At 71.4% G+C, this 55,685-nt stretch carries 56 protein-coding genes and 1 tRNA gene (1 of these 57 running past the window's edge); 26 read left to right on the forward strand and 31 right to left on the reverse strand.

Features of this window, described 5'->3' with window-relative positions; genetic code table 11:
• Window positions 1-1,165 carry the 5' portion of a sensor histidine kinase gene (locus D7044_RS16170; RefSeq protein ID WP_120673955.1) on the reverse strand. Its footprint begins 128 nt before the window's first position, so only the first 1,165 of its 1,293 coding nucleotides appear in the window; its start codon is at window positions 1,163-1,165; its stop codon lies beyond the left edge, outside the window.
• A 598-nt stretch (window positions 1,166-1,763) separates the two neighbouring features.
• On the opposite strand from D7044_RS16170, the gene pgsB reads away from it, so the two are divergent.
• The 4 genes from pgsB to D7044_RS16190 are packed head-to-tail and all read left to right on the forward strand — an operon-like array spanning window position 1,764 to window position 5,902.
• Complete coding sequence (pgsB, locus tag D7044_RS16175; RefSeq protein WP_120673543.1) at window positions 1,764-3,179, forward strand: poly-gamma-glutamate synthase PgsB; 1,416 nt, start codon at window positions 1,764-1,766, stop codon at window positions 3,177-3,179.
• Between the two features lie 13 nt (window positions 3,180-3,192).
• Window positions 3,193-3,657: a poly-gamma-glutamate biosynthesis protein PgsC/CapC gene (locus D7044_RS16180; RefSeq protein ID WP_120673954.1), complete on the forward strand. Its 465-nt coding sequence runs from the start codon at window positions 3,193-3,195 to the stop codon at window positions 3,655-3,657.
• On the forward strand, window positions 3,657-4,715 hold the full coding sequence (locus D7044_RS16185) for a C40 family peptidase (RefSeq protein ID WP_120689418.1): 1,059 nt from the start codon (window positions 3,657-3,659) through the stop codon (window positions 4,713-4,715). Before D7044_RS16180 ends, D7044_RS16185 begins: the two co-directional genes overlap by 1 nt.
• Window positions 4,716-4,729: 14 nt before the next feature.
• Window positions 4,730-5,902, forward strand: coding sequence for a CapA family protein (locus D7044_RS16190; protein ID WP_233562876.1), 1,173 nt, complete (start codon window positions 4,730-4,732; stop codon window positions 5,900-5,902).
• Window positions 5,903-5,985: 83 nt separating this feature from the next.
• On the opposite strand, the gene D7044_RS16195 is transcribed toward D7044_RS16190, so the two are convergent.
• The 5 genes from D7044_RS16195 to D7044_RS16215 all read right to left on the reverse strand — a co-directional run bounded on the left by D7044_RS16195 (window position 5,986) and on the right by D7044_RS16215 (window position 9,700).
• Window positions 5,986-6,204, reverse strand: a complete 219-nt coding sequence (locus tag D7044_RS16195; RefSeq protein ID WP_120673541.1) for a hypothetical protein — start codon at window positions 6,202-6,204, stop codon at window positions 5,986-5,988.
• 63 nt (window positions 6,205-6,267) lie between these two features.
• Complete coding sequence (locus D7044_RS16200) at window positions 6,268-7,266, reverse strand: ion transporter (protein ID WP_120689419.1); 999 nt, start codon at window positions 7,264-7,266, stop codon at window positions 6,268-6,270.
• A gap of 91 nt (window positions 7,267-7,357) precedes the next feature.
• Window positions 7,358-7,699: an amphi-Trp domain-containing protein gene (locus D7044_RS16205; RefSeq protein ID WP_120673539.1), complete on the reverse strand. Its 342-nt coding sequence runs from the start codon at window positions 7,697-7,699 to the stop codon at window positions 7,358-7,360.
• Between the two features lie 241 nt (window positions 7,700-7,940).
• Window positions 7,941-8,465: a Pycsar system effector family protein gene (locus D7044_RS16210; RefSeq protein WP_120673538.1), complete on the reverse strand. Its 525-nt coding sequence runs from the start codon at window positions 8,463-8,465 to the stop codon at window positions 7,941-7,943.
• A complete protein-coding gene (locus D7044_RS16215) occupies window positions 8,462-9,700 on the reverse strand; it encodes an adenylate/guanylate cyclase domain-containing protein (RefSeq protein ID WP_158610013.1) in 1,239 nt (412 codons plus the stop codon). Before D7044_RS16215 ends, D7044_RS16210 begins: the two co-directional genes overlap by 4 nt.
• Window positions 9,701-9,974: 274 nt before the next feature.
• On the opposite strand from D7044_RS16215, the gene D7044_RS16220 reads away from it, so the two are divergent.
• Complete coding sequence (locus D7044_RS16220) at window positions 9,975-10,733, forward strand: TetR/AcrR family transcriptional regulator (protein WP_199716635.1); 759 nt, start codon at window positions 9,975-9,977, stop codon at window positions 10,731-10,733.
• 149 nt (window positions 10,734-10,882) lie between these two features.
• On the opposite strand, the gene D7044_RS16225 is transcribed toward D7044_RS16220, so the two are convergent.
• Window positions 10,883-13,891, reverse strand: coding sequence for a family 16 glycoside hydrolase (locus D7044_RS16225; RefSeq protein ID WP_120689421.1), 3,009 nt, complete (start codon window positions 13,889-13,891; stop codon window positions 10,883-10,885).
• 438 nt (window positions 13,892-14,329) lie between these two features.
• On the opposite strand from D7044_RS16225, the gene D7044_RS32655 reads away from it, so the two are divergent.
• On the forward strand, window positions 14,330-14,644 hold the full coding sequence (locus tag D7044_RS32655) for a CHY zinc finger protein (RefSeq protein WP_199716636.1): 315 nt from the start codon (window positions 14,330-14,332) through the stop codon (window positions 14,642-14,644).
• A gap of 251 nt (window positions 14,645-14,895) precedes the next feature.
• Window positions 14,896-14,971: transfer RNA gene (locus tag D7044_RS16235), tRNA-Arg, on the forward strand.
• 663 nt (window positions 14,972-15,634) lie between these two features.
• Here D7044_RS16235 and D7044_RS16245 read toward each other — a convergent pair.
• Entirely contained in the window at window positions 15,635-16,006 is a 372-nt protein-coding gene (locus D7044_RS16245; RefSeq protein ID WP_120689424.1) for a hypothetical protein, read from the reverse strand.
• A 290-nt stretch (window positions 16,007-16,296) separates the two neighbouring features.
• On the opposite strand from D7044_RS16245, the gene D7044_RS16250 reads away from it, so the two are divergent.
• Window positions 16,297-16,509, forward strand: a complete 213-nt coding sequence (locus tag D7044_RS16250) for a hypothetical protein (RefSeq protein ID WP_147434675.1) — start codon at window positions 16,297-16,299, stop codon at window positions 16,507-16,509.
• A gap of 457 nt (window positions 16,510-16,966) precedes the next feature.
• Here D7044_RS16250 and D7044_RS16255 read toward each other — a convergent pair whose 3' ends face one another.
• Window positions 16,967-17,758 (reverse strand): hypothetical protein, encoded by a 792-nt coding sequence (locus tag D7044_RS16255; protein WP_120689426.1) that lies wholly within the window; start codon window positions 17,756-17,758, stop codon window positions 16,967-16,969.
• Window positions 17,755-18,024, reverse strand: a complete 270-nt coding sequence (locus tag D7044_RS16260; RefSeq protein WP_233565001.1) for a site-specific integrase — start codon at window positions 18,022-18,024, stop codon at window positions 17,755-17,757. The genes D7044_RS16255 and D7044_RS16260 overlap by 4 nt, the downstream gene beginning before the upstream one ends.
• 634 nt (window positions 18,025-18,658) lie before the next feature.
• On the opposite strand from D7044_RS16260, the gene D7044_RS16270 reads away from it, so the two are divergent.
• Window positions 18,659-19,108 (forward strand): NUDIX domain-containing protein, encoded by a 450-nt coding sequence (locus D7044_RS16270; RefSeq protein WP_120689427.1) that lies wholly within the window; start codon window positions 18,659-18,661, stop codon window positions 19,106-19,108.
• 140 nt (window positions 19,109-19,248) lie between these two features.
• On the opposite strand, the gene D7044_RS16275 is transcribed toward D7044_RS16270, so the two are convergent.
• The 8 genes from D7044_RS16275 to D7044_RS16310 all read right to left on the reverse strand — a co-directional run bounded on the left by D7044_RS16275 (window position 19,249) and on the right by D7044_RS16310 (window position 25,739).
• Window positions 19,249-19,971 (reverse strand): LPXTG cell wall anchor domain-containing protein, encoded by a 723-nt coding sequence (locus D7044_RS16275; RefSeq protein ID WP_120689428.1) that lies wholly within the window; start codon window positions 19,969-19,971, stop codon window positions 19,249-19,251.
• A gap of 365 nt (window positions 19,972-20,336) precedes the next feature.
• The gene (locus D7044_RS16280) at window positions 20,337-20,741 is read right to left on the reverse strand and encodes a RidA family protein (protein ID WP_120689429.1); all 405 of its coding nucleotides are present in this window, start codon (window positions 20,739-20,741) and stop codon (window positions 20,337-20,339) included.
• A 320-nt stretch (window positions 20,742-21,061) separates the two neighbouring features.
• Window positions 21,062-21,535, reverse strand: a complete 474-nt coding sequence (locus D7044_RS16285; RefSeq protein ID WP_120673529.1) for a hypothetical protein — start codon at window positions 21,533-21,535, stop codon at window positions 21,062-21,064.
• Window positions 21,536-21,714: 179 nt separating this feature from the next.
• Entirely contained in the window at window positions 21,715-22,392 is a 678-nt protein-coding gene (locus tag D7044_RS16290; RefSeq protein ID WP_120689463.1) for a class I SAM-dependent DNA methyltransferase, read from the reverse strand.
• A 311-nt stretch (window positions 22,393-22,703) separates the two neighbouring features.
• Complete coding sequence (locus D7044_RS16295) at window positions 22,704-23,306, reverse strand: ClpP family protease (RefSeq protein ID WP_120673527.1); 603 nt, start codon at window positions 23,304-23,306, stop codon at window positions 22,704-22,706.
• Between the two features lie 131 nt (window positions 23,307-23,437).
• Window positions 23,438-23,932: a helix-turn-helix domain-containing protein gene (locus tag D7044_RS16300; protein ID WP_120689430.1), complete on the reverse strand. Its 495-nt coding sequence runs from the start codon at window positions 23,930-23,932 to the stop codon at window positions 23,438-23,440.
• Between the two features lie 164 nt (window positions 23,933-24,096).
• A complete protein-coding gene (locus D7044_RS16305) occupies window positions 24,097-25,215 on the reverse strand; it encodes a hypothetical protein (RefSeq protein ID WP_120673525.1) in 1,119 nt (372 codons plus the stop codon).
• 11 nt (window positions 25,216-25,226) lie between these two features.
• Window positions 25,227-25,739 (reverse strand): SigE family RNA polymerase sigma factor, encoded by a 513-nt coding sequence (locus tag D7044_RS16310; RefSeq protein WP_233565002.1) that lies wholly within the window; start codon window positions 25,737-25,739, stop codon window positions 25,227-25,229.
• Between the two features lie 161 nt (window positions 25,740-25,900).
• Here D7044_RS16310 and D7044_RS16315 point away from each other — a divergent pair, with 161 nt between their 5' ends.
• A complete protein-coding gene (locus D7044_RS16315; protein ID WP_120673524.1) occupies window positions 25,901-26,914 on the forward strand; it encodes a potassium channel family protein in 1,014 nt (337 codons plus the stop codon).
• Window positions 26,915-26,924: 10 nt separating this feature from the next.
• Here the strand turns inward: D7044_RS16315 and D7044_RS16320 are convergent, their stop codons facing one another.
• Window positions 26,925-27,392 (reverse strand): MarR family winged helix-turn-helix transcriptional regulator, encoded by a 468-nt coding sequence (locus D7044_RS16320; protein ID WP_120673523.1) that lies wholly within the window; start codon window positions 27,390-27,392, stop codon window positions 26,925-26,927.
• Between the two features lie 90 nt (window positions 27,393-27,482).
• Between D7044_RS16320 and D7044_RS16325 the strand changes: the two genes are divergently transcribed.
• Complete coding sequence (locus D7044_RS16325; protein ID WP_120673522.1) at window positions 27,483-28,130, forward strand: FMN-dependent NADH-azoreductase; 648 nt, start codon at window positions 27,483-27,485, stop codon at window positions 28,128-28,130.
• Window positions 28,131-28,672: 542 nt separating this feature from the next.
• Window positions 28,673-30,484, forward strand: a complete 1,812-nt coding sequence (locus D7044_RS16330; protein WP_147434677.1) for a trypsin-like serine protease — start codon at window positions 28,673-28,675, stop codon at window positions 30,482-30,484.
• 111 nt (window positions 30,485-30,595) lie between these two features.
• Here the strand turns inward: D7044_RS16330 and D7044_RS16335 are convergent, their stop codons facing one another.
• From D7044_RS16335 to D7044_RS16345, 3 genes are all read right to left on the reverse strand, one after another.
• Window positions 30,596-31,630, reverse strand: coding sequence for a 2-oxoacid:ferredoxin oxidoreductase subunit beta (locus tag D7044_RS16335; RefSeq protein WP_120689431.1), 1,035 nt, complete (start codon window positions 31,628-31,630; stop codon window positions 30,596-30,598).
• Entirely contained in the window at window positions 31,623-33,470 is a 1,848-nt protein-coding gene (locus tag D7044_RS16340) for a 2-oxoacid:acceptor oxidoreductase subunit alpha (protein WP_120673519.1), read from the reverse strand. Before D7044_RS16340 ends, D7044_RS16335 begins: the two co-directional genes overlap by 8 nt.
• 296 nt (window positions 33,471-33,766) lie before the next feature.
• The gene (locus D7044_RS16345; RefSeq protein ID WP_120689432.1) at window positions 33,767-35,152 is read right to left on the reverse strand and encodes a hypothetical protein; all 1,386 of its coding nucleotides are present in this window, start codon (window positions 35,150-35,152) and stop codon (window positions 33,767-33,769) included.
• A 130-nt stretch (window positions 35,153-35,282) separates the two neighbouring features.
• Between D7044_RS16345 and ndhC the strand changes: the two genes are divergently transcribed.
• On the forward strand, window positions 35,283-35,660 hold the full coding sequence (gene ndhC / locus D7044_RS16350) for an NADH-quinone oxidoreductase subunit A (protein WP_120673517.1): 378 nt from the start codon (window positions 35,283-35,285) through the stop codon (window positions 35,658-35,660).
• An 84-nt stretch (window positions 35,661-35,744) separates the two neighbouring features.
• On the opposite strand, the gene folP is transcribed toward ndhC, so the two are convergent.
• A complete protein-coding gene (gene folP, locus D7044_RS16355; RefSeq protein ID WP_120689433.1) occupies window positions 35,745-36,614 on the reverse strand; it encodes a dihydropteroate synthase in 870 nt (289 codons plus the stop codon).
• A gap of 151 nt (window positions 36,615-36,765) precedes the next feature.
• Between folP and D7044_RS16360 the strand changes: the two genes are divergently transcribed.
• Genes D7044_RS16360 through D7044_RS16375 form a run of 4 tightly spaced genes read left to right on the forward strand, consistent with a single transcriptional unit; the run spans window position 36,766 to window position 39,120 of the window.
• A complete protein-coding gene (locus D7044_RS16360; protein WP_120673515.1) occupies window positions 36,766-37,362 on the forward strand; it encodes a DivIVA domain-containing protein in 597 nt (198 codons plus the stop codon).
• Window positions 37,359-37,856, forward strand: a complete 498-nt coding sequence (locus D7044_RS16365; protein WP_120673514.1) for an SRPBCC family protein — start codon at window positions 37,359-37,361, stop codon at window positions 37,854-37,856. Before D7044_RS16360 ends, D7044_RS16365 begins: the two co-directional genes overlap by 4 nt.
• A 48-nt stretch (window positions 37,857-37,904) precedes the next feature.
• On the forward strand, window positions 37,905-38,486 hold the full coding sequence (locus tag D7044_RS16370; RefSeq protein WP_120689434.1) for a DNA-3-methyladenine glycosylase I: 582 nt from the start codon (window positions 37,905-37,907) through the stop codon (window positions 38,484-38,486).
• A 13-nt stretch (window positions 38,487-38,499) separates the two neighbouring features.
• Window positions 38,500-39,120 carry a hypothetical protein gene (locus tag D7044_RS16375; protein ID WP_120673949.1) on the forward strand — a complete coding sequence of 207 codons (621 nt, stop codon included), beginning with the start codon at window positions 38,500-38,502 and terminating at the stop codon, window positions 39,118-39,120.
• A 28-nt stretch (window positions 39,121-39,148) separates the two neighbouring features.
• Here the strand turns inward: D7044_RS16375 and D7044_RS16380 are convergent, their stop codons facing one another.
• Both D7044_RS16380 and D7044_RS16385 read right to left on the reverse strand, forming a co-directional pair.
• Complete coding sequence (locus D7044_RS16380; protein ID WP_120689435.1) at window positions 39,149-39,940, reverse strand: enoyl-CoA hydratase-related protein; 792 nt, start codon at window positions 39,938-39,940, stop codon at window positions 39,149-39,151.
• A 4-nt stretch (window positions 39,941-39,944) separates the two neighbouring features.
• A complete protein-coding gene (locus D7044_RS16385) occupies window positions 39,945-40,763 on the reverse strand; it encodes a PaaX family transcriptional regulator (RefSeq protein WP_120673511.1) in 819 nt (272 codons plus the stop codon).
• Window positions 40,764-40,952: 189 nt separating this feature from the next.
• On the opposite strand from D7044_RS16385, the gene D7044_RS16390 reads away from it, so the two are divergent.
• Window positions 40,953-41,120 carry a DUF3117 domain-containing protein gene (locus D7044_RS16390; RefSeq protein ID WP_007455245.1) on the forward strand — a complete coding sequence of 56 codons (168 nt, stop codon included), beginning with the start codon at window positions 40,953-40,955 and terminating at the stop codon, window positions 41,118-41,120.
• Between the two features lie 135 nt (window positions 41,121-41,255).
• Complete coding sequence (locus D7044_RS16395; protein WP_120689465.1) at window positions 41,256-42,731, forward strand: leucyl aminopeptidase family protein; 1,476 nt, start codon at window positions 41,256-41,258, stop codon at window positions 42,729-42,731.
• A 48-nt stretch (window positions 42,732-42,779) separates the two neighbouring features.
• Here D7044_RS16395 and D7044_RS16400 read toward each other — a convergent pair whose 3' ends face one another.
• Window positions 42,780-43,352 (reverse strand): O-methyltransferase, encoded by a 573-nt coding sequence (locus D7044_RS16400; protein ID WP_120673509.1) that lies wholly within the window; start codon window positions 43,350-43,352, stop codon window positions 42,780-42,782.
• A 297-nt stretch (window positions 43,353-43,649) separates the two neighbouring features.
• Here D7044_RS16400 and D7044_RS16405 point away from each other — a divergent pair, with 297 nt between their 5' ends.
• Both D7044_RS16405 and D7044_RS16410 read left to right on the forward strand, forming a co-directional pair.
• Window positions 43,650-44,969: a S1C family serine protease gene (locus tag D7044_RS16405; protein WP_199716647.1), complete on the forward strand. Its 1,320-nt coding sequence runs from the start codon at window positions 43,650-43,652 to the stop codon at window positions 44,967-44,969.
• 76 nt (window positions 44,970-45,045) lie between these two features.
• Window positions 45,046-45,459 carry a Sec-independent protein translocase family protein gene (locus D7044_RS16410; protein ID WP_120673507.1) on the forward strand — a complete coding sequence of 138 codons (414 nt, stop codon included), beginning with the start codon at window positions 45,046-45,048 and terminating at the stop codon, window positions 45,457-45,459.
• Between the two features lie 695 nt (window positions 45,460-46,154).
• Here the strand turns inward: D7044_RS16410 and D7044_RS16415 are convergent.
• The 3 genes from D7044_RS16415 to D7044_RS16425 all read right to left on the reverse strand — a co-directional run bounded on the left by D7044_RS16415 (window position 46,155) and on the right by D7044_RS16425 (window position 49,401).
• A complete protein-coding gene (locus D7044_RS16415) occupies window positions 46,155-47,303 on the reverse strand; it encodes a P-loop NTPase (protein ID WP_120673506.1) in 1,149 nt (382 codons plus the stop codon).
• A 201-nt stretch (window positions 47,304-47,504) separates the two neighbouring features.
• Window positions 47,505-48,134 carry a DUF1003 domain-containing protein gene (locus D7044_RS16420; protein WP_120673505.1) on the reverse strand — a complete coding sequence of 210 codons (630 nt, stop codon included), beginning with the start codon at window positions 48,132-48,134 and terminating at the stop codon, window positions 47,505-47,507.
• Window positions 48,127-49,401: a magnesium transporter MgtE N-terminal domain-containing protein gene (locus D7044_RS16425; protein WP_120673948.1), complete on the reverse strand. Its 1,275-nt coding sequence runs from the start codon at window positions 49,399-49,401 to the stop codon at window positions 48,127-48,129. The genes D7044_RS16420 and D7044_RS16425 overlap by 8 nt, the downstream gene beginning before the upstream one ends.
• A gap of 33 nt (window positions 49,402-49,434) precedes the next feature.
• Between D7044_RS16425 and D7044_RS16430 the strand changes: the two genes are divergently transcribed.
• Complete coding sequence (locus D7044_RS16430) at window positions 49,435-50,304, forward strand: PhzF family phenazine biosynthesis protein (protein ID WP_120673504.1); 870 nt, start codon at window positions 49,435-49,437, stop codon at window positions 50,302-50,304.
• Between the two features lie 51 nt (window positions 50,305-50,355).
• Window positions 50,356-50,868: a hypothetical protein gene (locus tag D7044_RS16435; protein WP_120673503.1), complete on the forward strand. Its 513-nt coding sequence runs from the start codon at window positions 50,356-50,358 to the stop codon at window positions 50,866-50,868.
• 61 nt (window positions 50,869-50,929) lie between these two features.
• On the opposite strand, the gene D7044_RS16440 is transcribed toward D7044_RS16435, so the two are convergent.
• Complete coding sequence (locus tag D7044_RS16440; protein ID WP_120689437.1) at window positions 50,930-51,679, reverse strand: HAD family hydrolase; 750 nt, start codon at window positions 51,677-51,679, stop codon at window positions 50,930-50,932.
• Window positions 51,680-51,819: 140 nt separating this feature from the next.
• On the opposite strand from D7044_RS16440, the gene D7044_RS16445 reads away from it, so the two are divergent.
• Together D7044_RS16445 and D7044_RS16450 are read left to right on the forward strand one after the other, a co-directional pair.
• Entirely contained in the window at window positions 51,820-52,770 is a 951-nt protein-coding gene (locus tag D7044_RS16445) for a DMT family transporter (RefSeq protein ID WP_120689438.1), read from the forward strand.
• Between the two features lie 165 nt (window positions 52,771-52,935).
• Window positions 52,936-55,104, forward strand: a complete 2,169-nt coding sequence (locus tag D7044_RS16450) for an APC family permease (RefSeq protein WP_233565003.1) — start codon at window positions 52,936-52,938, stop codon at window positions 55,102-55,104.
• Window positions 55,105-55,113: 9 nt separating this feature from the next.
• On the opposite strand, the gene D7044_RS16455 is transcribed toward D7044_RS16450, so the two are convergent.
• Window positions 55,114-55,296: a hypothetical protein gene (locus tag D7044_RS16455; RefSeq protein WP_120689440.1), complete on the reverse strand. Its 183-nt coding sequence runs from the start codon at window positions 55,294-55,296 to the stop codon at window positions 55,114-55,116.
• A 156-nt stretch (window positions 55,297-55,452) separates the two neighbouring features.
• On the opposite strand from D7044_RS16455, the gene D7044_RS16460 reads away from it, so the two are divergent.
• Window positions 55,453-55,668, forward strand: coding sequence for a hypothetical protein (locus tag D7044_RS16460; protein WP_120673498.1), 216 nt, complete (start codon window positions 55,453-55,455; stop codon window positions 55,666-55,668).
• Window positions 55,669-55,685 lie beyond the last annotated feature (17 nt).

The raw sequence follows: 55,685 nt of genomic DNA on the forward strand, positions 1-55,685 counted from the left end.
CCGCGCCGCCCCGGCCGTCGTCCGAGACCTCGACCACCAGCCGCTCGCCGGCCCGCGTGAGTCGTACCTCGGCCCGGGTCGCCGAGGCGTGCCGGGTGACGTTGTTGAGCGACTCCGAGACCACGTACCAGGCTGTCGTCTCGACGTTCTCGGGCACCGGCCGTTCCAGGTCGGCGTGCACGGTGACCGGGACGGTGGCCTCGTCGGCCAGTTCCCGGACCGCGCCGGCGAGGCCGAGGTCCGTGAGGCTCTGCGGGCGGAGGCCGTGCACGATCTGCCGGAGCATGACCATCAGCCCCTTCGCCTGGTCGTGAGCCACCGTGAGCGGCCGGGCGGCGGGGGAGTCGTCGGGCACGTCGAGCCGGGCCAGCCCCAGTTGCAGGGTGAGGCTGGTCAGCCGGGGCTGGGCGCCGTCGTGCAGGTCGCGTTCGATCCGGCGGCGCTCCGCCTCGTACGCGTCCACGAGGCGAGCCCGTGACCTGGTCACCTCGCGCAGCGCGGCGGTGTCGGGCGACGAGCCGAGCAGCCAGCGCGCCACCGCGCCCTGGGTCGCCGCGAGCGCCCCGAGTCCGTACCAGAGCACCGGCAGCAGCAGCACGGCGACGACTGCGTACGGGACGGCCTCACCCGGCGTGTCGATGGTGTCCCAGACCACGATCACCTGGTCGGCGTCCCCGGCCAGCCACGGACTGGCGACCAGCAGCACGTCGATCAGCACCAGCAGGAGATAGACCCAGTAGACGACCGGCACCACACCGCCGAGCCACACCAGGTACGCGACCTCGCGCCACGCGTGGGCGCTCGTGTAGCGCTCGGCGACGCTCGACCAGCGGCGGGCCGGCACCGGGCGCGAGTCGATGAGCCCGAGCCGCCACCTTTCGACCGCCGCGACGGCGGCGCTGACGATCGGCGCGAACCCGACGAGGGCGAGCGTGCCCAGGGTCAGGAAGAGCGCGAGCGGCAGGGGAATCGGACGGTCGTGCCGGTGTACGGCGTTGACGGCCGCGAGCAGGGGAGCCCCGACCAGCAGCAGCCCGACGGAGAGCACGCCGGCGACCGGGGCGGTGGAGACCAGGTAGGCCAGCGCTCGCCAGGGCCACTCGGAGAGCAGGTAGCGGGGGTGGCGCAGCGCCGTGGCCAGGTGCGAGGGCCGGGAGGACGTCATGTCCTCGACGCTATCGGCGGTGCCGGGGCCGACCCAGCCGACTGGATCCACTCCGCGGGTATGCCCAGCCCTACCTCGTTCGGCCGGCTGCGGCCCGCGCCGGGGGGCCCGACCAGGTTGATCAGGAGACCCGAGTGGTCAGGAATGACCTCATCCGTTGCGGGGGGACAGACGCGTCGAAAGCCCCAACAAGGCATCACACCGACGGGACAAGCTGGACCATTTTCGCATTTGCCGCCAGGCTCACCCGCTCGAAGTTAACCGTCCGTCTTCCGGGTCGTGTGACAGTTGCTGGTCGTCTGCCGCTGTAGGTCATGCTGCCCTGGCACAGCTTCAGGTGTACGGCCGCGGCAGCTGGTGTGTCGACCGGGAGGTGCGTATGTCTTCGCAGCGGGGAAGCCGCTGTGGTCACTCGTCGGGCAAGGACGGCCCGCGACCGCACTGATCCTCGAATCCCGTTCACCCAGCCCGGCGCCCCGGTCGTGCATCGGTCCCGTTGACGCCTCACGGTCCGGCCGCCACTCCTCAGCCATTTCCTCGTGCCGAGACGGAGTACGACCATGCCTGGCGGCAGCCTGCCCTCGACGAAGCGGTCCCGATGACGTCGGTCACCGCGCCCCTGTGGCTGCTCGGGGTATGCATCGCGGGCCTGCTCACTCACCTTCTGGTCGAACGCGCACGCCACCGGCGTCAGCTGTCCCGGCTGCCGACCCGGATCGTGGTGAACGGAATCCGCGGCAAGTCCTCGGTGACCCGGCTCATCGCGGGCGCCCTGCGCGCGGACGACCGACGCACGGTCTTCGCCAAGACGACGGGCACCGCCGCCCGCCTGATCTACCCGCAGGGCCGGGAGGTTCCGATCCGTCGCGGTCGAGGCGGCGTCAACGTCATCGAGCAGATCGGGGTGGTCCGCCGAGCCGTGCACGCGGGCGCGGACACCCTGGTCGTGGAGTGCATGGCGGTCCTGCCGGAGCTGCAGCAGGTGAACCAGGAGCTGCTCATCGAGGGCGACGTCGTCGTGATCAGCAACGTGCGGGAGGACCATCTGGAGGAGATGGGCCCGACCCTCGACGACGTCGCCCGGTCGTTGAGCCGTTCGATGCCTCATCGCGGCACGGTGGTGACCGCGGAGCGGGAACGGTTGCACATCCTGCGCGAGGAGGCGGACCGCCGCCAGTGCAACCTGATCGCCGTAGACCCGGAAACGGTCACGGACGCGGAGATGCGGCGCTTCCGGTGGATCACCTTCAAGGAGAACGTGGCCATCGCGCTGGCCGTCGCGGAGCTCTGCGGCGTGGACCGGCGGACCGCGCTGAAGGGGATGTGGCAGGCCGCCCCGGACCCGGGCGTACTGCGAGTGGACGCGTGCGCCCACAACGGGCGGCGGTTCGCCGCGGTGAACCTCTTCGCCGCCAACGACCCGGCCTCGACCCTGATGAACATCAACCTGCTCCGGGAGCGCGGGTTGGTCGGTGAGCGGGTCGCCGTGGTCATCAACTGCCGACCCGACCGGATCGAGCGCAACGGCCAGATGGGCGGCATCATCCCGGAGATCAAGCCGACGAAGGTGTTCCTCATCGGCGCCCCGACCCGTAGCGCGCTGCACCTCATCCCGGAAGAGTGGCGCGACCGCGTGGTCGACCTCGACGGCGAGCACCGCACCGGCGTCGAGCTGCGGGACGCCATCGTCGAACAGCTCGGCGCGGGCGAGACCGGGACCTCGCTGCTGATGATCGGCAACATCCACGGTCGCGGCGAGGAGCTGCTGGAGGCGCTGCACTCGGTGACCGTCGCGGCGACCGCCGCGGCGCCGTTCGCCGAGCTCTCCCAGACCCTGGAGCGCATCTACAAGCTGGACACCGCCCGCAAGCCGGACACGGCGGAGAGCGGGGCGCAGGTCGACCTGGACGCGACAGTCGTGCTCTCCCGCGAGGACCTGACCGCGACCACGGTGCTGAACAGCGCCCGCATCGCCGTCCTGCACGGCGACCGACGTCGAGCCGCCCGCCCCTGAGCGAAGGAACATGATGCCAACATTCGACCTGTCCTCCGAGCTCAGTGCCGTGATCATCGCGGCGGGGCTGCTGTTCGGGCTCGTCGGCTACCTCGTGACCAACGTCGCGCCGGCCGGCCTCATGGTGCCCGGTTGTCTGGTGCTCACCGCGCTGGAGGACGCCCGCAGTCTCATCACCGTCGTGGCCATCACCACCGTCACGGTGCTGATCATGAAGGTGCTGCAGCGCATGACCATCCTGTACGGCAAGCGGCTCTTCGCCGTGGCGGTGTTGGTCTCCTCCTTCATGTCGGTGACGTCGTTCGTGCTGCTGCACACCCGTCTGCCGTTCCTCTTCGCCGGCGACACGCTGTCGTTCATCATCCCCGGACTGATGACCTACCAGCTGGTGCGGCCGCGTGCGCTGCAGACGCTGGCCGCCACGGGCGTGGTCAGCGCCGGCACCGGCGGCCTCGCCCTGCTGATGGTCTCGCTCTGATGCGCAACCTGCGGGTCGTCCTCACCGTCCTGGCGGCCGTCGCCGTCGTCGCCGCCGGCCTGGTCGTCGTCCGGCTCGTCACCGGGAGCCCGAACGGCGCGGCGCCGGCGTCGAGCTGGGGTACGCCGACCCCGACGCACTCGCCGCGCAACGACGTCGAGCGGCTGGAGCAGCAGTACAAGCTGGTGGACCGGACCCGCCCGGACCGCACCGAGGTGCATCGCCGCAGCGACAACGAGCTCGTCGCCACGCTCACCGTGGGCGCGCGGACCGTCGTGGTGGCCGGCCCCGAGCGCCGCTTCAGCGAACCGTCCAGCACTCCCGCGGAGATCGAATCGACGTCCTGGGTGCGCGTGGCGCCGGAGCCGTGGCAGACGCGACGCGGCAAGGACGAGGAGTTCGTCGGCTGGCTGCTCGACCAGATCGAGGACGAGGATCCGCCGATCGACGTGCTCGCGGCCACGATGCAGTACCTGGCCGACGCGCCCGACGGCCGCAACGACGAGGGTGTCAGGTACATCGGCGACGCCGGCTTCGGGTACGTGCACAGCGCCGACGAGCGTGACGGGGCGGACTTCTACGACTACCTGGAGATCCCGTGGGAGTTCTCCGACAGCGGCAAGAAGAAGCCGTCCGAGCGGTGGGACCGTGACCTGGACTGCTCCGGCTTCGTCCGGCTGATCTACGGCTACCGGTTCGGGCTCCCGCTCTTCAACGATCCGGTCAGCACCACCGTCGACGGCCTTCCGCGCACGGCGTCGAGCATGGCCTCGTACGCCCGCTCGGTGCTCATCGCCGCCGGACGTACCCCGGGCAAGGCGCCCGCCGACCTGACCGCCCTGCAACCCGGCGACCTCGTCTTCTTCTCCCTGCACAAGGAGGACCCCAACCTCATCACCCACTCCGGGATCTATCTCGGGAAGGATGAGGACGGGGGGATGCGCTTCGTCTCCTCGCGCGAGACCGTCGACGGTCCCACCTTCGGCGACGTACATGGAGACGGTGTCGTCGACTCCGGTTACTTCGGCGAGCGGCTGCGCCGGGTCATCCGGCTCTGACACTAGGAACGGTCATGCGTGCTGTCCGCATCATCCTCATCGTCGCGCTCGTACTCTCACCCGGCCTGGTCTGGGTGCTGCGCGGCGACATCATTCGGGACCGGATGGCGACCGAGCCGAGCCCGGCCGGTCAGGTCGCCGCACCGACCGCGTCCGGTGGGCCCCGGCAGATCACCATCTCGGGCTCCGGTGACATCCTCGTCCACCCGCCGACCTGGCAGCAGGCCCACGCCGACGCGGAGGCGGACGGCCGGGACGGCTACGACTTCGAACGCATCTTCGCCGACATCCGTCCCGTCGTCTCGGCCGCCGACCTGGCCATCTGCCACATGGAGGGGCCCATGGGACCGGGCGGTCCGCAGGACTTCCCCCGGTTCCGCGCGCCCACCGAGCTGGCGGCGACGGTCAAGTCGACCGGCTACGACGCCTGTTCGACCTCCAGCAACCACGCCCTCGACCAGGGTGAGCAGGGCGTCTACGACAACCTCGACGCGCTGGACGCGGCGGGCCTCGGCCACACCGGCACCTTCCGCAGCGCCGCCGAGCGGGTCCGCCCGACGATCTACAACGTGAAGGGCGTCAAGGTCGGGCACCTGTCGTACGCCATGCACTTCAACGGGCTCAAGCCGCCGGCCGGGAAGGAGTGGCTGGCCAACCGGATCGACGTCAAGGCGATCAAGGCGGCTGCCGCCGCCACCCGTAAGGCGGGCGCGCAGATCATCGTGCTCTCCGCGCACTGGGGGAAGGAGCTCGTCCACGAGCCCAGCGGTGACCAGTTGTACTGGGCCCGGCAGTTGATCGCCGACCCGAACATCGACCTGATCATCGGCCACCACGCCCACGTCGTGCAGCCCTTCGAGAAGGTCGGCGACAAGTGGATCGCGTACGGCGTCGGGAACACCCTCGCCCGGCACGACTTCCCCGTCGACGCCAACCGGGAGGGCGTCATCGCCTCGTTCACCTTCACCGAGCAGCCGAACCACCGGTGGAAGGTGACGCGCGCGGAGGCGACGCCCATCTGGCTGTCGCTGCGGCCCACCATCCGTGTCGTGAACCTACCCGCGGCCGTGAAGCCCATGCCGCGCATCGACCGCAGGCGCTCGCTCTACACCGCGGCCATGGATCGGATCAGCAGCTACCTCGATGCCCGGGGCGCGGTCAAGGCGGGGCTGCACATCGTGCGTTAGCGGCCGGCCGGGCCGTGGTGCGCGCCGGGGCCGCGTGACGCCCGGCGGGTTCGGGTCACCGCCGGGCAGCACGGACTCGGTGACTACTTCGAGTTCAGGGCGACCAGCGCCTGTGCGGCCCGGAAGTACGGGTTGCGGCCGAGGTCGCCGATCGTGACGATGCCGAGCGCCTCCTTGAGCAGCTTGGCGCCACCCTCGCTGACCCCCGCGAGGGCGGCCACCGGGGCGTCGACCAGCTCGGTGAGGGTCTTGTCCTGGTAGGCCTTGTCGACCAGCTTGGTGAGGTCGGCGGTGACGGGCATGGACTCTCCTTCGATACCCGGGCTGACATCTCGCCCGGACGGGACCGATCGGGAGGAATTACATCACCCGCGACGAACACCCTCCACAGAGGACTCCGACTTTCCCGCTCCCGACCGGGCACCGGTCGACGCGGCCTTCCGCTTCCCGCGACCCCGGCGACGGCCTGCGGGCTGACCGTGGGTGTGGCGTCGCGCCGGAGCCGAACCGGGGGCCTCGCCGTCCGGGGCCTCCGGGAGCCGCCGCTCCAGGTCCGTGATGATCGTGCGGAGCTGCGCCAGCTGCTGGTGGACCGAGGGTTCGGCGAGGTCGTCGGGGACCTTCCGCCGGGTGGCCCGCTCCTCCTGGTCGGCCTCCTCCAACGCGCGGAGCACCACGCCCACCAGCAGATTGGTCAGCAGGTAGCAGGCGGTCACCATGTACGACACGTAGTACAGCACCGCCCACTCGGTGACCTCCCGGCCGGCCTGGAGCGTGTCGGTGATGCCGTCCAGCGACAACAGCAGGAACAGCGTGAGCATCGCCTGCCCGACCGTGCCGTACCGCTGCGGTTCGGCGGTGCCGAAGAGCATCCAGCCGAGCATCGCGTACCCGTACAGCACCAGCACCGTGACCAGCAGGAAACTGCCGAGCCCCGGAAGGCTGCGCCGGATCCCGACCAGGATCACCCGCAGGCTGGGAAAGAGGCGGAACGCGCGGACGATCCGGGCCAGCCGCAGCAGGCGCAGCAGCGTCACGTTCTCGCGTACGCCGGGCAGCAGCGGCGTGGCGACGATCAGCAGGTCGAAGATGTTCCAGCGATCCCGGAAGAACCCGGCCGGACGGCGCAGGTGCGCACCGAAACGCACCAGCAGTTCGAGTACGAAGAAGGTGAGGCACGCGTGCTCGATCGCCCGCAGCGGGGCACCGGCCGCCACCACCGCCCGGCCGTACGTCTCCAGGCCGAGCGCCAACGAGTTGACCAGGATCAGGACGAAGCTCGTGAGGTTGAACCAGGAGGCCGCCACCAGCGCCTGGCACGCGTCGGCCAGCCGGTGTCTCGGACTCGGAACAGCGGGCGTCATGTTTCTCCTGCGGCCCCGTGACCGTGGACGGGCCTCGGGTCGATCGTCCGGCGGGCGCCGGCACCGCCGCCGCCCCCCGGTCGCTCCGCGGTCAGGCCTTTGGCTTCTCCTCGGCCTTCGGCTCCTCCGCGGACTCCTCGGCCTTCGGCTCCTCGTCGGCCTCGTCGTCCGTCGCGGCCGCCGTCTCCTGCTCCGCCGCCTTCACCGGAGCGGGCAGGGTCCAGGAGAACTCGATCTCGACGGAGAGCTCGGTCTCGCTCTCGCGCTCGATCTCCAGCTCGCACCGGACCTCGTCCGCGACCGCCACCGCGCCGGCGGCGCCGTAGTAGACCCGACCGTCGGACTCCAGCTGGTTCGCCAGCTGACGCAGCCAGCCGGCCAGGTCGGCCCGTGACACCGTACGGGCGTCCTCGTAGATATCCATGCGCGCCATGCTCGCACTCCATAGAGGACAGACGGATGGTGGGTGGGCACCGGTCTCACCGGACCGGAATGATATTGCTCCGGTGCGCCCGAGAGCGGGTAGGGCTGGCCCCGACGGGGCAGCCGGCTCCCAGGGCGTGGGTGACCCGGGGAACCGGCCCTCGTGCCGCTGAGCCGCGTGAGTCGCGGGCCGCACGGCCCCTCCGCGTTTCGGCGCGCCACCTATGCGCGAGGCCGCGGGATGGCCGCTTTCAGAACCGCCACAGTGCCTGCATCAGTGCGATCCCCCCGATGGCGACCGCAACCACTAAGAGGTCCACGGCGACCTGAATCAACCGGTACTTCCGCAGCACCAGGCGGGAGAGGTCCACAAGTTGAGCGGCCCGACGCGAGTTCACGTCGTCAGGGGTGCACGCGAGCTCTCGTTCGAGGTCGTCAGGTCGGTCGACGAACGTGGCGAAGTGCGCGAAGTACTCCTGTCGCCCACGTCCGCCGGCATTGAGGCGCGGCCGGACGGCCCAGACCAGCAGTAGCGCGCTCACTATGAACAACGCGGTCGCCGTGCCCACCGCCCAGCTGCTGGGCGACAGCGCCGTAGCGGTGGCGCTGAGGCTCACGAACACTCCCATCAGCACAGCCAGGAGGGCCAGCAGCAGACTGGCCTTGGCGTCCGTCCGGCCGATCTCCTGCCGGGTCTCCTGCAGCAGTGCGTCCAACGGGATGCCGCCGACGGTTGCCTCCGACCGTTCCTCTCTCCCGTCCGGTGCCAAGGTCATGCGGCCGCGCTCGTCTGCCCCGATCCGACGTCCAGGACGAGCCCCTGCAGTCCGCCCCTGCGGCCGGGCGCGAGGGTCACGGTCACGGCCTGTCCGATCTCGTACGTGGTTGCCTTGGCGCCCAGGTAAACGAAGATGTTCATCGGGTTACCGCTCGAATCGGCCAACCTGATGAAGCCGTATCGGTCGTGCAAGGTGACGAACTGGCCGGTCACCTGCTGACCGTCCTGGACGGTGCACCCGGCGACCGGGCGTCCGTCTGCCCGGGTGGCGGGGCGAGGAATGAACATGACCGTCCGGCCGACCGTCAGGTCGGTCCCACCGCCACCCAGGAAACGCCGGTCGACGTAGAAGTCGCCTTCGTCGGTGGTGCGGATGAACCCGCGTCCCGGGTCAGCCATCCACGACGTGACGGTGCCCTCCACCGTGCGCTGCGCGGGCTCGTCGCTGCGCCGTTGGTTCGCCGCCCGATCGGCCATCATGGTCGTCACCTCGTTGCTCACGCCCTTGCTGGCCTGGGCCCAGATGACCTCCTTGTAGATGATCGACTTGGCGAAGCCCTTCAGGTCCACCTTCTGCTCGTGCTCGCTCACGTACTCGCGGGAACCACGTTTGAGGGCGCGACCGACCCTGGAGCTGATCTTGTTCAGGTTCGCCGCGTCGGTGGTGGCCATGTCCGCCCAGATCGCGCCGGCGGAGGCGGCGTTGCTCAGTCGAGCGGCCAGATCGACGACGGTCCCGACGTAGTCCACTACGCCGCCCGGTCCCTCGTACTCGACGACCTTGCCGGTCGCCAGACCCACGCGGCATTGGCAGTTGCGGAGCCGGTTGCCGTCGTTGTCGGCCTCCAGTGATTCCTGGATCATGATGGCCGCGTTGATCGCGTTTGCCGCCTGCTCGTCGCCGAAGACCGCGAGGACCCCGTCGCCCAGGTACTTCACGACCGTGCCGCCGTGCTTCCGTACGGCCTCGTCCACCAGGTCGAGGAATCGGCCCATGGTGGGGAGCCACTCGACTTCGGGAGAGCGAAGCTTCAGGTCGGTCGAACCGACCATGTCGACGAAGAGCACGACCTTGTGCGGTGCATCCTGCAATGCTTGGTTGAACAGGGATGAATAGTGCGAAAAGTCCTCCATTGTGACATCCTCCCTACGAAGGAGCTGCGTCTTTCCGACCTGGCTGCGAGCGGCATCGGTGCCGGCCGCGTGCGGGGCCTCGTCGGCGTCGGCCTTCATGTCGGCCGTTCCGTCCGCTGATCCGTGATGGCCCATTACCAAGCGATGAGAATTAACTATGTTAATGGCGTTTACCTGATGCGGCAACGAACGATGTTCGTGTATGCGTGTTCGGACAAAGTGGACAGTGTTGTGAAACACGGTTCGGTCGAGTGGCGGCCGGGTAGGCCGTAGCCGCCGGCACACGGATGCATCGACGCCTCGCCGCAAGGTCGCGCGTGGGCGGAAGGATGCCCGGCTGGGACTATGGTGCGGCGGTAGTCGAGCGGAGAGAGTGAAGAGCGTGAAAGCAGCAACGCGGCGCGATCGGCTCCGGGAGCAGATGGTGGCGGATGCGCGGAGCGCGGCGAGGGCCGTCATCAAGGACCAGGGGGTGGAGGCGCTCACGCTCGCCGAGGTGGCACGCCGGGTGGGAGTCACCCCCGCCGCCCTCTACCGTCATTTCGAGGACCCGCCCCTCGCGGACATCGTCCGGCAGGCGGCACGGGAAGTCACTGCCGAGATCACCGACCTGCTGCAGACGACGGTGGACGCTCAGGAGGAGAACGACTACGCGGCCCGCCTGGTGGAGCCGGCCCGGGCGTTCCGCTTGTGGGCGTTGGCCAACCGGCAGGAATTTGCCCTGCTATTCGGCACCCCGACCGCGGCCGCCGGGAGTGCCCAGGTCGATGTCACGAGCGACTGGGTGCGGCGCCTCGCCGGCGTCTGGGGGCCCGAGTTCGTAAAACTGTGGGCTGCTCGCCCCTATCCGATCCTCGACGATGACGAGCTCGATGCCCGCCTCCGACCACAGCTCGCCGAGTACCGCCGGGCCACCGGAGTGGAGATTCCACTTGGCGCTCTCGTCGTCATGCTCTCCTGCTGGCGGTCGATCTACGGTGCGGTCGCCCTGGAGGTCTTCGATCAGTTCGCCCCCCTGATCACGGACCACGAACCGATGTTCGAACTCCTGATGCAAGATCTGATGACCGTGTTGGGTCTGGTGGCCGACTACCATCCACCGACCGTCGTCCGTTTGGCGGGCGCCGGCTGATGCCTCGCGGCCGTCTCCGTTCGGCGGGATGAAGCCCGCACAGCGCGGGGTGTCCAGGCATCCGAGGCGGCCAAGGCGATGATCCGCATGGGCGGGCGGCCGGGCCGGCGAACCGGACCCGACCGCCCGTGCTCAGGCGACCGGCGTGGCTACGGGTCGAGTGGCTCGACCCAGATGTTGCGGTACTGCACCGGGTTGCCGTGGTCCTGGAGCCGGATGGCGCCCGTGGCCGGGCCCTCGGGTCGGCTACCGCCGGTCGGGCCGAGCATCTCGACGTCGTCGTGCACGGTGACGCCGTTCCAGACCACCGTCACGCGCGGGTTCTCCAGCTTGTTGCCGGCCGCGTCGTAGCGCGCCTGCCGGTAGACGATGTCGTACGTCTGCCAGGTCAGCGGTGGCCGCGCCGCGTTCACGTCCGGCGCCTTCTGCTGGTAGATGGCGGCGGCGTCGTTGGTCTGCGGCGGGTCGATGCCGAACGAGTCCAGCACCTGGATCTCGTAGCGGTCCTGCAGGTACACGCCGCTGTTGGCGCGCGCCTGCCCGGTCACGTCCGGCGGGTACTGGGGCAGGTTGAACTCCACGTGCAGCCGGAAGTCGCCGAAGGCCTGCACCGTACGCAGGTCCCCGCCGCGCACCGTCATGGCGCCGTTCGCGACCTCCCACTCGGGCTCGCGCCCGTCGCTGTGCTGCCACTCGGTGAGGTCGCCGCCGCCGTCGAGCAGGGCGATGCGCTTGCCGTGCGGCCGGACGGCGAGGACGTCGAGGTTCACGTGCCCGGAGTCGGCGGCCTCCTTGCGGTACTCGACCAGGTTGCGCCCCTCACGCAGGCGCACGGTGGTGGTGACCGTGCCCCACTCCTCCCAGGTCACCGTGGAGGGGAAGACGGTCTGCTCCACCCGTTGACCGTTGACGTAGAGGCTGAGCTGCTTCTCGCCCGAGTAGGGGTTCGGGCCGTTGCTGTACCGCATCGCCAGGTCGTACGTGCCGCTCTTGCGGACGTCGACGGAGATCCTGGTCGACGAGCCGTCCTCGGCGAACCCGGCGGCGAACCCGGCGCCGGAGTAGGCGGCGTGGTCGGTCGCCATGCCGACGCCGACGGTCCGGCCCTCCTCGGCCTCGAAGAACGTCTGCGGCTGCACCACGCGACCCGGGATCTCGTTGAGCGTGTACCAGGCCTCAGTGTTCCACAGCTCCTCGCCGTCGGCGGAGGAGAACGGACGCGGCGACCGCACGTGCACCACCCGGTTCTCCTTGAGGCCCGGAATCCGGAGCTTGACGGTGCGGCGGTCGGCCGAGAGCTCGGCCTTGGCCACGTCGAGCGTCTCCAGGTCGAGCTTCGGGCCGCCGTACTGGCTCGTCGCGCCGTAGCGCCACTGCGTCACCTGGTACGCGTCGGCGAGGTCCTGCGCGGTCTCGGCCGACAGCGGCTCGGTGTACTCCAGCTCGAACCCGACGTGCGATGCGCGCATCCGCTTGACCTCGAAGACCGAGGTGCCGTTGGGCGTCAGTTTCTGCAGGCCGTAGCTGAGCTTGCCCTCCTGGCCCCAGTTGCCGCCCGCGCCGAGGCCACCCAGGTAGAGCGCGCCGTCGGGGCCGAGGGTGACCTCGTTGACGCCGGCCTCCAGGCCCTGGGTGTGCCGGAACACGGCGCCCTGGTACTGCCCTTCGATCTCCTCTAGGAAGACGCGCTGCAGGCCGCCGTAGGTCACGTCACCGACGACCAGCTGTCCCGCGTACGGCCCCTTCTTGAGCAGCACCGGGGTGGACGGCGAGTTACCGATCTCGTTCTGCGGGAGCCAGACGATGGGGCGGGTCACCGGCTCGTCGTCGAAGGGTCCGGCGGGGGTGGTGTAGTGGTTGTAGAAGGCGCCGTCCTGGATCTCGACCAGCTTGGACGCGGGTAGCCAACCGCCCTGGTTGTCGGTGACGAGCACCTCGCCGCGCGGACCCCAGCCGATGCCGTTCGGGGTACGCAGCCCGCCGGCCACGTACGTGATCTTGCCGGTCTTCGCGTTCACCTTGATCGAGGTGCCGCGGTTCGCGGCGGGCTGGGGCACCGTCGTGGCGCCGCCGAGGTCGATGGCGACGGAGAGGTTGAGATAGAAGTACCCGTCCCGGTAGAGCAGGCCGAACGCGAACTCGTGGAAGTTCTGGCCCCACGGCCAGGTGGCGACCGTCCGCCGGCTGTCCGCGACGCCGTCGCCGTCGGTGTCGCGCAGGGCGGTCAGCTCATGCTTCTGGCTGACGTAGACGGTGCCGCCGACGACCGCGACGCCCTGGGGCTCGCGCATCCCCTCCGCGAACCGGCGGTAGGTCACCTGCTCGGGACCGGTCCGGCCGGTGGCGCCCTCCACGACGTAGATCTCGCCGGTCGTGTTGTCGGTGCCACCCCAGGTGGAGACGACCAGGTCGCCGTCTGGCCTGAAGGCCATGCCGGTGACCTGCGGCTGGAACCCTTCGGGGCGCAGGTCGGTGAGGTTGTAGCCCGGGTGCACCCGGTCGAGCGGCATGCCGTCGCCGGCCGAGTCGGAGGCTCCCTCGCAGTACTTCCAGCCGGGCGCGGTCACCCGCACGACGCCCGCGTCGGTGCTCAGCGCGGAGGCCGGCACGAGCTCGAAGGTGTCCGCGCCGGGAACACGCCACTCCAGCCGCAGCACCTGGCCGCCGCCGTTGTCGAAGAGCTCGGCGAAGAGCGGGTGCAGCCCGGCGGCCAGGTCGACGCTGCCCTCCTTGGAGGTCTCGCCGTGCAGGCCGTCGTGGTCGACGACGACCTGGTCACCGATCGTCAGGCGGGACCCGTCGTCGCTGGTGAGCCGGAACGTGTACGTCCCGTCGACGGGCACCGTGAGGTTGGCGATGGCGTGGCTGATGAACCGGTCGGAGAGCCCGAACTCGTCAGTGGTGGTCCAGTTGATCTGCGGCATCAGCTTGTCGACGTTCGGGGTCTGCGCGGGCTTGAGGGTGCACAGCGCCGACAACGGCGCGCCCATGTCGTACGACCGCAGGGTGACACCGGGTTCCTGTGGAGGTACGTCGGCGGTGCCGGGTGCGGCGGTGGCCGGGGTGACAGGGGCTGTGGCGAGCAGGGTCGCCAGAGCGGCACCCACGGTGGTGAGCACGGCGCGACGGCGATACCGCCATCGGTTCGGTCCGGTCATCGGTCCTCCGAGCTGGGTACGGGTCCCGGCCGGGGAGAAGCCGTCGTCCCACTTTCTCCCGCCGGGGTGGGCAGATCGATCTCGCGAGACGAAAGATCGATCGCCGACGTTATCACTTTAGATATATGCATGGAAACTTTTAAATTAATGCACGAAAGCTTCCGATCGTTCGTCGGCATCGGGACCCGCCGTGCGGGCGGGATCGGCCCATCGAGCGCGTGCCGGGTCGGGCCGAAGCGAGCGGTTGATCGACTCGCCTTCCCTGAAGTCGGGGTGTCCGAGGCGGGCGGATACCCCGACTTCAAGGAAGGCGAGTTGACCTCCGGCGGCGGGCGAGAACTAGGCTGCCGGGGCGGGTCGCCGTCCCACGCCCGGTGCGAGTGCGGGCCGGCGGCGACACCACCGAAGCGGACATCCATTCACGGGAGCGCGCAAGTCGTGCAGATCCACGGCAAGACCGTCGACGACCAGACCCGGTGCGTCCACTACGCCACGCCCGTGGACGTCATCGCGATCAAGTTCGCCTGCTGCCTGCGCTACTACCCGTGCCACCTCTGCCACGAGGAGACGACCGACCATCCCGCGAGTCAGTGGCCTCTCGACCAGCGCGGGCAGCGCGCGGTGCTCTGCGGCGTCTGCCGTAGCGAGCTGACCATCGACGAGTACCTCGCGGTCGACTCCTGCCCGAGCTGCGACGCGCTGTTCAACGAGCGCTGCCGGCTGCACACCCACCTCTATTTCCAGGTGCGGTGACCGGCGAGGCCCGACCTGGGCGCCACGTCACACGTGCCGGGCTAGCGCCCTGACCACGATCGGTGTCGGTGTCGGTGGCGCCCGTCGATACGTACGCCGGCCGACGTCGCCCGCGGCAACTGGGCGAATCGGGGTCCGTGTGCTTTGGGCCTCGCCGTGGGCTGGGAGAACGGCTCCAGCTGGCGTGGCTGAACGTCGGCCACTCCCTGCCACCTCGGGTGAACACCCAGGTCGCTAGACTAGGCCCTCGCGCCCTCGTAGCTCAGGGGATAGAGCATCGGTTTCCTAAACCGTGTGTCGCAGGTTCGAATCCTGCCGGGGGCACCAGGTCACAGCCTTGATTACCGATCACTATTCCGCCTTCCGGGGCTTGCGTGCCCGCTGCGTGCCCGATCGCCTCGCGGCCTTCGACCGGCTCGCGTCCAGGTGCTCAGCGACCTCGGCGTCTCGGCCATCGACGGCGCGGGCGTAGTGACGAGTCGTGACGCTGGCGTTGGCGTGCCCGAGCCGACGAGCCGCCACCAGGACGCCGTGCGAGTCAGCGACCCAGCTCGCGTGGGTGGCCCGCAGATCATGAGGAGTCACGTCGCCCAACCCGGCCGACCGCAAGGCGACGTCAAGGCGGCCCGCAAGCGGGCCGCGCCGGCCCGGCCCCGGCCTGCTGGCGACCTCCGGCCGGCATCGGCCGGGCCGGCCGGCCACGCTGGCGGAACACCAAGGGCATGAAGCGCTGAGGAGGGACGATCGCGATCGGGGTTGCTCCCCGTCGACGCTGGGGCGATCGGCTGCCGCGCAGCAGAGCTGCTTGCCTCCGGACTCTCGTGGGCACTGCCTGCGGCTCGATGACGACGAGGACCAGGACGTGACCCATCCCCCCGGGTGCCCGATCCTCTACGCCACCCGCCCGGCGTCAAGGGCGCTGCGCGTCGGCACGCCGATGGCCTACGGCCACCCTTGACCCCGCGCGGGCGCCGCAGTCCTTGGCACCTATCAGGGGGATGGGGGCAGACTGGCGGCAACCGCCTCGCGAACTGCGCGCTCGTACTGGTTCCGCCGGAACACAAATGGACCAAAGTCCCCATAGTCGCGCTTGGGGCGGTAGGGCTGGGAGAAGCCGCGCCACATCACCGAGTCCTCAGCAGTAATCACCTGGGCTTCCAGAGGCCAGCAGCCGACCTCGCCACAGTCGCAACCGAGTAGGGCGATCAAGCCTTTCCCGGAGTAGGCGGAGTCCGGTCGTCCGGTGAGGTAGGCACCCAGGTCACCGAAGTTGAAGTGATCGAGAATGATCCCGGCATACGTGCCGGGCACATCGTGGCCGGCCGCGTGCTCGAAGCCCGAGACCAGGTCCACCAGGCTCACGTTGTCGACGTACGGCAATAATTCGCGTGCCGGGTCGGGACCCTGGCCCCACGGACGGACCTCAAAGCGAACCTTGCGAATCAGCGGGTGAGTTGGCACAAGGCCCAAGTCTGCCGCACAGCCGCCGGGCCATCCGTGGGCCAGTAACCGTGGCACGCAGCGGGCACGAGAGGGCACGAGACGCAACCAGGCCAACCGCCGACCGCAGGCGTTTCGGACATCACGACTGCTTGAGCACGCTCTTCCAAACTGACGGTACGGATACGCGACGCGTACGTACCATGTCGCTCATGATCGTGTCGGAACTCCAGGAGTGGTTGTCGCAGCAGAATCCCCACTCACCCGTCTCCATCATGGGCATCGCCGATTGTGGCGCGTCGGTGCAGGAGTGGGACATCAACCTCGGCACAGGGCAAGGGCCAAGCGACGACATCGATGAAGTCTTCATCTCGTGGGTCCATACGCCAGAAGCCGAAGCGCGCTACGAGACGCAGAAGCACTGAGGTTGTACAGCCATGGGACTGCGGCGTGCGCGTCGCGTGCCCGATGGGGCGGGACCCGAGGGTCAACGGCGGTCAGCTCCTGGACGTGGCGGCCGGTATGGCGGCGCAGGTCAAGCCAGGTCGCTGCCGTGCGACCGCCGGCCGTGTCCACACTTCCTAAACCGTGTGTCGCAGGTTCGAATCCTGCCGGGGGCACCTCGAAGATCAGCAAAAACGTCACCTGGCCAGCCGGAATTCTTCCCGGTCGATGTGATCTCGTAGGCAGTCGTAGGCCGCCTGTAGCCACCGTTTGTCGCCGGTCGTGCAAAATACGTGCAATGATCTTGAGGCTCTGCGGTGCAGTGTTTGCGCAACTCAGACGGCGCAAAACGGGGAGAAGCCGCAGCGTCAGCCACGGCCTCTAGCGCAATACCGGTGATCAACCTAGCCGCCGTCCGGGCGAGTGGTGGAGATCTGGTCATACGGCAACGGGAAGTACCTCGATCCAGCAGTCCTCGACCCCGGACGCGTACAGGGCCCGAGCCTCCTCGGCGTCTTCTTCGGTCAAGAACACCCCGACTCCGGACACCGTCCGCCCGTCTGCCCGGTCGTATCTGGCCATCAGGACGAAGACGTGACGGTGTCGCTCCCGGCGGCGTGGTGGGTATTCATCGGCCCGCAGGGCGTTCAGCAGTTCTTGAGCCGGGGCCATGTCGAGGCCCGCGCCTACCCCGTGGAGTGGAGTGAGGTTCCATCGGTCGCCCGGCAGAATGCCGCCACCGAAGAAACTCTGCTGCATGCGCGGGAGAACGCCTTCATGCCAACCCACGGCCATGCTGACCACATAGTCGGGCTGGTGCAGGTCCGGGCTCTGCAACATGAAGACGTGCAGTCCCTTCCAGTCGACGCCGGGTAGCGACGCCTTGACGTGCTCGGCTTCGTTTGAGTCCGCGCACCGGATCACCAGGCCCCTGAGCGAGCCTCGTAGCTTTACGGCTTCGACCGGTTTGAAGAGGACGTCGATCGTCGTCTCGGGGCCAGCTTGGTCGTCGTCACCGTAAACGGGTTCGCTACGTAACAGGAGCTGACCGTGACTGGCTGAGTAGGCCATGAGGTGGAACCAGCGGTCACTGCGAAAGAGTTCCCTGCCAGGTGGTAGCTCATGATCCCTGTTGAACCAGCCCGCTGTGGTCATTGTGCGAGACCCCGATCCGGCGAAGGACGTCGCAGCGCTCGCCCCGACGTCCCGCACCCTACTGGTGATCGTCATGCGGACCGCGCCGCCTCGATCCGTTCGTTCATCCGGCTCCGGTCACCGTCGATGCACTTCGCGTACACCTTGAGCAGCACGTCCACCGAGTGACCGGCCCGCTCGGCGACCTCCGGTGCTGGTAGGCCCGCGTTCAGCCAGAGGGACACCCCGGCGTGCCGCAGGTCGTACGGGCGCCCGGCCAGGGGAGAGGCCGCCCGGTCCGGAGGCAGGCTCAGGATCCGTGCCTCCTCCCAGACACGGGAGTACGTCGAGGATGCCACCATGTCGGCAACGAGCTCATGTAACTGAGAGGTCTCAGCGATGTGTGGCGCTGGCAAGCGTCGTTGCTTCTTGATGGAGAGCAGTGATCGCCCGTGCCGCTTCAACATCCGAGCCGATCGCCGGGCCGGTCCCCTGTTCGCGCGCTGGTGCGTCTAGGCCCACCACATGCTTGACGGATCCGTTTCAGGACGTCTCGACCAGCCCAGCGCGACATCGCTCGACCTGCTCGGCGACCTTCCCCACGAACCAGCGCATCACCTCGTATGGAATGTCGCGCGCATCAGAGCTATGAACGTGAATCACCGACTCCTGAGTCGGATCCTCGTCAGGCACTACTGCGACAAGAAAGGCCGGTCCGGGCAGACGGGTGACAGCGTCCGCCTCGCTGAGCTCCAAGCACCAGGCGTCCACGTCATACGCGAAACTGCACCGCGTATTGAGCCCCGGCATGCTCCAAGTTCTCGGCCACGGCAAGACCGTACAGTCGCCCGTACAGCAAGGCTCTCCCCAGACGTCGACATCGCGCGACGACGGCGGACGGGCTTGGCACTGGTTGGCTCGATCTAGATTCCCCGCCGACATCTGGTGCTCGACCGAGGGTGTCGCATCTAGGCTGCCACGGTGACGGTCGATGAGATGCCACCCGTGGCAACTCCACGCGTGGCCGCTGGTGCCCTCTTCTTCAACGACGAAGGTCACGTGCTCCTCGTACGCCCCAGCTACAAGCGGCACTGGGAGATCCCCGGCGGCTTCGTCGAGCCGGGCGAGTCGCCGCGAGCCGCCTGTCTGCGCGAGGTCGAGGAGGAGCTCGGCCTCACGGTCGTGCTCGGCGCCATGCTGGTCGTCGACTGGGCGCCCGCCCAGCACGAGGGCGACAAGCTGCTCTTCATCTTCGATGCCGGAACGTTGACCGCCGAGCAGGAACGCGGCATCCGCTTCGCGGACGGCGAGCTCACCGAGTGGCGCTACGTGCCGCCGCACGAGCTCGACGAGCATGGTCCGGCGCGGCTGGCCCGTCGGATCCGTGCCGCGATCGCCGCGCGTAGCGGTGGCTCCACGTACGCCGAGCACGGCAACGCCGTCTAGCGGAGCCGCGCTCGGCTGGTGCGGAGCAGGCGGGGAGCCCCGCGCGGGAGATCGTCCGCCGGGGCCGAGGGTGGGGGCTACGCCGGTTCCGCTGATCGCGCCCGACCCGACGAAGTATCGAGCCGGGCGCGTCGAGCGAGCTATGCCACGAAGTGGGAACGGCGTCGTCGTGCGATCACGTAGCCCGCGCCGCCGAGGAGCAGAAGCGCACCGCCGATGCCGGCTACGGTCGCGGTGTCGGCACCGGTCACGGGCAGCCCACCGCCCTCGCCGCCGCCCACGCTGGTGGAGGAGGCAGGGGTCGGTGCAACGGTCGTCGTGGCGCTGGGCGTGGCGCTCGGCGTCGACGTGGGCTGAGACGTCGGCGTCGGCGTGGGCTGAGACGCGCAGTCAAGCGCACGGGCCTCGTACAGGCCGATGTTCAGGTAAGCCAGGTACGTGTCGATGGCACCGTCGTCGAGCGCCTTCTGCGCGGCGGCCTTCACGTTGACGCCGGCGTTCGTCAACGTCTGGACCACCCTGATCCGCAGGTCCACCGACCATGCCTTCTGCACGTCCGCCTTCAGGAATGCGCGCAGATCATCCGCGGTGCCGTTCAGCCGCTCCTGAATTGCCTTGGACAAGATGGGCAGAGAGTCGGCGTTCGCCACAGCGAGGATCTGGGCGGTCAGCACGCGCACCTCGCGATCGGTGGCGGTATCCAGGTCGATGGTGACAAGCTCGCGGATATCCTTGTACACCTTGCGTTCGACCGTTTCGCAGGCCTCGTTCAGCCCGGGCTGTTCGGTTTGAGCCACCGCCGGTGCCGCCGGAATCAGAAAGGCCAGCGCCATTATTACGCCGGCCGGGAACTTCCATGACATGTGGGTCTTCCTCCCCGCTGCAAGCAAAAACGTGGGAGATATTACCGTCAATGGTGGCGTCGGCGAGGCCGCCCGACGTCTGCTCGACGACCGATCGGCGCTCAAGTCCCTCCATAAGGGACGAGCGACTCGACGCCGAGATCATTTCGTTAGGAACTCCTAGTGGGTTGAGCGGGCTTCCTCACCGGCATCGACCTGCGCCACCGTCCGGATGAGCCGTTCTCGCATGGCGATGCGCAGGTGTGGACGGCAGCACACCCCGTAGCCCTGGTTCACCTCGCGGTGTCGGACAGCGGTGGCAACGTCGGCCGCTATGACGTTCGGTCAGGAAGCGGCCGTCCCAGATCACGGCTCTCCTCGGTCGGCTACGCCGGCAGGTCGAGGCGGACGACCGCGCCGAGTTCGACGAGCTGCTCCGGCAGGGCGAGGTCGGCGACGCCCAGCACGGTGCTGGTGGGGCGGTGGGCCCCGACGTACGCCAGGTGGAGGCGGGTCACTGTGTCGAAGTTTTCCCGGAGGTTCCGGACCAGCACGGTGGTCTCGACGATCTGGGTACGGCTCGCCCCGAAGTGGTCCAGCACCAGGTCCAGGTTGGCCAGGGTGGTGTTCAGCTGAAGTTCGAAGTCGCCGGCGCCGATGAAGTTGCCGTTCATGTCGTGCGAGAGCTGGCCGGAGACGTAGACCGTGTCGCCGGCGCGGAGTGCCTGGCTGTACCCGTGGAGCGACTCCCACGGCACGCCGAAGTTGAAGGTCTGCGGCTGAACGGTCACGGCTACCTCCATCGGATCGCGCTGCGGTGTGACTGCCGACCCCGGCCGCCCGGTGGGTCCGCGCCTCCTGCGAGCGCCGTAATGCGGTCGTGACCATAAAAGCATCACCGCAGCGGCGCGTCTCTATGTTCGGGGAAAGTGCGCAACCCACCCGGTGCTCAAGCCCGGGAGCCGGCGACCACTACCCCGCCCGGCAACGACGCGCGGGTGGTGCTCCCGGTCGCGCAGGTCGCACAGGCTTTCGGCGACCGCTGCGGGTTTCCCATCCATCTCGTCCTTCGACCGGTCGGCCGGCGTCACGCCGGCCGACCGGTGCGCGCTCAGTTGGCGCAGGCGGTGTCGAACGCCTCGATCGGCTTGGTGAGGCTGGGCTCGTCGACCTCCATCGGCTTCTTGTCCGCCATCCGCTGCTCGATCGCGCCGGCGAGGTTCTCGAAGGCGGTACGCACGGCCGAGTCCGCGGCCTGGGGCGCCTGCGCCTTCAGGCCGGTGACGATGGTGGTGTAGTGCGCGCGGATCAGGCGATCCTCCTCGGCCTTGCTGACCGGCTTGTCGATCTGGGCGATGGCGTCGTCGGCCATCCCCCCGAAGCCGGCCTTCACCGCCTGGAGGCCGGCCTCGCAGACCGTCTTCTTGTTCGCGGCGAGGTCGACGGTCGGGCTGGCGGCCGCGGCGCTGGACGGCGCGCTGCCGGCGGCGTCCGGTTCGGTGCTGGTCTCGCAGCCGGCGGCGAGCGCGCCCAGCGCGGCGAGGACCGTGAGGCTGCCGAGCGTACGCAGGCGAAGGGTGGGCATGCTGACTCCCCGTTTGTTCTCTGGATTCCGTCTCCGGCGGCCTCGTACCGGCCGGCCGTGCGGTCGAGCCGTCACTGTAGACGGCTGTCGATCGGGCCGCCATCGTGATTGCCCAGGCGCGGTGGCGGCCGGTCCGATGTCGACGGGGAATCAGCGGCCGGTCCGGTGTTGACGGGGAGTCAGGCGGTGGGCCGGTCGAGGGCTGGCTTGCGTGCCACCAGGTACGCCTGGCGGGTGCTCTCCGTGCCACCCGCGTACGGCTCGGGTTCCCGCACGAGTTGGGCGCGTACCTCGAATCCGGCCTCGGTCAGCAGTGCGGCGACCTGCTCCGGCCGACGCCGCCGGAAGGTCAGTGAGATCGCCTTGCCGAACGCCGTGGTGCGGACCAGCGACTCGTCGCCGGCCTGGAAGACCAGGGCGAGGTGGCCGCCGGGGGCGAGGGCGCGACGGAAGCCGGAGAAGGTCACCGGCAGCAGCTCGTCGGGGACGTGGATGATCGAGTACCAGGCCGTGATGCCGGCGAGGCGGCCCTCGGGCAGGGTGAGCGCGGTCATCGAGCCCTCCTCGAAGCGCAGCCCGGAGTGGTTGCGGCGGGCCACGGCGAGCAGCCCCGGCGAGAGGTCGATGCCGAACACGTCGAGCCCGAGGCCGGCGAGGTGGGCGGTGACCGTGCCCGTGCCGCAGCCGAGGTCCGCGACCGGCCCGCCGCCGCCGCGGAGCACCAGCTCGGCGAAGGCGGCGAGGATCGCCCGGTCGAAGGGCTTGCTCGCCAGTTCGTCGGCGAACTGTTCGGCGAACTCGGTGGCGACGGTGTCGTACGACGTCCGGGTCTCGCGCAGGAAGGCGGGTTCGGTCATCTCCGGCACGCTACGGCGTCCGGTCGATCGGTCGATGCGGCGACGGCGGCGCTTGAAGCGACCGGTGATGTAACGAGAATTGGTCGGAAGTCGCTGCGGTGCGAGCGGGCGCGCCCTCTGTGCGGCAGGCATAGGCTCCGGCGTACCGAACCGACAGTCACGGTATTTCCATGAGCGGGTTGTCGGACGCGAACGAGGGGGCGCGTCCGCCAGCGCCACGAACACCTGTGCCGCACGGCTGCCCCGCTGCGGAGCAGGTCGGGGCGGATACGACGGCGGCCGGCGGGACCATCGCCGGCCGCCGTCGCGCCTCACCCCACCGGCAGCTGCTCGACCCGTGTGATCACCTCGTCGACGAGCCCGTACTCGCGGGCCTGCTCGGCGGTGAACCAGCGATCCCGGTCCCAGTCGCGCTGGATCTCCTCCAACGTCCGGCCGCTGTGCCGGGCGATCAGCTCCTGCATGGTCCGCTTCACGTGGAGCATGTTCTCGGCCTGGATGCTGATGTCCGCGGCGGTGCCGCCCATCCCACCGGACGGCTGGTGCATCATGATCCGGCAGTGTGGCAGCGCGTACCGCTTGCCCGCCGTCCCGGCGCAGAGCAGGAACTGTCCCATCGAGCCGGCGAAACCGAGCGCCAGTGTGACGACGTCGTTGCGGACGTACCGCATGGTGTCGTAGACGGCCATGCCGGCGGTCACCGAGCCGCCCGGCGAGTTGATGTAGAGGTGGATGTCCCGCTCCGGGTCCTCGGCGGCGAGCAGCAGGATCTGGGCGCAGATCTGGTTCGCCGACTCGTCGGTCACCTCCGTGCCGAGGAAGACGATCCGTTCCTTCAGTAACCGCTCGAACACCTGGTCACCGAAGGCCGGTTGCCCTTCGGTGAGCATCCGTACCTGGTCGTACCCGATCATCGTGTCCGCCCTCCGTGCCGGCGGGCGGCGGGAGCGCCCGGGGGACCGGCCCCTCCAGCCTGCGCACGGTGACCCCGGTGGTCCCAGCGATTCTGCCGGCGGCGAATCTGCCGCCGGCAGAATCGGACGGATCAGACGTTGGTGAGGGTGCGCCGCGACGTGCGGGTCCGCCCGCAGCCGAGCCGCCCGGCGCTGCGCGGGCCGGAGCCCCCGGCCGGTGCGGAGCCGGACCGGCCGACGAGCAGGGTCGGGCCCCCCGCTCCCGGGCCGCGGTGCAGCAGCGTGCCCGGCGTACGCGGGCCGAACCGGACATTCGGCCCGGTCTCCGGCCGGGGCAACGGCACCGGGGCCAGCGTCACCGTGGTCGCGCGCGGTGCGGCCGGTAGCCGGGGCTCGACCTGGCGAAGATCGTCCCGAGCCTCTTCGAGGAGCTCCGAGAGGTGGATGCCGAGGGCCCGGCAGATCGCCGCGAGCACCTCGGAGGAGGCCTCCTTGCGACCGCGCTCCACCTCGGAGAGGTAGGGCACGGACACACCCGCGGACTCGGCCACCTCGCGCAGCGTGCGGCCCTGACGCAGGCGGAGCCGGCGCAGGACCCCACCGATCACCCGTCGCAGCAACGACATGCCGGCCTCACTCTCCTGCCTCGTCGTCCCGGGGACACCCCCATCATGCCCCGTCCCGCCGCCGCGGAGGGCCCCGGAGGGGCATCCGTCGCCGCAGCTCACCGTGGGGCGGGGGCCGATCGGGGTGGCTCCGGGCGGGGAGCACCCCCGCCCGGAGCCCCGGGTCAGCGCGTCAGGTGCGGTCGCCACCCGGCCGCGTCGGGGCCGATGTCGAGCTTCCGGAAGAGCGCCCGGGTGCCGCCACTGGGCAGCAAGCCGTCGTCGGAGATCGACACGCTGAGGCCGGCGACGTCGTAGACGATCAGCGACTCGACGCCGTCCTGCCCGCCGAACCGCGCCTGGTGGCCGTCCAGCGTGGTGTTCGGATCCACGTACGCCTTGTCCGTGGGGTCGGTGACCAGCCGGTACGGGGTGAAGGCGACCATCAGGGTGCGTGCCCGCTGCCGGCCCGGATCGGCGTCGGCCGGCTCCGGCGACCACTCGGTGTAGGCGTTCCATGACCCCGGCTCGCCGAGGTCCAGTGAGACGTTGCCCGTGATCGGGCGCAGGTTCTTCGGGACCTCTGGCACGGTCACCGGCATCGGCAGCACCTCGTGGCCGAAGACGAGTGTGCTTGCCACCCGCTCGGCAGTCTGTGCCGGATCGCCCGGGACGCCGTGGGTCCGCACCTGCGCCCAGCCGTCCGGGGCGTACCGCCAGCGCAGGATCGCCTCCGGCCGGTCCGGGTTGCTGTACGTGGCGAAGGCGCTCGGCGCGCCGTTGAGCTCCGGCCCGGGGCGGGTACCGGTGAGCGTGGCAGGCTCCCCGCTGTCCCGCTGCGGCGCCGACGGCTGCACTCCCTTCGGGTACAGGTTCACCGTCACGCCTCGCCACAGCTCACCGGGAGGACTGTTGACGGCGCTGAGGTGCACGCCGGGCCCGGAGAGCAGCAGGCCGGACTGGTACTGGAGGCTGCGCATCCCGTCCGGCAGCCAGCCGAAGCGGACGTACACCACCTCGGGGTCGACCGTGGTCAGCGCGGCCGGTAGACCGGCTGCGGCGGTGGGCGGCCCGGCGTCGGCCGGTCCGGTGGTGGGTGGGCGCTCGGGTGCCAGCAGGCTGGGGACCGTCACTCCGCCGGCGACCAGCAGGCCGACGGCCAGCGCCGCGCCCGCCACCTGGCGGTAGCGGCGCTGGCGGCGGCCGGTGGACATCGCCCGGTCGACGTCGAGCCGGGCGGTGGGACGCTCCGCCGAGTCCACCTCGGCGTGCATCAGGTCGGCGAGTTGCCGTTCGTCCAGCATGGATGCTCCTCTCATCGGCCTGCGGCTGCGGTGTCGAGCACGGTGCGCAGGGTGGCGAGGCCCTTCGCCGCCTGGCTCTTGACGGTTCCGGTCGAGCAGCCCAGGGCGCGGGCGGTCTCCTCGACGCTGAGGTCCTGGAGGTACCGGAGAACGAGCACCGCCCGCTGCCGGGGTGGAACCTCACGCAGCGCCGCGACCAGGGTGATTCGGTCGGTCGGGTCGGTCGGGTCGGTCCGTTGTTCGGGCAGGGCCGCCCCGAGCAGCACGCGGCTCCAGCGCAACCGCCGCTCGTCGAGCAGCCGGCGCAGCAACATGGTGCGCACCAGCGCGTCCGGATGCTCGGCCTGCCGGGCCCGGGCCCAGTTCCGGTACAGCTCGGTGAGCACCCGTTGCAGGATGTCGTCACCGCGATCCCAGTCGCCGCACATCAGGTACGCGGTCCGCCGCCACTGCCGCATCCGGCCGCGTACGAAGTCGGTGAACTCGGCGTCGGCTTCGGCTCTGCGCCCGCCGCTCGTTCTCACGAGGAATCCGCCTCTCGTCTGCCGGCCTCGACCGGTCCGTCGTCCGTCGACTGGTAGTCGTGGGCGCGGTGGCGATCGGTTGCCCGGGTGCCCCACCCGGCGTACGGGATTCGTCCCACCCGCTATGTTGTGGGCGTGCAGCCGACGGAGCAGGTTCGAGGGTGATCCATTTCCCCGCGCAGCGCCGCAGTCCGCTCAGCGCGCTCAGCCTGCGGCTGGCCGCGGCGCTCGCCCTCGTGTTCGCCACCGTCACGGTGGTCTACCTCGACCGTGAGGGCTACCGCGACGTCAACGAGGACGGTCTCACTCTCCTCGACTGCTTCTACTACGCGGTGGTGACCCTCTCCACCACCGGCTACGGCGACATCACTCCGGTCAGCCACAGCGCCCGGCTGGTGAACGTCCTCTTCATCACCCCGGCCCGGGTGATCTTCCTGATCATCCTGGTCGGCACCACCCTGGAAGTTCTGACCGAGCAGTACCGGACGGGCCGGCGCTTGACGCGGTGGAGGAAGACCGTGAAGGACCACGTGATCATCTGCGGCTACGGCACCAAGGGCCGTAGCGCCGTCTCCGCGCTGCTGGAGAACGGGCTGGACAAGTCGCGGATCATCGTCGTCGAGCGCAGCGGGACCGCGCTACGGCAGGCCACCGCGGCGGGGCTCGTCGCGATCGAGGGGTCGGCGACCCGTTCCGCGACGTTGAACGACGCACACGTGAAGAACGCCAAGGCCGTGATCATCGCGACCGACAGCGACGACGCCTCGGTGCTGGTGGCGCTCACCGTCCGGCAGCTCACCGCCGGTCAGGTGCGGATCATCGCGGCGGCCCGGGAGGCCGAGAACGCTCCGCTGCTGAAGCAGAGCGGGGCGCACCACGTGATCGTCTCCTCCGCCACGGCGGGCCGGCTGCTCGGTCTCTCCACCTCCGCGCCGCCGCTGATCGACGTCGTCGAGGACCTGCTCACTCCCGGTCAGGGGATGGCGCTGGCCATGCGGTCGGCCGATCGGAGTGAGGTGGGTCGCACGCCGCGCGAGCTGGACTGCCTGGTCATCGCGCTGGTCCGGCGCGGCCGGGTGGTCACGCTGACCGACCCGGCGGGGGCCGAGATCGAGACCGGCGACATGCTGGTCTACGTCCGGGACGACCGCCCTCAGGCGGCCAGCACCGCCTGACCCGGCTCGTCTAGTCGTCTTCCCCCACGGTGCAGGTGATGTGCCATCCGCCGTGGGTGGCCCGCCGGAGCAGCTCGTAGAGCGTCTCCCGCTCGTCGGGGTTCAGCGCGCCGAGCACCTCTATCTCGCTGGTCTCCAGGGCGCATTCGGCATCGTTGAGGCGATTTGCCCCGGCCTCGGTGATATAGACCATGTGCCGGCGGCGGTCCTCGGGTGACCGGCGTCGCTCGACCAGCTGCGCCGCCTCCAGGTCGTTGAGCAGCCCTACGACGTTCGTGCTGTCGATCTGGAGGGTGCTGGCGAGCCCCTGCTGGCTTATCCCGCCCGCATCGCGGAGCGCCGTGAGGGCGATGAGGTGCCGCGGTCGAAGCCCGAACGGCTCCAGCACCGATTTCGCCCGGAGCCGCATCCGTCGAGCCAGGTGGTCGAGCAGCGGCCCCGTGCGGCGCTCCGACTGGACGGCCGGCAGGTCAGGCATGTGAGCCAGTTTACCGCCGACCCCTCCGATAGACCTGCTATAAATGGTTGGTCGTTCACCAACCATTGGTAGCTAACGGAGAGTTTGCGCATGGCACACCTGTTGCACATCGACTCGAGCATCCGCGGCGAGCACTCGGTGAGCCGCCGGCTCACCGCCCGGGCCGCCGCCGCCTGGCAGGCCGCCCACCCCGGGGGCACGGTGACCTACCGCGACCTCGGCAAGCAGCCGCTGCCGCACCTGGACGAGGCGGGCGGCCTCGCCCGGCTGACGCCGCTCGACCAGCACACTCCCGCCCAGCGCGCGTCCTGGGAGCTCAGTGAGCAGCTGGTCGCCGAGGTGCAGCAGGCCAGCACGGTCCTGCTGGGCCTCCCGCTCTACAACTACGGCGCGCCGAGCAGCGTGAAGACCTGGGTGGACCACCTCATCGCGCCCGGCATCGCGTTCGACCCGGCGACGGGCGCCGGCCTGCTCGGTGGGCGCGAGTTCGTCGTGCTGATGAGTCGGGGCGGCGGCTACGGCCCGGGCACCCCGCGCGAGGGCTGGGACCACGCCGAGCCCTGGCTGCCGCACGGCATCTCGCAGACCGGTCTGGAGCCGACCTTCATCGCCGCCGAGCTGACCCTCGCCCCGGTGATGCCGGCCATGGCCGAACTCATCCCGCTGCACGAGCAGAGCCTCACGGCGGCCGAGCGCTCCATCGACGGACTCTGGGCGCCGGCCAGCGCCGCTGCCTGAGCCGGATCCCCGTCACCGGCGCGAACGGGATGGCCGCTCCACCTGGAGCGGCCATCCCGCGCCCGTCGCCTGTCGGGTCCGACGACCGATCCGTCGGCTCCCGGGCCTGTCGCCTCCGAGGCTCAATCGGCTTCCGGGCTCGTGCGGGTCTCGTGCCCTTCGACCGGATCCGGGCCGGCGTGACGACATCGAGGACGACCAGCGCGGGCCGGTCGTGTCCACGTTCCACCGTCGCCGACGAATCGCCGCCGAGCGGGCCCCGCCGGATCGACCCGTCCCGATCCGTTCGGCTGAGGAGAACCGGCTGTAAGGCGCTTTCTCCTCGGCGCGAGGCTTGCTACGTTGTGGCGGCTTGGAACTGCCAGTGGGGGAGAGCCGTCGATCTCGATTCGGTACGGCGTCATTGGCACAGGCACGACGGGGGAACTTCATAGCATCGCGTCCGGGGTTGGTGCCTCGGTCGTCGTCTCCCGTCTTGTCGGACGCACCCTCGTGCGGGCTGTTCCGAGTTCCTCGTTAGTCGAACGACGGGATACGAATCAGTGGCTGAACTGTCAGCATCCGTAGGCGTCAGACGACGCTGGTCGGCGGGCATCCTGGCGGGCCTCGCCCTCGCGGCTGTGGCGGCCGTCGCCCCCGCGACCGCGGCCCAGGCCGCCCCCGCCGGAGACGGCGTCTTCAACGCGGCGAGCTCGCAGAACGACCGCAAGAGCAAGCTGCCGAACCTGCACAAGGGGAAGCTCGCGCTCCCCGACCCGGGCCCGATGGGCCGTCGGTTCCAGACCGGCTCGGACCACGCCCCGAAGATCTTCCAGGGGACGTTCGCCAGCGCCTCGGAGTTCCCGTACATCGTGGGTATCGTCACCACGTTCCGGGAGGGCCAGGACCTCTACTGGTACTGGTGCACCGGCACGATCATCGCCCCGAACAAGGTGCTGACGGCCGCGCACTGCACCGCGGACGGGCCGGGCACCACCCGGGTCATCGCCGGTAACGACCGGATCGTCGACGGAGACGGCAACATCCTCGTTGGCAGCGGGTACGCCGCCGAGGTCGCCTCGACCTGGACTCACCCGGGCTGGAACATCGCCCAGCAGTACGCCGACCCCGAGAACGCGCCGATCCTCGACGACGTCTCGGTGCTCACGCTGAAGCAGAACCTGCCCAGCGAGTACACCCCCGTCACGCTGAGCCCGCAGGGCGACCAGACGCCGTACACGGCGGGCACCCCGGCGGTCATCGCCGGCTACGGCAAGACCTACGACGGTGAGCCGAAGCCGGACAGCCGGCTGCGCAAGGCGACCGTCAACATGCGGTCGAACAGCGAATGCTCGGCGCCGGGGCTCTACTACCCCGACCGGATGATCTGCGCCGGTTCGGGCACTCCCGCCGCGCCGAGCAGCGACACCTGCGGCGGCGACTCGGGCGGGCCGCTGCTGGTGGGCGGCGTCCAGGTCGGCATCACCGACTGGGGCTTCGTTCCGTGTGGCTCGTCTCCCGGCTATTACGAGCGGCTGAGCTACTACCGCAACTCCATCATGGAGGACCTGACCCGTCCGGCGCTGATCAACGCGGACTGGTCCGGCGACGGTCACACCGACCTGCTCGCCCGGGACAGCGCCGGTAGGCTCCACCTGATCTACGGCAGCGGCTTCTCCAACGACGGGTACGGCGGCTTCTACACCAGCAAGCAGATCGGCACCGGCTGGTCGAGCATGAAGCGGGTCTTCCGGGTCTACAACTGGAACGGCGACAAGAAGCCGTCCGTCATGGCTGTGAAGACCAACGGTGAGCTGGTCATCTACGACACCGACGGCAAGGGCAACTGGGTCGGTGACGCCCGGAGGATCGGCACCGGCTGGGGGAACTTCACCGCGCTCATGGTGACGAACAACTGGATGGGCAACAACCGACCGAGCCTGCTGGCCCGCAAGTCCAACGGCGACCTGATCCGCTACACCAGCAACGGTACGGGCGGCTGGGAGAACCCGGCGGGCACCCGGATCGGCACCGGCTGGAACGGCTTCAACCTGTTCATCACCCCGGGCGCCTGGAAGGGCGACGGCCTCGAGGTGGTCATCGGCCGGACCTCGACCGGCTACCTGAAGATGTACCAGTCCGACGGGCGGGGCGGCTGGACCAACCCGGCGGGCACCATCATCGGCAGCGGCTGGGCCAGCTACAAGAACATCATGATTCCGGGCGACTGGAGCGGCGACAACATGATGGACCTGCTGGGCATCAACAGCAGCAACCAGATGCGGCTCTACACGACCAACGGTCGTGGCGCCTGGGTCGACGGAAGTGGCAAGGTCATCTCCACCGGCTGGGGTGCCTTCAACCTGGTCCTCTGATCCCGGGACAATCGCACCGACATCGACGAAGGGGCCCGCAACCGATCGGTTGCGGGCCCCTTTCCCGTCGTCCAGCCCGGCGCAGCCGGGCGCGGTCTTATGAAACAGACCCTAGAGGATCGTCCAGGTGTCCCCGCTGCTCAGGAGGCCGGCGAGCTGCTGCTCGGGAGTCTCGGTGACCTCCGCCCGGGCGGCGTCGAGCTGGGCGCGTACCACGTTCTCGTAGGACGGCCGCTCGACCGCGCGGAACACCCCGATCGGGGTGTTGCGCAGGTCCAGCCCGGGCAGCCGGGAGAGCGCGAAGGCGTACGCCGGGTCGGTGACGGTCGCGTCGTGCACGACGATCTCCTCCGGGCGGGTCGCCGCGGTCTCCCGTACCTCCAGGCCGAAGCCGCCCGGCGGGTGTACGACGCAGAACTGCCCGTCCTTGCCGAACGTGATCGGCTGCCCGTGCTCCAGCCGGATCAGGTAGTCGTCGCGGATCCCGTGCTCCTTGAGCGGTTCGAACGCGCCGTCGTTGAAGATGTTGCAGTTCTGGTAGATCTCCACGAAGGCGGAGCCCTCGTGCTCGGCGGCCGCCCGGAGCACCGACTGGAGGTGCTTGCGGTCGGAGTCGATGGTGCGGGCCACGAAGGTCGCCTCCGCGCCGAGCGCCAGCGAGAGCGGGTTGAACGGCGCGTCCGCCGAGCCGACCGGAGTCGACTTGGTGATCTTTCCGACCTCGGAGGTGGGAGAATACTGCCCCTTGGTCAGCCCGTAGATCCGGTTGTTGAAGAGAAGGATCTTGAGGTTGACGTTGCGCCGCAGCGCGTGGATCAGGTGGTTGCCGCCGATGGAGAGCGCGTCACCGTCACCGGTGACCACCCAGACCGAGAGGTCCGGCCGGGTGGCCGACAGGCCGGTGGCGATCGCCGGGGCGCGGCCGTGGATCGAGTGCATCCCGTACGTGTTCATGTAGTACGGGAAGCGGGAGGAGCAGCCGATGCCGGAGATGAAGACGATCCGCTCGCGCGGGATGTTCAGCTCCGGCATGAAGCCCTGAACGGCCGCCAGGATCGCGTAGTCACCGCAACCGGGGCACCAGCGCACCTCCTGGTCGGACTTGAAGTCCTTGGCGGTGAGCTTGAGGGCGATGGGCTCAGACATTCTTGAGGACCTCTTCCAGCATCGTCTCCAGCTCCGCGGCGGTGAAGGGCAGGCCGCGGACCTGGTTGTAGCCGATCGCGTCGACCAGGTACTTCGCGCGGATCACGTGCGCCAGCTGGCCGAGGTTCATCTCGGGGATGACCACGCGGTCGTAGGAACGGAGCACCGTGCCGAGGTTGGCCGGCATCGGGGCGAGGTGGCGCAGGTGCGCCTGCGCCACCGAGAGCCCGCGCTGACGCAGGCCGCGGCAGGCGGCGCCGATCGGCCCGTACGTCGAGCCCCAGCCGAGCACCAGCACCCGGGCGTCGCCGTCGGGGTCCTCGACCTCGACGTCCGGCACCGGGATCGTCTCGATGCGGGCGGCGCGGGTGCGGACCATGAAGTCGTGGTTCGCCGGGTCGTAGGAGATGTCGCCGGTCTTGTCGGCCTTCTCCAGCCCGCCGATCCGGTGCTCCAGACCGGGGGTGCCGGGGATGGCCCACGGGCGGGCCAGCGTTTCCGGGTCGCGCAGGTACGGCAGGAAGGTGGTGCCGTCCTCGCCGTTGGGCGTGGTCGCGAACTCCACCCGCAGGTCGGGCAGGGAGTCGACGTCGGGCAGCAGCCACGGTTCGGAGCCGTTCGCGACGTAGTTGTCCGACAGCAGGATCACCGGAGTGCGGTAGGTGAGGGCGATCCGGGCCGCCTCCAGGGCCGCGTAGAAGCAGTCCGCGGGCGACTTCGGGGCGATCACCGCGACCGGGGCCTCGCCGTGGCGGCCGTTGAGGGCCATGTTCAGGTCGGCCTGTTCGGTCTTCGTCGGCATGCCGGTCGAGGGCCCGGCCCGCTGCACGTCGACGATGAGCAGCGGCAGCTCCAGCGCCACCGCCAGGGAGATCGTCTCGCTCTTGAGGGCGACGCCCGGGCCGCTGGTGGTGGTGATGCCGAGCGCCCCGCCGTACGACGCGCCGAGCGCTGCGCCGACCGCGGCGATCTCGTCCTCGGCCTGCATGGTGAGCACGCCGAACTTCTTGTGCTTGCTCAGCTCGTGCAGGATGTCCGAGGCCGGGGTGATCGGGTAGGCGCCGAGGAAGACCGGCAGCCCGGAGCGGACGCCCGCGGCGACCAGGCCGAGCGAGAGCGCCGCGTTGCCGGTGATGTTGCGGTAGGTGCCGGGCGGCATCTTCGCCGGCTTGACCTCGTAGCGGACCGCGAAGTCCTCGGTCGTCTCGCCGAAGTTCCAGCCGGCCCGGAAGGCCGCCACGTTCGCCGCCACAAGCTCCGGCCGGCGGGCGAACTTGCGCTCCAGGAAGCGCAGCGTCGACTCGTACGGGCGGGAGTACATCCAGGAGAGCAGCCCGAGGGCGAACATGTTCTTGGCCCGCTCGGCGTCCTTCTTGGACACGTCCTGGTCGGCGAGGGCACCGACGGTCATCGAGGTGAGCGCGACCGGGTGCACCGCGTAGCCGGCGAGCGTGTCGTCCTCGAGCGGGCTCGCCTGGTAGCCGACCTTGGAAAGGTTGCGCTTGGTGAACTCGTCGGTGTTCACGATGATGTCCGCGCCGCGCGGGAGGTCGGCCAGGTTGGCCTTGAGCGCGGCCGGGTTCATGGCCACCAGCACGTTCGGCGCGTCGCCGGGGGTGAGGATGTCGTAGTCGGCGAAGTGCACCTGGAAGCTCGACACGCCCGGCAGGGTGCCGGCGGGTGCCCGGATCTCCGCGGGGAAGTTGGGCAGCGTGGAGATGTCGTTGCCGAGCTGGGCCGTTTCGGAGGTGAATCGGTCACCGGTCAGCTGCATGCCGTCGCCGGAGTCACCGGCGAACCGGATCACCACCCGGTCCAGTTGACGGATCTGCTTGCTCACGCCTGCACCTCGCTTCGCTGCGCGCGGTGGCGGCCCGAGTTGCTGGTGATCCCGCCCTGCCCGGCCACGTGACCTCCCTGACGCACCCCGCACCGCGCCGGCCGTGGGTGGTCCGGCCCGCATGTGGTTTCTCACCTCAGAGCCTACGTCGGACCGACCCGTCACCTTCCCCGGAGGTTCATCGTCCGGGACCGAATCGGGGGGTGAAATTCACCACTTAGTGGTGTTTCGCGTCCCGTGCGGTAATGGAGATCACCATCGGCCGATGTCCCCGCTGCGCCGATCGGACCGCGACGTCACTCCCGCCCCGCCGACGCCGCTCCGGGCAGCCGTCGGCGCAGCGACGTGACGACCAGCCCGAGCGCCAGCGCGACGAGCAGCGTCGAGACCACCACGAGGACGATCGCGAGGCGTCGCTCCGGGCTGCCGGTCGGTGCGTCCGGCAGCCCTGCGCCGACGCCCAGGACGCCCTGCGAGCCCGTCGGCGCGGGAGCGGCCACCGGGGTGGCCAGCGCCACCGCGGCGCTGATCCGGAAGCTCATCTGCACCTGCCGGGTGCCCCCGCCGGAGGGCGCGAGCCGGGCGATCACCGCGCCCGCCAGCGGCGCGTCCCGCTGGGCGGCCGGCGTCGCCGCCACCGGCAGGCGCAGCTCCACGCGGTGCCCGGCGCGGACCGTCCCCAGGTCGCACCGGGTCCGGGTCTCCTCAAGCGGTACGCAGCCGGCGGGCGGCGCCGGCACGCTCACCCCGGCGGGCAACAGCACGTCGATCCGGCCGGCGGCGTCCACCGAGCCGGTGTTGGTGAGCCGTACGGCCAGGTCAGCGGCGGTCCCGCTGATGTCGAAGGTGACCTCGTCGGTGTCGAGGGCGATGCCCGCCGCCGGGGGTCCCGGCGGGAAGAGCACCGCGAAACCCTCGTCGTCGCCGACCCTCCCCGCCACTCCCGGCGCGGCGGCGGTGACCGCCACCGAACCGCCCAACGGCATCCGCCGCCACGCGTCGCCGGCGACCCGGACCCGGATCAGGCTGCTGAACCGGGCGCCCGCCGGGGCCGTCCAATCCCCGCAGCGGTACCCGCCGCCGGCGGCCGGCGCGCAGCCGGCCGTGCCGGCGTCGGTCAACCCGGTGGGCAGCCGGTACGACAGGCCGACCCGGGCGGTCGCGCTCCCCGTGTTGGTGACGGTCACCTGCAGCGTGGTGACCGTGCTGCGCGCGTTCCAGTACCCGGCGGTCAGCGTGACGTCACCGGTCTCGATCCGGACTCCGAGCGGGTGCGCTGCGGGGGCGCTCTGCGGCGCCGACGGCTGCACGGAGGGCCTCGACGGCTTCGTGGGGGCGCCCGAGGTCGGCGCGGCCGTGGTGGGCGCCACCGTCTGCGGCGCGGTGGTGGTCGGCAGCGGCGGGTCGGTCGTGGGCGGCGGCCCGGTCTCCTGCGGCGGGTCGATGGTCGGTGGCGCGGTGGTGGGCCCGGGGTCGGTGGCGGTCGGCTCCGCCGTCGGCGTCTCGCCGCCCTGCTCTTCGGGGTCGGTGAGCACCGCGATCGGGCGGGTCGCCGGACCGGTGGGAGCGGCCGGGAGCGGCAGGACGGCGAGCGCGGCGAACGCGCAGAGCACGACGGACATGCCGAGCGCGGGCAGGGCTCGCCGGCCCCGGCGTCCGGGTGGTACGTCCACGCTGGCCATCGGTCCTCCGGTGACGACGGATCAGGGGTCTCATCGTCGGCATGGTTGCCCGACGGCACCAGTCCCACCCGGAAACAAATCCGTAACGTGTCCGGTACCGGTCAATGAGCCGGGCGGTAGGCTGCCGACCGTGGACGGTTACCTGGGCTCGTACGCGACGCTCGGGCTCCTGCTGCTCGTCGGCGCGCTCTTCTTCGTGGCGGCGTTCGCCGCCAACCGGGTGCTGCGCCCGGCGCGTCCCGCCGAGCCGGCCGGTAAGCGGGCGAGCTACGAGTGCGGGATCGATCCGGTCGGCGGCGACTGGGCGCAGATGCAGATCCGCTACTACGTGTACGCGTACCTCTACGTGCTCTTCGCCGTCGAGGCGGTGTTCCTCTTCCCCTGGGCCGTCGTCTTCGACCGGCCGGGGTTCGGCCTGGTCACGGTCGTCGAGATGGCGATCTTCGTGGCGGTGCTGGCGCTCGGCATCCTCTACGCCTGGCGCCGCAACATCCTGCGCTGGACCTGAGCGCGCGACCGATTGACCGGTCGCTGTCGCGGGTGAACCGGTGTTCGCGGGTCGCCGGGCGACGAGCGCCGAGTGCCGGGCGGCTCAGGCGAGGCCGCGCCGGGTCGCCACCGGCGGGCGGTCGCCACGGATCGAGGCGACCATGTCGAGCACCCGACGGGTGGGCCGCACCTGATGGGCCCGGAACACCCGCGCGCCCAGCCAGGCGGAGACGGCGGTCGCGGCGAGGGTGCCCTCCAGCCGCTCGCCGACCGGCAGGTCCAGCGTCTCCCCGACGAAGTCCTTGTTGGAGAGCGCGACCAGCAGCGGCCAGCCGGTAGCGGTCAGCTCGTCGAGCCGACGGGTGATCTCCAGCGAGTGCCGGGTGTTCTTGCCGAAGTCGTGCGCCGGGTCGATGAGGATCCCGTCGGGGCGTACCCCCAACCCGACCGCGCGCTCCGCGAGCCCGGTCACCGTGGTGACCACGTCGCCCACGACGTCGTCGAAGGCCGCCCGGTGCGGGCGGGTACGCGGTGCCAGCCCACCGGCGTGCGAGCAGACGAGCCCGGCGCCGGTCTCCGCGGCGACCCGGGCCAGCGCGGGGTCCGCGCCCGACCAGGTGTCGTTGAGCAGGTCGGCCCCGGCGGCGACCGCCTCCACGGCGACCTCCGCCCGCCACGTGTCGATGGAGATCACCACGTCCGGGAAGGCGGCGCGGACGGCGGCGATGGTGCCGACCGTGCGGCGGATCTCCTCGGTCACGTCCACCTCGTCACCCGGGCCGGCCTTCACCCCGCCGATGTCGATGATCTCCGCGCCCTCGGTCACCGCCCGCTCCACCGCCCGCAGCGCGCTCTCCGCCTCGAACGTCGCCCCCCGGTCGAAGAACGAGTCCGGTGTGCGGTTGACGATCGCCATCACCACCAGCTCTCCGGCGGCGAACCTCCGCCCACCGAGCCGCAGCTCCCCGGCCATTGCCGCCTCCCTCACCCCGAGCCCCGCGGGCGCTCCCCGCACCGGCCGGTCCCGACGCTAACCGGTCCGCCCGCGCGGCGTTCGCACGGTCCGTCGGCCCGGCGTCGGTGGCGGGCTCGCTCCGGCCCGCTCGGCATGCCACGATCTGTGCATGGGTCAGGTTCTGCTCATGCTGGTCGTGGCGTTGACCGTCGCGGCGGTGGTGTTCGGGGTGGCGGTGCTGGTCACCGGTCGTGATCCGGGTCTGGTGCCGGCCGAACCGGACGGCCGTGCCGTGCCGCTGCCGGGCGACCGCCCGCTGCGGGAAACGGACGTCGAGGAGATCCGGTTCGACACCGTGCTGCGTGGGTACCAGATGGCCCAGGTCGATCGGGCGTTGCGTCGCGCCGCCTACGACCTCGGCTACAAGTCCGAGTTGATAGGTGTGCTGGAAGCGGAGGTCGCCGCGTTGCGGGAGGGTCGGACGGCGGACGCGGAGGCCCTACGGCGGGCGCGCGAACAGTCCGCCCTCGGCGGGTCGGCCGCCACCGGGATCGTGGCCGTCTCCGGCGACGACCGTCCGGGCGGCTCGGCGGACGTGGCGGTCAGCGCGGCCGAGCCCTTCGTCGCCACGAACGGCGTCGCCTCCGGCGGGACCAGCTTCCTCGGCCCCGCCCGCGCCGACTCGGACGACCCGGCACCCGCCCGGAGCAAGCCGGCCGACGGCGCCGGCGGGCCCGGTCCGGTGGTGCGCTCGGAGCCGGTGTGACCGCAGAGCAGCGCGGGGAGGACCTGCCCGAGGCGGCCCAGCCGGGCGCCGGCGAGGTGACCGCGACGGTCATCGTCGACGCCCCGGCGGAACGGGTCTTCGCGGCGCTGCTCGCCTGGGAGCGGCAGTCCGACTGGATCCCGTTCACCCGGGTCCGGGTGGTCGAGGGCGACGGCCGCGAGGGCAGCCTCGTCGAGGCGCTGACCGCCCTCGGCCCGGCCGAGCTCCGCGACGAGATGCGGGTGGTCCGGGTCGACGAGCCGTACGAGATCGGGGTGGTGCACTGCGGCCCGCTGCTGCGCGGTCCCGGCGTGCTGCGCTGCACCCCGTTGGCCCGGGACCGGACGCAGGTCGTCTGGCACGAATGGTTCCACCTGCCCGGCGGCGCGGCCGGTCGGGTCGCCTGGCCGGTGGTCTGGCCCGGCTCCAAGCTCGGGCTGACCCGGGCGCTGCGGCGGTTCGGTCGCCTGGTCGAGCAGGGCCGGCTGCCCTGAGGCGGCCGGAAGTGCCGGGCTGTCGGTATCGTGGCCTAGCGTGGGCGCGTGACTGACCTGGTGATCGGCGCCGACGGGCTACCGCGCTGCGCCTGGGGAGCGAGCACCCCCGACTACGCCGCCTACCACGACACCGAGTGGGGGCAGCCGCTGCACGGCGACGACGCGCTCTACGAGCGGATGACGCTCGAGGCGTTCCAGTCCGGGCTCTCCTGGCTGACCATCCTGCGCAAGCGCCCCGCCTTCCGGCTGGCCTTCGACGAGTTCCGGATCCCGACCGTGGCCGGCTACGGCGACGCCGAGGTGACCCGGCTGCTGGCCGACGCCGGCATCGTCCGCAACCGCGCCAAGATCGAGGCCGCGATCGCGAACGCGCGGGCGGCGGCGGAGCTGCCGGAGGGGATCTCCGCGCTGCTCTGGTCGTTCGCCCCGGCCCCCCGACGGGCCCGGCCGGCCTCCTTCGCCGAGGTGCCGGCGATCACGGCCGAGTCGACCGCGATGGCCAAGGCGCTCAAGAAGCGCGGCTTCCGGTTCGTCGGCCCGACCACGGCGTACGCGCTGATGCAGGCCACCGGGATGGTCGACGACCATCTCGACGGCTGCCACGTCGAGCCGACCGGCACGGCGTGATGGGATGGTGGGCATGACGACCGACATCGCGCACCGGGCGGACGGGACGAGCCGCGCGTCGAGCGCCGGCGCCTGGGCCGTCCTGCTGCCCGCCGGCCGCTACGACGCCGAACGTCTGGTGCACCACGACACCCTCGAACTGACCGGCCTGGACGAGGCCGTGCGCGCCCGCCCCGGCGACGACGTGCTGGTGCTGATCGACGACCCGGTGCGGGTGGTGGCGCTCGGCCGCGTCGCCCCGCCCAGCGGCGTCCGCCCCGACGACCCGGAGGACCCGCAGTCCGACCGCGAGGCGGCGCTGGTGGTGACGTACACCCGGCGGGTCTTCGACGAGCCGCTGCCGGCCGGTCAGCTCGCTCCCGTCGGGCCGGTCACCCCGCTCGACCCGGCGGTCCACCGGGCGCTGGCCGAGCGGCTCGGCCCGCCGCCGCCCCGGCGCACCTGGCTGGTCAGCCTCGACCTGCCGATCGAGGCCGACTCGCCGGCCGAGGCGGCCCGCCTCTTCTGGGCGTACGTGCAGGAGTTGGGCCCCCGGGAGCTGCCCGCCTTCGTCTCGCCCGCCGGAGACGAGCTCGCCATGCAGGCGTTCGTGCTCGGGGCCGAGGCCAACCAGGACCCGGAGGAGGACGACTGAGTCCGGTCGTGACCCGTCTGTCGCCCGCTCAGCGCCCCTCGAAGACCGGCCGTTCCTTGGCGACGAAGGCCATGGTGGCCGCCCGGTGGTCGGCGGTGCCGCCGCAGATGCTCTGCGCCTGAGCCTCGGCCGCGAGCGCGTCGGCGAGGGTGCCGGCGTCGGCGATGGAGAGCTGCCGCTTGATCGCGCCGTACGCGACCGTCGGCCCGGCGGCCAGCCGTGCGGCCAGTTCCTGCGCCGCAGGCAGCACCTGCTCGTCGTCGTCGACCAGGCGGTTGAGCAGCCCGAGCCGGCAGGCCTCCTCGGCGCGTACCGGCTCGGCGAGCATCAGCAGCTCGATCGCCTTGGCGTGGCCCACCAGCCGGGGCAGCGTCCACGAGGCGCCGGTGTCGGCGGCGAGCCCGACCTTCGCGAACGCCATCAGGAAGCTGGTGCTGGGGCCGCCGACCCGGATGTCGGCCAGGAAGGCCAGCGAGGCGCCGGCCCCGGCGGCCATTCCGCGCACCGCCGCGACCACCGGCTTCGGCAGGTTGGCAAGCCGGGCAGCGATCGGGTTGTAGTGCGCCCCGACGGTGGAGAGCGGATCCCCACCGGCGGCTTCCAGGGTGGCCACGTGCTCGCGCAGGTCCTGCCCGGCGCTGAACGAGCCGCCCGCCCCGGCGAGCACCACGGCCCGGCAGGTGCGGTCGGTCTCCAGTTCGGCGAGGACCTCCCGGAGCGCCTCCTTCAGCGCCACGTCGAACGCGTTCATCGCCTTGGGGCGGTTCAGCGTCAGCGTGACGACGGCGTCGGTCCGGTCGACGAGCAGCGGCTCGGTCACTTGTCTAACGACCCTTCTGTCGGGCGATGCGGTTGCCGGCGTCGAGGCATCTCTCCACGTACCGGTCGGCGGCGGGGCGCAGCCGGGCGGCGTGCCGGTCGAAGAAGCTGGCCGCGGCGGCGCCGGGCCAGCGCTCCGGAAGCAGCGCGGGGGGCAGCTGCGGGTCCCGGAACAGGAAGGTACGCCACGCGTGCACCAGCCGGAACCGGGCGGCGTACGCCTCCTCGTCGCCGCTGCGGACGGTCACCTTCGCGATCACGGGTCGCTGCTCGGCCACGAACCGCTCGTACGCCCGACCGATCTCGGTGAGGTCCCAGGCGCGGCGGACCACGGCCATCGCGCCCGGGGTGCCGGCCGCGTGCGTGGCGGTGAACCGCTCGTAGCGCACCCCCGCCTCGCTGAGCAGGATGTCCACGTCCTCGCCCGGGCGGGTCGCCACCCAGGTGCACTCGTCGAGCGTCCCGTAGCCGAGGAAGGTCAGGTTCGCGGCGAGCCGTTGGCGTTCCCGGCGCGGGTTCGGCGCCTCCAGCACGAGCAGGTCGAACCGGCCATCCCAGCCGATCCGCCCCGTCCGGTAGATCCGCGCGGCCGCCTCGTCGAGTCGCCGGGCCGCCTTCGGGGTGATCGAATAACCCGGCCCGGACGACAGTTTGAGCGGGTCGAGCCAGCCCTGGCGGACCATCCGGGAGACCGCGGTGCGGACGGCCGGCGGGGCGATGCCCAGCGGTGCCAGCAGCTTGACCAGGGCGGCCACCGGTGCCCGGCCACCCCTCGCCCGGAGGTGGTCGCCGTACAGGTCGAAGAGTGCCGACCGTGCCTGCATGACCGCACATTGTGACAGGCCTTCTCAAGATAAGCTAGATGCTGTTACATCAATGCTGCTTCGGTTTGGGTCCGGCGGTGTTCATCAGGGAAAATCGTTGGTCGACGCCCCCGCGATGATCGCGGTGGTCGTGAGGAAGTGGCTGTGGGGCAACCCACCGACCCTGGTGTAGGTCTGAGGGGAGACAACATGGCGGCGATGAAGCCGCGGACGGGCGACGGTCCGCTGGAAGTCACCAAGGAGGGCCGGGGCATCGTCATGCGGGTCCCGCTGGAAGGCGGTGGCCGGCTCGTCGTCGAGATGACTCCAGACGAGGCCAACGCGCTCGGTGACGCGCTGAAGGCGGCCGCCGGCTGATCGAGAAACGATCTGGGCGGCGCCAGCCGTCCCGACGGTTCGTCATACCCTGAGCCACCGGCCCGGCCGGTGGCTCAGGGCTTCACCGGTGCGGAACGCCCCGCATCGAGCAATTTCCTGGAGGTACGGTTCCGCGTGCTCGCCATCCGTCTGTTCGCCGAGCCCGACCGGCTCGACACACTCGTCCTGCCCGTTCGACCGGCCGCGGACGCGGAGGGCGGCGACGCCCCGGCCGTTCCGGTCCTGACCACGGCCACGCTGCCCGACGGCGTCGCCGACGAGGCCGCCGCACTGGTAGGGGCCGCGCGCCTCACCGGTCGGGCCGGCGAGATCCGGACCCAGCTCCGCCCGGGGCGCGCCCCCGGCGTGCTGGTCCTGGTCGGGGTGGGTGACGGAGACGAGGCGGGCTGGCGGCGGGCCGGCGCGGCGATCGCCCGGACGGTCGCCGGCGAGCAGCACGCCACCGTGGTGCTGCCGGCCGACGCCTCCCCGGACGCGGTGCGGGGGCTCTACGAGGGGCTGCTGCTCGCCTCCTACCGGTTCCGGCTGACCGACGCCGGTGAGGCGCCCGCGCTGGCCGGAGTGGACCTCGTGGTCGCCGATCCGGACGACCATCTGGCGACGGTCGAGACCGCCCGCACCACGGCCCGGGTGACCCGGCTGGCCCGCGACCTCACCAACATGCCCTCCTCGGTGAAGAACCCCGAGTGGTTCGCCGGTCAGATCGCGGAGCGGGCCGACGGCACGCCGGACCTGCACCTGCGGGTACGCGGCCCGGCCGAGCTGGCGGCCGAGGGCTTCGGCGGCATCCTCGCCGTCGGTGGCGGCTCGGCGAGCACCCCGCGCCTGGTCGAGCTGGACTGGCACCCGGCGGGCGCGCGTACCCACGTGGTGCTGGTCGGCAAGGGCATCACCTTCGACACCGGCGGCATCTCGATCAAGCCCGTGCCGGCGATGAAGCTGATGCGCAAGGACATGGGCGGGGCCGCCGCTGTGGTCGCCGCCACACTCGGCGCGGCCGCGCTGCGCCTGCCCGTCCGGGTCACCACGCTGGCCCCGCTCGCCGAGAACGCGGTGAGCGGCTCCGCGTTCCGCCCCGGCGACGTCGTGCGCCACTACGGCGGGGTGACCAGCGAGACCACCAACTCCGACGCCGAGGGGCGGCTCGTCCTCGCCGACGCGATCAGCTACGCGGTGCGCGAACTCAAGCCCGACGTGCTGGTCGACCTGGCCACGCTGACCGGCGCGAACGCGGTGGCGCTGGGCAAGCGCACGGCCGCCCTCTACAGCGAGAACGACGAGCTGGCCGCCGGCTTCCTCGCCGCCGTGGACGCGTCCGGGGAGCAGGCCTGGCGGATGCCGCTGCCGTCGGAGTACGTCGAGTACCTGGGCAGCGAGGTGGCGGACCTGTTCAGCGCGCCGGCGCAGGGGGCCGGATCGGTGCTCGCCGCGCTCTACCTGCGCGAGTTCACCGACGACCTGCGTGACCGCTGGGTGCACGTCGACATGTCGGCGCCGTCCTGGGCGGACTCCGACGACGCGGAGCTGACCAAGGGCGCGACCGGTTGGGGCGTACGGTCGCTGCTGCGCTGGCTGGCGACGCTCGACTGACCGGCGGGTGGCGTCCCGTCCCGGCGGACCGACGGCCCGCCGGGGCGGTCAGCACTTGACGGCGGCGAGCAGCCCGTGCCCGGCCGGCAGCAGGGCCGGGATCCAGTGCTCCGACTCCCGGATCGCCTTGATCGTCTCCCGGACCGTCACCGTCTCCGCGTCCCGGGCGGCCGGGTCCCAGATCCGGCCGCCGGCGAGCACCCCGTTGAGCACGAGGACGCCGCCCGGGCGCAGCAGGCGCAGCGCCGCGTCCACGCAGGCGTGGAAGCCGGTCACCTCGGCGTCGACGAAGAGCAGGTCGTACGCGCCGTCCGCGAGCCGCGGCAGCACGTCGAAGGCGCGGCCGGTGATGATCCGGGTACGGCCGGCCGCGAAGCCCGCCTCCGTGAAGATCCGCCGGGCGATCCGTTGATGCTCGACCTCGACGTCGATGGTGGTGAGCACGCCGTCCGCGCGCATCCCGCGCAGCAGCCAGACTCCGCTCACTCCGGTGCCGGTGCCGATCTCGACGACCGCGCGGGCGTTGCCGGCGGCGGCGAGCAGGCGCAGCGCGGCACCCGCGCCGGGGGTCACCGCATCGAGACCCACCTCGTGGGCCAGGCTGCGGGCGGTGCGGAGCACGAGGTCCTCGGTGACGTACGACTCGGCGAAGTGCAGGGCCGGGTTCGTCGAACTGCCGGAACCGGCGACCGTGGCGATGGGGCACCTCCGGGCGGCGAAGTGGTGCGAGGGGTGGGTTCGCGGCTATGAGCCTAGAGCGGGCCCTCCGTACGCGCAGCCGCGCGTCCCGCTCACGCGATCACGACGACAACCGCTGACCCCAACCCGGACATCCGTGCAATCCTGGAAGCGGTGTCCCGTCAGCCGCGGCCCGGACGCGCTTGTCTTGGTCGCGAGACGCGGGGCCCGGGGGACGGACTGGGAGGCACCAACGTGACCGACGGCTGGGACTGGCGCCGGCCCGGTGATGCTCCGGCGTCGGCGGCACCGCCGGTGGCGGGCGGCCCGCCGGCCGCGACGCCGGGACACCCCGCGTCGCCCTGGTGGTCCGACGCGCTCGCCGACCCGTGGCGGGACCCGGCGGCGCCGGCGGCGGTGGTCGTCCCGCTGGCGAACAACGCCGGTACGGAGCCCGAACCGGTCAGCGATCCGGATGCGCCCGGTCGGCCGAGGCTGCGCCAGCTGCTTCTCATCCCGCTGGTCACCGCGCTGCTCGCGGGTGCGCTCGGCGGCGCTCTCGGCTACGCGCTGGCGGTGCGTGGCGGGGTCGCGGGCGGCACGGTGCTCGGCGCCGAACCGGGGCAGGCGCCCGCACTGGCCCAGCGCCGGCCGGAATCCCTCGCCGCGGTCGCCGAACGGGTGCTGCCCAGCGTCGTGACCATCCGGATGAGCAGCCTCGGCGGGACGAGCGAGGGCTCCGGCTTCATCGCGAGCGCCGACGGGCACGTGATCACCAACGACCACGTGGTGGCCGGCGGCACCGGCCGCGCCTCGGTGATCTTCAACGACGGCACCTCCGCCCCGGCGAAGCTGGTCGGCCAGGATCCGGAGTCGGACATCGCCGTCATGAAGGTGGAGCGTTCCGGCCTGCGGGCGGTGGAGTTCGGCGACTCCGACGCGCTGGCGGTGGGTGATCCGGTGCTGGCCATCGGTTCGCCGCTCTCCCTGACGAACACGGTCACCGCCGGCATCGTGAGCGCCCTGGACCGGACGATGCAGGCCGGGGAGCCGGGCGGGCCGGTCCGCTACTACGCGGCCATCCAGACCGACGCCGCGGTCAACCACGGCAACTCCGGCGGCCCGCTCGTCGACTCGGCGGGTCGGGTGATCGGGGTGAACTCCACGATCAAGTCACTGGTGTCGGAGGGGCAGGAGGCGGGCAACATCGGCCTCGCCTTCGCCATCCCGATCAACCAGGCGAAGCGGGTGACGCAGGACATCATCGGCACCGGCAAGGCCCGCCGTACGGTGATCGGCGCGCAGGTGGGCGGCCCGAACGCGGCGGTTCCCGGCGGCGGCGTACGCCTCGAGTCGGTCGAGCCGTCCGGCCCGGCCGAGGCGGCGGGGCTACGGGCCGGCGACGTGGTCCTACGGCTGAACGGACGGCCGATGACCGAGCCGAGCGATCTGATCGCACTGGTCCGCAAGTTCGCCCCCGGATCGGTGGTCACGGTCGAGTACCGCCGCGGGTCGAGCAGGCAGAACGCCTCGGTGACGTTGGCTGCGGACGCAAAGTGAACACTGGCTCACCCCCTCCCCGGCCCGCCCCCGTCGTGCGTAGTCTTGCTCCTGACGCCGAGAGGGGACCCGCAGGATGCTCGACAACCTGAACTGGTGGGAGATCGGTGCGCTGCTGCTCCTGGCGCTGCTGATCTTCGGTGACCGGCTGCCCACGGTCATCAACGACGGGCTGCGGATGGTGCGCAACCTGCGCAACATGGCGCGTAGCGCCACCACCGACCTGAGCAAGGAGCTCGGCACCGACATCCAGCTCGAGGATCTGCACCCGAAGGCGTTCATCCGCAAGCACCTGCTCAGCGAGGAGGACGAGCAGGCGATCCGGAAGCCGCTGCAGGGCGTCTACGACAACCTGCGTGCGGACGTCACGGGTGTCCGCGACGAGCTGAAGGACGTGGCCGACGCCGCGGACCCGCGGGGTCGTACCTCCACGGCCACCGGCAACACTCCCGCTCCGGCGCAGCGCGCCAGCTACGACGACGCCACCTGACCCCACCCGCTCGGCCCGCACCGCTCGGCCCGGCCCGCTCGGCCCGGCCGGCCTGGGCGGCGCGGCCCGGGAGTCCCGGTGGGGCAGCGCCAGGTGGCTGTCAGCCCGGTCGGGATGCGCCGCGGCCGTAGCTGCCTGCGGAGGCTGATGCTCGGGGTTCGCGCCCTTTGGAGCTGAGTCGTCCACGCCATCACGCGACCGTTGCGACGCAGGGCCCCGGGTGGCGTAACCGCCCGCGTGGTCGGGCCGCCCGCCGTTGGGCAGCGGCGACCCGCCGTGAATCGGCTACGACATCAGCTCCAAAGGCGTGCACCTGGACGTATTCGTCGGCGAGGGAGCGGCATCCGAGGCTCCGGGCGTGCACCTGGACGTACTCGCCGGCGGGTGAGAGGCGTCCGAGGGCCCTGGCGCGCGCCTGGACGTAATCGTCGGCGAGCGAACGGCGCCCGAGGCTCCGGGCGCGCACCTGGACGGACTCGTCGGCGAGCGAACGGCGCCCGAGGCTCCGGGCGTGCACCTGGACGGACTCGTCGGCGAGCGGGCGGCATCCGAGGCGCCCGGCGCGCACCTGGACGGACTCGTCGGCGAGCGGGCGGCACCCGAGGCTCCCGGCTTGCCGGGGCAGCGGCCGCCGCCAAGCGCTGCGGCGGCTCACGGCCCGGGGTTGTGGCGTGCCGCCCGTGCGGGCGCAGTTGTCAGCGGCCGGCGGGCTTGAGGCCGAGCGGCTTGCCCAGCAGCGACTCACGCCGGACGGCGAGCCGGTCGGCCACCTGGCCCAGCGCCGCCGCGGCGGGCGACTCGGGCGCGGCCAGCACGATCGGGTCGCCCGCGTCGCCGGCCTCGCGGACCCGGGTGTCGAGCGGGATCTGACCGAGCAGCGGCACCTGGGCACCGATGGTCCGGCTCAGCGACTCGGCGACGGTCTGCCCGCCGCCGGCACCGAAGATCTCCATCCGGGAGCCGTCGGGCAGCTCCAGCCAGGACATGTTCTCGATCACACCGACCACCCGCTGGTGGGTCTGCAGCGCGATCGCGCCGGCCCGCTCGGCCACCTCGGCGGCGGCGGCCTGCGGGGTGGTCACCACGAGGATCTCCGAGTTGGGCAGCAGCTGGGCCAGCGAGATGGCCACGTCGCCGGTGCCCGGCGGCAGGTCGAGCAGGAGCACGTCGAGGTCGCCCCAGTAGACGTCCGCGAGGAACTGCTGCAACGCCCGGTGCAGCATCGGGCCGCGCCACACCACTGCCGCGTTGCCGGCGGTGAACATGCCGATCGAGATCACCTTCACGCCGTGCGCCTGCGGCGGCATGATCATGTCTTCCACCCGGGTCGGGCGGCCGTCCGCGCCGAGCATCCGGGGCACCGAGTGACCGTAGATGTCCGCGTCGACGACGCCGACGGCGAGCCCCCGCGCGGCCAGCGCCGCCGCCAGGTTGACCGTGACGCTGGACTTGCCGACACCGCCCTTGCCACTGGCCACCGCGTAGACCCGGGTGCGGGAACCGGGCTGGGCGAACGGGATCACCGGCTCGGCGCTGGCGGCGCCGCCGCGCAGCTTCGCCTGCAGCGACTGGCGCTGCTCGGGGCTCATCACCCCGAACTCGATCTCCACACCCGTCACGCCGGGCACCGCGGCGACCGCGGCCGTGATGTCCGCGCGCAGCTTGTCCTTGAGCGGGCAACCGGCGACGGTGAGCAGCAGCTCGACCCGAACCACGCCGTCCGGACCGACCACCGCGGACCGGACCATGTCGAGTTCGGTGATGGGCCGGCGGATCTCCGGGTCGTTGACCGTGGCCAGGGCGGCCTGGATCGCGTCCTCGACGGTGCTGGCGGGTGCTGACATGCCCGCAATGCTACGTCGGCAGTGATCCGTGTCCGCGTCAGCGGGGGGCGGTGTGAGCGAATCGATGGGCCCCACCGGCCACCCGGCCGGGGGCTGGACGGCCACCCGGCGAAGTGGGACGATCGAGGCGGAACGCCGCTCGCCTGGCCCCTTGAGGCGCGCGGCGTTCAAGCGTCCGGGGGCGGCACCGCTCGGGCCGCGTCACCCGTTCGAATCGTGCCGGGTCGCCGAGCCCTCGCGACGGTCCGGCGCGAAGTCGCCGTCCAACTCGTCCCGGGGCTCCGCCAGCCCGTCGCTGCCCGCCGGGCGGATCGGTTTCCCCGGTTGACGCCGGTCGAGCCGCTGCCGGCGCTGGTTCGCCTCGTCCAACTCCTCGGCCAGCCGGGCCAGTTCGGTGCGGACGAAGTCCCGGGTGGCCACCTCGCCCAGCGCGATCCTCAGCGCGGCGATCTCCCGGGCCAGGTACTCGGTGTCCGCCTTCTGCGCGGTGGCCCGCCGCCGGTCCTCCTCCAGGGCGACCCGGTCCCGGTCCGCCTGCCGGTTCTGCGCCAGCAGGATGAGCGGAGCCGCGTAGCTGGCCTGCAGCGACAGCACGAGCGTGAGGAAGGTGAAGGTGTACGGGTCGAACTGGACGCTGGGCGGGGCCAGCGTGTTCCAGCCGAACCAGATCCCGATCACCAACGTCATGTAGACGATGAAGTTCGCGGTGCCCATGCTCCGCGCGATCCCCTCCGACCAGCGGCCGAAGGCCTCCGGGTCGAAGCGGGGCAGCTTCACGCCCCGTGGCTCACGCGGCTGATCGAGCCGGCCCGCCCGCCGCTGCTCAGCCATCGATACCTTCCGGCGTCTCGGTCGGGGCCGTCATCGCGTCCCGGTCCCGCCAGTCCCGCGGGAGCGAGTGGTCGAGCACGTCGTCGACGGTCACCGCGCCGACGAGCCGACTGTTCTGGTCGATGACCGGCATGGCGACCAGGTCGTACGTGGCCATCCGGCGGGTTATCTCGGGCAGCGGGGTGGCCGCCTGCAACGGGTCGATGTCGTTGACCACCACCCCGCCGAGCAGGTCGGCCGGCGGTTCGCGGAGCAGCCGCTGGAAGTGCACCATGCCCAGGTAGCGCCCGGTGGGCGTGGTCATCGGGGCGCGGGCCACGAAGACCTGTGCCGCCACCGCGGGCGAGAGTTGGGGCTCACGGATCCGCGCCAGCGCCTCCGCCACGGTGGCGTCCGGCGGCATGATGACCGGCTCGGAGGTCATCATGCTGCCCGCGGTGCCGGGGCTGTACTTGAGCAGCTGCCGTACCGGGTCGGCCTCGTCGGGCTGCATCAGGTCGAGCAGCACGTCCTGCTCCGGCGGGGGCAGCTCGTTGAGCAGGTCGGCGGCGTCGTCCGGATCCATCTCCTCCAGCACGTCGGCGGCCCGCTCCCGGTCCAGCGCGGCGAGGATCTCCACCTGGTCGTGCTCGGGCAGCTCGCTGAGCACGTCGGCCAGCCGCTCGTCGTCGAGGGCGGCGGCGACCTCGTTGCGCCGCGCGTCGGGCAGGTCCTGCAACACGTTCGCCAGGTCGGCCGGGCGCATGTCCTCCAGCACGGCGAGCAGGTTCGCCGTACCCCGGGCGTCGGCGATGCCGGTCAGCCCGCGTACCCGTTCCCACTCGACCTGGTGCAGGTGACCGCGGCGGGTGAGCCGGCCGGTCTGCTCGCGTACGGCCACCCGGGTGAGGGCCCACTCGCCGCCCCGGCTGCACTCCATCGCCACGTCCACCACCGCGCCGGCCTGGCCACCCGGGTCGAGCTGCACCCGGCGGTCCAGCAGCTCCTGGAGCACCAGCAGCTCGTTCGGTCGCTTCTCGAAGCGACGCAGGTTGAGCGTGCCGGTGCCGAGCACGACGGCTTCCGCGTCGATCGAGGTGATCCGGTTGATGGAGAGGAAGATCCGCCGGCGCATCGGCATCTCGGCGACCAGACCGACGATCTCCGGCCGCTGGGTCAGCCGGAGCCGGGCCACCGCGTCGCGTACCCGCCCGACCAGGTCGCCGTTCGGATCGAAGACGGCGACTCCGGCCAGCCGGGCGAGGTAGATGCGGGTCGGCGATGTCACGGCCACCAGCCTAAGCGCCTAGGGTTTACCAGCATGTCGACCTTGTCCTACGAGATCGTGGACGTCTTCACCGACCGCCCCTTCGCCGGTAACCCGCTCGCCGTGGTGTTCGGTGCCGAAGCCCTGGCCACCGAGCAGATGCAGGCGCTCGCGCTGGAGTTCAACCTCTCCGAGACGGTCTTCGTGCTGCCGCCCACACAGGCCGGCGCCACCTACCGGGCCCGCATCTTCACCCCGACGGACGAGCTGCCGTTCGCCGGCCATCCGAGTGTCGGGGCGGCCGTGGTGGCGGCCCGGCGGGGCGTGTTCGGCGTGGGGCAGGTCGCGCAGGAGTGCACGGCCGGCATCATGCCGATCGACGTCACCGAGACCGGGGCGACGCTCACCGGTGGCGTACCGACCCTCGGCCCCGAGCTGGACCCGGAGCCGCTGCTGGAGATCGCGGGTCTCACCGTGGCCGACCACGCCGGTCCGGCGCCCCGGGTCGCCGGGTGCGGGCTGGAGTTCCCGTACCTGCCGGTCCATCCTGACGCGGTGGCCCGCGCCCGGGTGAACCCGGCGGCGGCGCAGCGGGTCGGTGTGGATCATGTGAGCGTCTTCTCCTGGGACGCGGCGAGCCAAACCGCGCACAGCCGGGTTTTCGTGCCCGGCATGGGTGTTCCGGAGGACCCGGCGACCGGGTCGGCGGCGCTGGGCCTCGGGGTGTGGCTGGTGGCCAGCGGTCTGCTCCCCGGCGACGGCCGCTCCAGCTACACCGTCCGGCAGGGCATCGAGATCAACCGCCCCTCCTCGCTCGCCTGCACGGTCACCGCGGCGAACGGCGCGGCGGTGGGGACCACGGTGGCGGGCCAGGTCGTCCCGGTGGCCCGGGGCGAGATCATGGTGCCGCCGTTCGTCGGCTGAATCGGTACGTAGGCCGATGCCGGCGCGGGTCGGGTGGGAGAGGATGCCACTGTGACGGACGAGGACGGGCGGCGCGGCACGCCCCTGGTCGACGAGGTGATCAAGAAGGCTGCGGTGGCCTGGGTGACCGTCGCCGACGAGCCGGCCCGGGGGCTCTGGTGCGCTCCCCTGGAGGGCGCGCTGCTCGTCGTCAGCGGTCCCGGCGAGCAGGCGGCACCGGGGCTCGCCGAGGCGACCGCGGCGCAGGTCACCATGCGGGGCGACCACGGCGGTCGGGTCGTCACCTGGTCGGCCCGCGTCGACCGGCTGCTGCCGGGCAGCGAGGAGTGGGAGACCGTAGCACCGCTGGTCGCGGCGAAACGGCTGAACGCCTCCGGATCCACCGCCGAGCTGATCCAGCGCTGGGCGGACGAGGGCTGCGCGCTGACGCGGCTCACGCCGGCCGGCGACACCGTCTCCGGGGAGGCGCTGCCCACCGGCTCGCTCGCCGAGCCGCCCCGGGACACCCCCGCCGCCCGAGCCACCCGCAAGCCGTTCCGGCTGCACCGGGTCCGCCGCCGCTGACCGGTCGCCGACCGTCCACCGGGGCGGTCCCACCGGTCGCCGACGGCGACCGGCGGGGCGGTCATCCGGTGGGCTGGCCGGCAGCGGTGGCCGCGTACCGGGCCGTCGGCGACTCCGCCTGGTCGGTCCCGGGGTCGACCATGGTGAGCACCTCGGCGAGCGAGCCGAGCAGCGGGCCGCGCCAGCCGAGATCGGCGTTGAAGACCATGTGCTCGGCGAGGTCCGGCGCGGCCAGCCGGGCCGCGGTCAACCCGGCTCGCTCCGCGCCGGTGAGCTCCTGGCTGCCCCCGTCGCCGACGTAGAGGCACTGGTGCGGGGCGAGCCCGAGCCGGCGGCACGCCGCCAGGTAGAGCTCCGGATCCGGTTTGCAGCGCCCCACCTGCACCGAGAAGATCCGCACGTCGAGCAGCGGGGCGATCGCCAGGTCCGGCAGGAAGGCCGGCAGCTCGTGGGTGCAGTCACTGATCACACCGGTGCGGAGCCCGAGCTGGCGCAGCCTGGCCAGCGTCGGCACCGCGTCGGGCCGGAGCCGGGTGTCCGCGCGTACCGCCAGGTGCCGGGACGCCACCGCCGCGCGCACGGCGCCGTCCGACGGGTGTACGCCGGCCTGCGCGCAGACCCAACGCAGGGTCGCCTCGGCGTTGCCGAGCTGGCCGCTGGCCCGCTGGTAGAACGTCCGGTCCAGTACCGCCGTGAAGGTGTCGGGCGGGCAGCCGAGCAGTCGCGCGGTGCCCTGGTGGCCCACGCCGCGCTGGACGGAACGGGTGAGCGTGCCGAAGAAGTCGAAGAGCACCGCCTGGAACCTGGGCATGAGGGAGCGCCTCCGGGCGTGAGGGGGTCGCCGGCGCGGACCGCGTGATAGTAGCGGAGCGCTGACGGTACGTGGTCGATCGGGTCGTGTGAGGATTGCTCCCCGTGTCCCCAGCTCAACACCGCCCGCCGCGCGACCCGATGACCGTCGGGGCGCTCGCGCTCGCCGTGGTCGCCGTCTCGTCGTCCGCACCCCTCATCGCCTTCGCGGCCGCCCCCGCCCTGGCAGTCGCGTTCTGGCGAAACCTCTTCTCGGTCGCGTTGCTGGGCCCGTTCTCGGCGACCCGGCGCCGCGCGGAGCTGCGTTCGCTCACCGTCGGCGCCGGCCGGCGGGAGGGCCTCTACTGCGTGCTCTCCGGTGTCGCGCTCGCCGCCCACTTCGCGACCTGGATGCCGAGCGCCCAGCTCACCTCGGTCGCCGCGGCGACCGCCCTGGGGGCCACCCAGCCGGTGTGGCAGGGGCTGATCGCCCGTGGCCAGGGGCGGCGGTTGCCGCCGGTGGTGTGGGCGGGCATCGGGGTCGCGGTCTCCGGCGCGGTGCTCGCCACCGGCGCGGACTTCTCCGCCTCCGGCCGGGCGTTCGCCGGTGACCTGCTCGCGGTCGCCGGTGGGCTGTTCGCGGCGATCTACACCGCCTTCGGCGAACGGGCCCGGGTCAGCATCAGCACCACCACGTACACGACCGTCTGCTACGGGGTGTGCTCGTTGATCCTGCTGGTCGTCTGCCTGGTCGGCGGGGTGCCGGTGACCGGGTTCGACGGCCGCACCTGGCTGGCCATCCTCGCCCTGGTGGCCGGTGCCCAGCTGCTGGGGCACTCGATGTTCAACTACGCGCTGCGGCGGGTCTCCGCCACCACGGTGAGTGTGCTGATCCTGCTGGAGGCGCCGGGTGCCGCCCTGCTCGGCTGGGTGTGGCTCGGTCAGCTGCCCCGGACGCTCGCCCTGCCCGGGTTGGCGCTGCTGCTGGCCGGCGTGGTCGTGGTGGTGCTCGGCGGCGCCCGAGCGGCCCGCCGCGCCACCCCCACCCCCATCCCCGCCGCCCTCCCTCCCGACGCCACCCCCCTCACCGCCCCCGCCGACGACCGCCGCTGACGGCGGGGCGGGCGCACTTTCTCCGAAAGAGTCGCCATTCCGCCGCCGGAGCGCCCACTTTCCGTGAAAGTGCGGGAAGGAGAAGCGCGGCGGGGAGCGGGAAGGCGGGGTATGCGGGGGCGGGGGAACGGGGGTGGAGGTGAGGGCGAGGGGGCGCCGGCGACGGTGGTCACGCCCTCGGCCGAGTTTCCACCGCTGGACCGGGCGGAGCTGGGCGCGTTGCGCAGCATCGGTGAGCAATGGCAGGTCCCCTCGGACGGACCTCCGCCCGCCCCGAACCGGCTGCCGCTGGATCCGACGCTCGAACGGACCCGGGCCGAGCCGGCCCCCGGCCGGTTCGGGCGGCTCGCGCCGATCGCCATGTTCCGGGCGGGCGAGCCGGGCGAACTGGTGGCGACCGAGCCGGCGAACGCCCCGTCGACCCGGGCGGGTCAGGCGCTGTTCCGCTGCCGTCGGGCGCTGTTCGGCCCGCCGCTGACCAGCGCGGCGGTCTTCTACGAGCGGATGCGCAAGCTGGTCGCCCTCCCGGTGCTCTCCTCCGACCTGCTCAGCTCGGTGGCGTACGGGCCGGAGGCGATGCTGGCCGTGCTGGTGCTCGCCGGCAGCACGGCGCTCGGTCTGTCGCTGCCGCTCGCCGCCGTACTGGCCGTGCTCATGGTCGCCGTGGGCCTCTCCTACCGGCAGACGGTGGTCGCCTACCCGCACGGCGCAGGCTCGTACGTGGTGGCCCGGGAGAACCTCGGTGTCCGGCCGGGACTGCTCGCCGCGGCCGGTCTGATGGTCGACTACGTGCTGACCGTGGCGGTGTCGGTGGCGGCCGGGGTGCATGCGGTCACCTCGGCGCTGCCCGGGCTGGCCCGGTACACCGTGCCGCTCGGGCTGTTGACGATCGCCGTGCTGCTCGCGGGCAACCTGCGTGGCGTACGCGCCGCCGGGAACCTCTTCGTATGGCCCACGTACGCCTTCGTGTTCGCGCTGCTCGCGGTGCTCCTGGTCGGCTACCTGCGGGCCGGCGCCCGGGGTTTCGAACCGGTCCCGCCGCCGGCGGTGCCGGCCGCCGAGGGGCTGGGGCTGCTGCTGGTGCTGCGCGCCTTCGCGTCGGGTGCGGTGTCGATGACGGGCATCGAGGCGGTGTCGAACGCCGTCCCGGTCTTCCGCCCACCCGAGTGGCGAAACGCCCGCACGACGCTCAGCTGGATGATCGGGATGCTGGTGGCGCTCTTCGTCGGGCTCACCGTGCTGATCCATTTGAACGGGCTGGTGCCGACCCCGGAGAACACCCTGCTGTCCCAGCTCGCCCGGGCGACGTTCCCCACCGGCCCCTGGTACGCGCTGGTGCAGGCGGCCACGGCGCTGATCCTGCTGCTGGCCGCGAACACCGCGTTCAACGGATTTCCCCGGCTGCTCTTCTTCATGGCCCGGGCCGGGCACGCACCCCGCCGGTTTCTGCACATGGGGGACCGGCTGGCGTTCAGCAACGGCCTGGTCGCCCTCGCGGTCACAGCCGGCGCGGTCTTCCTCGCGTTCCGCGGCCGTACCGAGGGGCTCATCCCGCTCTACGCGGTCGGCGTCTTCCTCGCCTTCACCCTGTCCCAGGCCGGCATGGTGGTGCACTGGCGTCGGCGGCGGAGCCGGGGGTGGCGTCGGCGGGCGGCGATCAACCTGCTCGGCGCCGTGCTCTCCGGCGTGGTGCTGGTGACGGCCGCGATCACCAAGTTCACCGAGGGCGCCTTCTTGGTGGTCGTCGCCGTGCCGCTGCTGGTGCTCACCTCGCTCGCCATCCACCGGCACTACCGGCGGCTGCACCGGTCGCTGGCGCTGCACGCGCCGCCGGACGGCCGGCGTCCCGCACCGCCCGCCGCGGTCGCGCCGCTGCCCGGTGCGGCCGAACCGGGTGCGCCGGCCGAGGCACAGGAGCTTCCGCAGCAGGTACAACACCTGGTGGTGGTGCCGGTCGCGCGGCTGAACCGCGCGTCGCTGCGGGCACTGGCGTACGCGGCGTCGCTGCGCCAGCCGACCCTGGCCGTGCACATCGCCCCCGAGGATCCCGAGGCGGACCGCTTCCGGGAGCAGTGGGAGGCGTGGGGTGACCACGTGCGGCTGGAGACGATCGTGTCGCCGTACCGGACGGCGATCGGGCCGCTCGCCCACTACCTGGAGGCGCTGCGCATCTCCCGCCCCGACGTCCTGCTCACCGTCGTCGTGCCCGAGGTGGTGGTGCGGCGGCCGTGGCACCGGCTGCTGCACAGCCGGGCGGAGCATCGCCTGCGCCGTGCCCTGCGCGCCCTGCCCGGCGTGGTGGTGACGAGCCTGCCCGTGCACCTCGCCGAGTAGGCGATCCGGTCAGTACCGGTCCGGCCGGTTGCCGGCCCGGTGGAGCACCTTGAGCACGTCGCGCGCCCACGTCAGGTTCGCGCACCCGTCGTCGCCGCACCGCCGGCACGCACCGTGGGCGTGATGCTCCCGGATGATCCCCTTGGCCAGCAGCGGCAGCCACTGTGCCCGGGACAGCTCCCGCTCGATCATCGGACCTCCGCAAGACGGGCAGGCCCGGCCACCGAACCCCGTTCAGGCAGCCGGACCGCTCACCGGATGTAGCCGCTCCAGCCTCACTTGCAACGTTAGCACTGTCAAGCTTGCAAGTGGCAACGTGTGCAGGTTGCACGTACATACGGTCAGGGCGTGAGACTCGTGGCGCTCTCCGATATCGCCGAAATGCTCGGTGGTGTGTCGCGCACCAGGACCACCGAGATCACGAACCGCGCCAGCTTCCCGGCCCCCGTCGACACGGTGGCGAGCGGCAAGGTGCGCGTCTGGGACCGCGCAGCGGTGGAAGCGTGGATCGCCGAGTACCGCCCGTACCAGGCGCGGGGAACAGGCTCCGACGAGCAGCCCTGAACGCAGAACTACGGCCC

The organism is Micromonospora musae, from assembly GCF_003626635.1.
Lineage (GTDB): Bacteria > Actinomycetota > Actinomycetes > Mycobacteriales > Micromonosporaceae > Micromonospora > Micromonospora musae.

Coding starts and splice junctions, on each gene's coding strand:
- D7044_RS16205 (WP_120673539.1), bottom strand. CDS start 7,699: ATGGCGCGCATGGATATCTACGAGGACGCCCGTACGGTGTCACGGGCC.
- D7044_RS16305 (WP_120673525.1), bottom strand. CDS start 25,215: ATGCTGGACGAACGGCAACTCGCCGACCTGATGCACGCCGAGGTGGAC.
- D7044_RS16225 (WP_120689421.1), bottom strand. CDS start 13,891: ATGACCGGACCGAACCGATGGCGGTATCGCCGTCGCGCCGTGCTCACC.
- D7044_RS16415 (WP_120673506.1), bottom strand. CDS start 47,303: ATGTCAGCACCCGCCAGCACCGTCGAGGACGCGATCCAGGCCGCCCTG.
- D7044_RS16260 (WP_233565001.1), bottom strand. CDS start 18,024: ATGGTGGCATCCTCGACGTACTCCCGTGTCTGGGAGGAGGCACGGATC.
- D7044_RS16200 (WP_120689419.1), bottom strand. CDS start 7,266: ATGACGCCCGCTGTTCCGAGTCCGAGACACCGGCTGGCCGACGCGTGC.
- D7044_RS16270 (WP_120689427.1), top strand. CDS start 18,659: ATGCCACCCGTGGCAACTCCACGCGTGGCCGCTGGTGCCCTCTTCTTC.
- D7044_RS16185 (WP_120689418.1), top strand. CDS start 3,657: ATGCGCAACCTGCGGGTCGTCCTCACCGTCCTGGCGGCCGTCGCCGTC.
- D7044_RS16345 (WP_120689432.1), bottom strand. CDS start 35,152: ATGGCCAGCGTGGACGTACCACCCGGACGCCGGGGCCGGCGAGCCCTG.
- D7044_RS16335 (WP_120689431.1), bottom strand. CDS start 31,630: ATGTCTGAGCCCATCGCCCTCAAGCTCACCGCCAAGGACTTCAAGTCC.
- D7044_RS16250 (WP_147434675.1), top strand. CDS start 16,297: ATGATCGTGTCGGAACTCCAGGAGTGGTTGTCGCAGCAGAATCCCCAC.
- D7044_RS16360 (WP_120673515.1), top strand. CDS start 36,766: ATGGGTCAGGTTCTGCTCATGCTGGTCGTGGCGTTGACCGTCGCGGCG.
- pgsB (WP_120673543.1), top strand. CDS start 1,764: ATGACGTCGGTCACCGCGCCCCTGTGGCTGCTCGGGGTATGCATCGCG.
- D7044_RS16320 (WP_120673523.1), bottom strand. CDS start 27,392: ATGCCTGACCTGCCGGCCGTCCAGTCGGAGCGCCGCACGGGGCCGCTG.
- D7044_RS16420 (WP_120673505.1), bottom strand. CDS start 48,134: ATGGCTGAGCAGCGGCGGGCGGGCCGGCTCGATCAGCCGCGTGAGCCA.
- D7044_RS16180 (WP_120673954.1), top strand. CDS start 3,193: ATGCCAACATTCGACCTGTCCTCCGAGCTCAGTGCCGTGATCATCGCG.
- D7044_RS16390 (WP_007455245.1), top strand. CDS start 40,953: ATGGCGGCGATGAAGCCGCGGACGGGCGACGGTCCGCTGGAAGTCACC.
- D7044_RS16410 (WP_120673507.1), top strand. CDS start 45,046: ATGCTCGACAACCTGAACTGGTGGGAGATCGGTGCGCTGCTGCTCCTG.
- D7044_RS16295 (WP_120673527.1), bottom strand. CDS start 23,306: ATGATCGGGTACGACCAGGTACGGATGCTCACCGAAGGGCAACCGGCC.
- D7044_RS16285 (WP_120673529.1), bottom strand. CDS start 21,535: ATGCCCACCCTTCGCCTGCGTACGCTCGGCAGCCTCACGGTCCTCGCC.
- D7044_RS16440 (WP_120689437.1), bottom strand. CDS start 51,679: ATGCCCAGGTTCCAGGCGGTGCTCTTCGACTTCTTCGGCACGCTCACC.
- D7044_RS16255 (WP_120689426.1), bottom strand. CDS start 17,758: ATGACGATCACCAGTAGGGTGCGGGACGTCGGGGCGAGCGCTGCGACG.
- D7044_RS16290 (WP_120689463.1), bottom strand. CDS start 22,392: ATGACCGAACCCGCCTTCCTGCGCGAGACCCGGACGTCGTACGACACC.
- D7044_RS16215 (WP_158610013.1), bottom strand. CDS start 9,700: ATGAAGGCCGACGCCGACGAGGCCCCGCACGCGGCCGGCACCGATGCC.
- D7044_RS16430 (WP_120673504.1), top strand. CDS start 49,435: ATGTCGACCTTGTCCTACGAGATCGTGGACGTCTTCACCGACCGCCCC.
- folP (WP_120689433.1), bottom strand. CDS start 36,614: ATGGCCGGGGAGCTGCGGCTCGGTGGGCGGAGGTTCGCCGCCGGAGAG.
- D7044_RS16275 (WP_120689428.1), bottom strand. CDS start 19,971: ATGTCATGGAAGTTCCCGGCCGGCGTAATAATGGCGCTGGCCTTTCTG.
- D7044_RS16375 (WP_120673949.1), top strand. CDS start 38,500: ATGACGACCGACATCGCGCACCGGGCGGACGGGACGAGCCGCGCGTCG.
- D7044_RS16325 (WP_120673522.1), top strand. CDS start 27,483: ATGGCACACCTGTTGCACATCGACTCGAGCATCCGCGGCGAGCACTCG.
- D7044_RS16195 (WP_120673541.1), bottom strand. CDS start 6,204: ATGCCCGTCACCGCCGACCTCACCAAGCTGGTCGACAAGGCCTACCAG.
- D7044_RS16210 (WP_120673538.1), bottom strand. CDS start 8,465: ATGACCTTGGCACCGGACGGGAGAGAGGAACGGTCGGAGGCAACCGTC.
- D7044_RS16455 (WP_120689440.1), bottom strand. CDS start 55,296: ATGATCGAGCGGGAGCTGTCCCGGGCACAGTGGCTGCCGCTGCTGGCC.
- D7044_RS16385 (WP_120673511.1), bottom strand. CDS start 40,763: ATGCAGGCACGGTCGGCACTCTTCGACCTGTACGGCGACCACCTCCGG.
- D7044_RS16300 (WP_120689430.1), bottom strand. CDS start 23,932: ATGTCGTTGCTGCGACGGGTGATCGGTGGGGTCCTGCGCCGGCTCCGC.
- D7044_RS16190 (WP_233562876.1), top strand. CDS start 4,730: ATGCGTGCTGTCCGCATCATCCTCATCGTCGCGCTCGTACTCTCACCC.
- D7044_RS16445 (WP_120689438.1), top strand. CDS start 51,820: ATGACCGTCGGGGCGCTCGCGCTCGCCGTGGTCGCCGTCTCGTCGTCC.